Source organism: Klebsiella sp. PL-2018 (assembly GCF_019048985.1).
In the GTDB taxonomy this organism is placed as follows: Bacteria; Pseudomonadota; Gammaproteobacteria; order Enterobacterales; family Enterobacteriaceae; genus Klebsiella; species Klebsiella michiganensis.
On record NZ_CP077673.1, the window covers coordinates 459,449 to 516,011 of the forward strand.

Annotated in this window: 55 protein-coding genes, 4 tRNA genes and 1 pseudogene (1 of these 60 only partly in view); 28 read left to right on the forward strand and 32 right to left on the reverse strand. The window is 51.4% G+C overall.

Going from position 1 to position 56,563, the window contains the following annotated elements:
* Positions 1–128: 128 nt before the first annotated feature.
* On the reverse strand, positions 129–809 hold the full coding sequence (locus MKleb_RS02135; RefSeq protein ID WP_004097877.1) for a TerC family protein: 681 nt from the start codon (positions 807–809) through the stop codon (positions 129–131).
* A gap of 223 nt (positions 810–1,032) precedes the next feature.
* Between MKleb_RS02135 and MKleb_RS02140 the strand changes: the two genes are divergently transcribed.
* Positions 1,033–1,815, forward strand: coding sequence for a DsbA family protein (locus MKleb_RS02140; RefSeq protein ID WP_014837164.1), 783 nt, complete (start codon positions 1,033–1,035; stop codon positions 1,813–1,815).
* Between the two features lie 33 nt (positions 1,816–1,848).
* Here the strand turns inward: MKleb_RS02140 and MKleb_RS02145 are convergent, their stop codons facing one another.
* Positions 1,849–2,445, reverse strand: coding sequence for a TetR/AcrR family transcriptional regulator (locus MKleb_RS02145; protein WP_032747545.1), 597 nt, complete (start codon positions 2,443–2,445; stop codon positions 1,849–1,851).
* A 115-nt stretch (positions 2,446–2,560) separates the two neighbouring features.
* On the opposite strand from MKleb_RS02145, the gene MKleb_RS02150 reads away from it, so the two are divergent.
* Together MKleb_RS02150 and MKleb_RS02155 are read left to right on the forward strand one after the other, a co-directional pair.
* Positions 2,561–3,148, forward strand: coding sequence for an NAD(P)H-dependent oxidoreductase (locus tag MKleb_RS02150; protein WP_163586352.1), 588 nt, complete (start codon positions 2,561–2,563; stop codon positions 3,146–3,148).
* Positions 3,149–3,558: 410 nt separating this feature from the next.
* Positions 3,559–3,762, forward strand: coding sequence for a helix-turn-helix transcriptional regulator (locus MKleb_RS02155; RefSeq protein WP_025107663.1), 204 nt, complete (start codon positions 3,559–3,561; stop codon positions 3,760–3,762).
* A 25-nt stretch (positions 3,763–3,787) separates the two neighbouring features.
* Here MKleb_RS02155 and MKleb_RS02160 read toward each other — a convergent pair whose 3' ends face one another.
* Positions 3,788–4,045, reverse strand: a complete 258-nt coding sequence (locus tag MKleb_RS02160; RefSeq protein ID WP_016240319.1) for a hypothetical protein — start codon at positions 4,043–4,045, stop codon at positions 3,788–3,790.
* Positions 4,042–4,911: pseudogene (locus tag MKleb_RS02165) on the reverse strand (replication initiation protein). The gene MKleb_RS02160 and the pseudogene MKleb_RS02165 overlap by 4 nt, the downstream one beginning before the upstream one ends.
* 618 nt (positions 4,912–5,529) lie before the next feature.
* Here MKleb_RS02165 and MKleb_RS02170 point away from each other — a divergent pair.
* The 7 genes from MKleb_RS02170 to MKleb_RS02200 all read left to right on the forward strand — a co-directional run bounded on the left by MKleb_RS02170 (position 5,530) and on the right by MKleb_RS02200 (position 9,268).
* A complete protein-coding gene (locus MKleb_RS02170) occupies positions 5,530–5,817 on the forward strand; it encodes a hypothetical protein (RefSeq protein ID WP_020231154.1) in 288 nt (95 codons plus the stop codon).
* Positions 5,818–5,828: 11 nt separating this feature from the next.
* Positions 5,829–6,104, forward strand: coding sequence for a hypothetical protein (locus tag MKleb_RS29820; RefSeq protein ID WP_071883304.1), 276 nt, complete (start codon positions 5,829–5,831; stop codon positions 6,102–6,104).
* 486 nt (positions 6,105–6,590) lie between these two features.
* On the forward strand, positions 6,591–6,983 hold the full coding sequence (locus MKleb_RS02180) for a hypothetical protein (RefSeq protein ID WP_025107660.1): 393 nt from the start codon (positions 6,591–6,593) through the stop codon (positions 6,981–6,983).
* Positions 6,980–7,156, forward strand: coding sequence for a hypothetical protein (locus tag MKleb_RS02185; RefSeq protein WP_165370639.1), 177 nt, complete (start codon positions 6,980–6,982; stop codon positions 7,154–7,156). The genes MKleb_RS02180 and MKleb_RS02185 overlap by 4 nt, the downstream gene beginning before the upstream one ends.
* The gene (locus MKleb_RS02190) at positions 7,153–7,446 is read left to right on the forward strand and encodes a hypothetical protein (RefSeq protein WP_025107659.1); all 294 of its coding nucleotides are present in this window, start codon (positions 7,153–7,155) and stop codon (positions 7,444–7,446) included. Before MKleb_RS02185 ends, MKleb_RS02190 begins: the two co-directional genes overlap by 4 nt.
* Entirely contained in the window at positions 7,413–7,790 is a 378-nt protein-coding gene (locus MKleb_RS02195) for a plasmid mobilization protein (RefSeq protein WP_025107658.1), read from the forward strand. The genes MKleb_RS02190 and MKleb_RS02195 overlap by 34 nt, the downstream gene beginning before the upstream one ends.
* Positions 7,787–9,268, forward strand: a complete 1,482-nt coding sequence (locus MKleb_RS02200) for a relaxase/mobilization nuclease domain-containing protein (protein WP_217076419.1) — start codon at positions 7,787–7,789, stop codon at positions 9,266–9,268. Before MKleb_RS02195 ends, MKleb_RS02200 begins: the two co-directional genes overlap by 4 nt.
* A gap of 35 nt (positions 9,269–9,303) precedes the next feature.
* On the opposite strand, the gene MKleb_RS02205 is transcribed toward MKleb_RS02200, so the two are convergent.
* The 8 genes from MKleb_RS02205 to aspA form a co-directional block, all read right to left on the reverse strand.
* Positions 9,304–10,578, reverse strand: coding sequence for a tyrosine-type recombinase/integrase (locus MKleb_RS02205; RefSeq protein ID WP_025107656.1), 1,275 nt, complete (start codon positions 10,576–10,578; stop codon positions 9,304–9,306).
* 182 nt (positions 10,579–10,760) lie between these two features.
* Positions 10,761–10,836 (reverse strand) — tRNA-Phe (locus MKleb_RS02210).
* A gap of 115 nt (positions 10,837–10,951) precedes the next feature.
* The gene (locus tag MKleb_RS02215; protein WP_025107655.1) at positions 10,952–13,039 is read right to left on the reverse strand and encodes a DUF1176 domain-containing protein; all 2,088 of its coding nucleotides are present in this window, start codon (positions 13,037–13,039) and stop codon (positions 10,952–10,954) included.
* 68 nt (positions 13,040–13,107) lie between these two features.
* Positions 13,108–13,683, reverse strand: coding sequence for a transcriptional regulator (locus tag MKleb_RS02220; RefSeq protein WP_416381397.1), 576 nt, complete (start codon positions 13,681–13,683; stop codon positions 13,108–13,110).
* Positions 13,684–13,718: 35 nt separating this feature from the next.
* Positions 13,719–15,488: a protein-disulfide reductase DsbD gene (locus tag MKleb_RS02225; protein ID WP_025107654.1), complete on the reverse strand. Its 1,770-nt coding sequence runs from the start codon at positions 15,486–15,488 to the stop codon at positions 13,719–13,721.
* Complete coding sequence (cutA, locus tag MKleb_RS02230) at positions 15,464–15,787, reverse strand: divalent cation tolerance protein CutA (protein WP_004097896.1); 324 nt, start codon at positions 15,785–15,787, stop codon at positions 15,464–15,466. The genes MKleb_RS02225 and cutA overlap by 25 nt, the downstream gene beginning before the upstream one ends.
* A 94-nt stretch (positions 15,788–15,881) precedes the next feature.
* Entirely contained in the window at positions 15,882–17,183 is a 1,302-nt protein-coding gene (locus tag MKleb_RS02235) for an anaerobic C4-dicarboxylate transporter (RefSeq protein WP_014227594.1), read from the reverse strand.
* Positions 17,184–17,301: 118 nt separating this feature from the next.
* Positions 17,302–18,738, reverse strand: a complete 1,437-nt coding sequence (gene aspA, locus MKleb_RS02240; RefSeq protein WP_004097898.1) for an aspartate ammonia-lyase — start codon at positions 18,736–18,738, stop codon at positions 17,302–17,304.
* 338 nt (positions 18,739–19,076) lie between these two features.
* Between aspA and MKleb_RS02245 the strand changes: the two genes are divergently transcribed.
* Entirely contained in the window at positions 19,077–19,553 is a 477-nt protein-coding gene (locus tag MKleb_RS02245; protein WP_004097899.1) for an FxsA family protein, read from the forward strand.
* A 19-nt stretch (positions 19,554–19,572) separates the two neighbouring features.
* On the opposite strand, the gene yjeH is transcribed toward MKleb_RS02245, so the two are convergent.
* Complete coding sequence (yjeH, locus tag MKleb_RS02250) at positions 19,573–20,832, reverse strand: L-methionine/branched-chain amino acid transporter (RefSeq protein WP_025107653.1); 1,260 nt, start codon at positions 20,830–20,832, stop codon at positions 19,573–19,575.
* Positions 20,833–21,066: 234 nt separating this feature from the next.
* On the opposite strand from yjeH, the gene MKleb_RS02255 reads away from it, so the two are divergent.
* From MKleb_RS02255 to MKleb_RS02265, 3 genes are all read left to right on the forward strand, one after another.
* On the forward strand, positions 21,067–21,360 hold the full coding sequence (locus MKleb_RS02255; protein WP_003855929.1) for a co-chaperone GroES: 294 nt from the start codon (positions 21,067–21,069) through the stop codon (positions 21,358–21,360).
* A 43-nt stretch (positions 21,361–21,403) separates the two neighbouring features.
* Entirely contained in the window at positions 21,404–23,050 is a 1,647-nt protein-coding gene (groL, locus tag MKleb_RS02260) for a chaperonin GroEL (RefSeq protein WP_032747587.1), read from the forward strand.
* A 133-nt stretch (positions 23,051–23,183) separates the two neighbouring features.
* The gene (locus MKleb_RS02265; RefSeq protein WP_004097909.1) at positions 23,184–23,537 is read left to right on the forward strand and encodes a DUF4156 domain-containing protein; all 354 of its coding nucleotides are present in this window, start codon (positions 23,184–23,186) and stop codon (positions 23,535–23,537) included.
* A gap of 47 nt (positions 23,538–23,584) precedes the next feature.
* Here MKleb_RS02265 and yjeJ read toward each other — a convergent pair whose 3' ends face one another.
* From yjeJ to MKleb_RS02305, 8 genes are all read right to left on the reverse strand, one after another.
* Positions 23,585–24,451: a YjeJ family protein gene (yjeJ, locus tag MKleb_RS02270; protein WP_025107651.1), complete on the reverse strand. Its 867-nt coding sequence runs from the start codon at positions 24,449–24,451 to the stop codon at positions 23,585–23,587.
* A gap of 22 nt (positions 24,452–24,473) precedes the next feature.
* Positions 24,474–26,597 carry a peptidase domain-containing ABC transporter gene (locus tag MKleb_RS02275; protein ID WP_217076423.1) on the reverse strand — a complete coding sequence of 708 codons (2,124 nt, stop codon included), beginning with the start codon at positions 26,595–26,597 and terminating at the stop codon, positions 24,474–24,476.
* Positions 26,590–27,876 (reverse strand): HlyD family secretion protein, encoded by a 1,287-nt coding sequence (locus MKleb_RS02280; RefSeq protein ID WP_025107649.1) that lies wholly within the window; start codon positions 27,874–27,876, stop codon positions 26,590–26,592. The genes MKleb_RS02275 and MKleb_RS02280 overlap by 8 nt, the downstream gene beginning before the upstream one ends.
* Before the next feature lie 80 nt (positions 27,877–27,956).
* Complete coding sequence (locus MKleb_RS02285; protein WP_217076425.1) at positions 27,957–28,319, reverse strand: hypothetical protein; 363 nt, start codon at positions 28,317–28,319, stop codon at positions 27,957–27,959.
* A gap of 448 nt (positions 28,320–28,767) precedes the next feature.
* Complete coding sequence (locus MKleb_RS02290) at positions 28,768–29,781, reverse strand: fimbrial protein (protein ID WP_025107648.1); 1,014 nt, start codon at positions 29,779–29,781, stop codon at positions 28,768–28,770.
* Between the two features lie 4 nt (positions 29,782–29,785).
* The gene (locus MKleb_RS02295; RefSeq protein WP_025107647.1) at positions 29,786–32,341 is read right to left on the reverse strand and encodes a fimbria/pilus outer membrane usher protein; all 2,556 of its coding nucleotides are present in this window, start codon (positions 32,339–32,341) and stop codon (positions 29,786–29,788) included.
* Positions 32,342–32,370: 29 nt separating this feature from the next.
* On the reverse strand, positions 32,371–33,063 hold the full coding sequence (locus tag MKleb_RS02300; RefSeq protein ID WP_025107646.1) for a fimbrial biogenesis chaperone: 693 nt from the start codon (positions 33,061–33,063) through the stop codon (positions 32,371–32,373).
* Positions 33,064–33,120: 57 nt separating this feature from the next.
* Positions 33,121–33,681, reverse strand: a complete 561-nt coding sequence (locus MKleb_RS02305; protein WP_025107645.1) for a fimbrial protein — start codon at positions 33,679–33,681, stop codon at positions 33,121–33,123.
* A gap of 481 nt (positions 33,682–34,162) precedes the next feature.
* On the opposite strand from MKleb_RS02305, the gene MKleb_RS02310 reads away from it, so the two are divergent.
* Positions 34,163–34,729: a winged helix-turn-helix domain-containing protein gene (locus MKleb_RS02310; RefSeq protein WP_004097927.1), complete on the forward strand. Its 567-nt coding sequence runs from the start codon at positions 34,163–34,165 to the stop codon at positions 34,727–34,729.
* 161 nt (positions 34,730–34,890) lie between these two features.
* On the opposite strand, the gene epmB is transcribed toward MKleb_RS02310, so the two are convergent.
* The gene (gene epmB, locus MKleb_RS02315; RefSeq protein WP_025107644.1) at positions 34,891–35,919 is read right to left on the reverse strand and encodes an EF-P beta-lysylation protein EpmB; all 1,029 of its coding nucleotides are present in this window, start codon (positions 35,917–35,919) and stop codon (positions 34,891–34,893) included.
* A 42-nt stretch (positions 35,920–35,961) separates the two neighbouring features.
* On the opposite strand from epmB, the gene efp reads away from it, so the two are divergent.
* From efp to sugE, 4 genes are all read left to right on the forward strand, one after another.
* Positions 35,962–36,528 (forward strand): elongation factor P, encoded by a 567-nt coding sequence (efp, locus tag MKleb_RS02320; RefSeq protein WP_004097931.1) that lies wholly within the window; start codon positions 35,962–35,964, stop codon positions 36,526–36,528.
* Between the two features lie 69 nt (positions 36,529–36,597).
* Positions 36,598–36,729, forward strand: a complete 132-nt coding sequence (locus MKleb_RS02325; protein ID WP_025107643.1) for an entericidin A/B family lipoprotein — start codon at positions 36,598–36,600, stop codon at positions 36,727–36,729.
* A 162-nt stretch (positions 36,730–36,891) separates the two neighbouring features.
* On the forward strand, positions 36,892–37,038 hold the full coding sequence (gene ecnB / locus MKleb_RS02330) for a lipoprotein toxin entericidin B (RefSeq protein ID WP_004097935.1): 147 nt from the start codon (positions 36,892–36,894) through the stop codon (positions 37,036–37,038).
* 140 nt (positions 37,039–37,178) lie between these two features.
* Complete coding sequence (sugE, locus tag MKleb_RS02335) at positions 37,179–37,496, forward strand: quaternary ammonium compound efflux SMR transporter SugE (RefSeq protein WP_014227609.1); 318 nt, start codon at positions 37,179–37,181, stop codon at positions 37,494–37,496.
* On the opposite strand, the gene MKleb_RS02340 is transcribed toward sugE, so the two are convergent.
* From MKleb_RS02340 to frdA, 5 genes are all read right to left on the reverse strand, one after another.
* The gene (locus MKleb_RS02340; RefSeq protein WP_217076427.1) at positions 37,493–38,023 is read right to left on the reverse strand and encodes a lipocalin family protein; all 531 of its coding nucleotides are present in this window, start codon (positions 38,021–38,023) and stop codon (positions 37,493–37,495) included. The two genes, sugE and MKleb_RS02340, sit on opposite strands and share 4 nt — an antisense overlap.
* Before the next feature lie 140 nt (positions 38,024–38,163).
* Positions 38,164–38,523: a fumarate reductase subunit FrdD gene (gene frdD, locus MKleb_RS02345; RefSeq protein ID WP_004097938.1), complete on the reverse strand. Its 360-nt coding sequence runs from the start codon at positions 38,521–38,523 to the stop codon at positions 38,164–38,166.
* A 10-nt stretch (positions 38,524–38,533) separates the two neighbouring features.
* A complete protein-coding gene (gene frdC, locus MKleb_RS02350) occupies positions 38,534–38,929 on the reverse strand; it encodes a fumarate reductase subunit FrdC (RefSeq protein ID WP_004097939.1) in 396 nt (131 codons plus the stop codon).
* Between the two features lie 10 nt (positions 38,930–38,939).
* The gene (locus MKleb_RS02355; RefSeq protein ID WP_004097940.1) at positions 38,940–39,674 is read right to left on the reverse strand and encodes a succinate dehydrogenase/fumarate reductase iron-sulfur subunit; all 735 of its coding nucleotides are present in this window, start codon (positions 39,672–39,674) and stop codon (positions 38,940–38,942) included.
* Entirely contained in the window at positions 39,667–41,457 is a 1,791-nt protein-coding gene (gene frdA / locus MKleb_RS02360; protein ID WP_025107641.1) for a fumarate reductase (quinol) flavoprotein subunit, read from the reverse strand. Before frdA ends, MKleb_RS02355 begins: the two co-directional genes overlap by 8 nt.
* 275 nt (positions 41,458–41,732) lie before the next feature.
* Here frdA and epmA point away from each other — a divergent pair, with 275 nt between their 5' ends.
* Complete coding sequence (gene epmA / locus MKleb_RS02365) at positions 41,733–42,710, forward strand: elongation factor P--(R)-beta-lysine ligase (protein WP_025107640.1); 978 nt, start codon at positions 41,733–41,735, stop codon at positions 42,708–42,710.
* Between the two features lie 151 nt (positions 42,711–42,861).
* Positions 42,862–44,364: a glutamate/gamma-aminobutyrate family transporter YjeM gene (gene yjeM / locus MKleb_RS02370; protein ID WP_025107639.1), complete on the forward strand. Its 1,503-nt coding sequence runs from the start codon at positions 42,862–42,864 to the stop codon at positions 44,362–44,364.
* A gap of 35 nt (positions 44,365–44,399) precedes the next feature.
* Here yjeM and mscM read toward each other — a convergent pair whose 3' ends face one another.
* The 3 genes from mscM to rsgA form a co-directional block, all read right to left on the reverse strand.
* The gene (mscM, locus tag MKleb_RS02375) at positions 44,400–47,726 is read right to left on the reverse strand and encodes a miniconductance mechanosensitive channel MscM (RefSeq protein ID WP_025107638.1); all 3,327 of its coding nucleotides are present in this window, start codon (positions 47,724–47,726) and stop codon (positions 44,400–44,402) included.
* Between the two features lie 21 nt (positions 47,727–47,747).
* Positions 47,748–48,710, reverse strand: coding sequence for an archaetidylserine decarboxylase (gene asd, locus MKleb_RS02380; protein WP_025107637.1), 963 nt, complete (start codon positions 48,708–48,710; stop codon positions 47,748–47,750).
* Between the two features lie 94 nt (positions 48,711–48,804).
* Positions 48,805–49,866, reverse strand: a complete 1,062-nt coding sequence (rsgA, locus tag MKleb_RS02385; protein WP_004097952.1) for a small ribosomal subunit biogenesis GTPase RsgA — start codon at positions 49,864–49,866, stop codon at positions 48,805–48,807.
* Positions 49,867–49,960: 94 nt separating this feature from the next.
* On the opposite strand from rsgA, the gene orn reads away from it, so the two are divergent.
* Positions 49,961–50,506, forward strand: coding sequence for an oligoribonuclease (gene orn, locus MKleb_RS02390; protein ID WP_217076429.1), 546 nt, complete (start codon positions 49,961–49,963; stop codon positions 50,504–50,506).
* 40 nt (positions 50,507–50,546) lie between these two features.
* Here orn and MKleb_RS02395 read toward each other — a convergent pair whose 3' ends face one another.
* The gene (locus MKleb_RS02395; RefSeq protein WP_025107636.1) at positions 50,547–51,278 is read right to left on the reverse strand and encodes an arginine ABC transporter substrate-binding protein; all 732 of its coding nucleotides are present in this window, start codon (positions 51,276–51,278) and stop codon (positions 50,547–50,549) included.
* 286 nt (positions 51,279–51,564) lie between these two features.
* On the opposite strand from MKleb_RS02395, the gene MKleb_RS02400 reads away from it, so the two are divergent.
* From MKleb_RS02400 to MKleb_RS02410, 3 genes are all read left to right on the forward strand, one after another.
* Positions 51,565–51,640: transfer RNA gene (locus MKleb_RS02400), tRNA-Gly, on the forward strand.
* Positions 51,641–51,665: 25 nt separating this feature from the next.
* Positions 51,666–51,741, forward strand: a tRNA-Gly gene (locus tag MKleb_RS02405).
* A 24-nt stretch (positions 51,742–51,765) separates the two neighbouring features.
* Positions 51,766–51,841 (forward strand) — tRNA-Gly (locus MKleb_RS02410).
* A gap of 269 nt (positions 51,842–52,110) precedes the next feature.
* Here MKleb_RS02410 and queG read toward each other — a convergent pair.
* Complete coding sequence (gene queG / locus MKleb_RS02415) at positions 52,111–53,250, reverse strand: tRNA epoxyqueuosine(34) reductase QueG (protein WP_014227617.1); 1,140 nt, start codon at positions 53,248–53,250, stop codon at positions 52,111–52,113.
* A 13-nt stretch (positions 53,251–53,263) separates the two neighbouring features.
* Here queG and nnr point away from each other — a divergent pair, with 13 nt between their 5' ends.
* The 3 genes in view from nnr to amiB are tightly spaced (at most 16 nt apart) and all read left to right on the forward strand, a layout consistent with a single transcriptional unit that may run on beyond the window.
* Positions 53,264–54,775, forward strand: a complete 1,512-nt coding sequence (gene nnr, locus MKleb_RS02420) for a bifunctional ADP-dependent NAD(P)H-hydrate dehydratase/NAD(P)H-hydrate epimerase (protein WP_217076737.1) — start codon at positions 53,264–53,266, stop codon at positions 54,773–54,775.
* Complete coding sequence (tsaE, locus tag MKleb_RS02425) at positions 54,768–55,229, forward strand: tRNA (adenosine(37)-N6)-threonylcarbamoyltransferase complex ATPase subunit type 1 TsaE (protein WP_014227619.1); 462 nt, start codon at positions 54,768–54,770, stop codon at positions 55,227–55,229. Before nnr ends, tsaE begins: the two co-directional genes overlap by 8 nt.
* A gap of 16 nt (positions 55,230–55,245) precedes the next feature.
* A protein-coding gene (gene amiB, locus MKleb_RS02430) for an N-acetylmuramoyl-L-alanine amidase AmiB (protein ID WP_025107634.1) crosses the window boundary here: on the forward strand, positions 55,246–56,563 show its 5' portion. It continues 14 nt past the right edge of the window; the window shows 1,318 of its 1,332 coding nt (coding positions 1–1,318); it begins with the start codon at positions 55,246–55,248; its stop codon lies off the right edge, out of view.

Consider the following 56,563-nt stretch of genomic DNA (forward strand, 5'->3'; position numbering starts at 1 on the left):
ATATTATGGTTACAGATCCCTGGATCAGGTGTCTTTACTAAGCGTAGGGCAAATGAGGGCGGATGTGGGGGAAAAATGGCGCAAACTTGACGCCGTCGGGATTGACGGCGGCCAAGCGTGAACGCCCGCTATTCGCTGGAGCGCCTGCGGTTTCTGCGCAACCCTTCCAGCAGCACAAGGGCGGCGCCAATGGCTCCGCCCATCACGGGGAGCGCGGCGGGCGCGTTGGGGAACAGATGAACGATGGTCACATCGGTCACCATCATGGAACCGGCTATCCAGCCGATCAGCGCACCGCCCAGCATCACCACGGACGGGAAGCGGTTGAGGATAGCCAGCACCAGCTTGCTGCCGAGAACGATAATCGGAATGCTGATCAATACGCCCAGCGCGACCAGCAGCAGATGGCCTTTTCCTGCGGCGGCCACCGCCAGCACGTTATCCAGCGACATAATGACATCGGCAACGGTAATGGTGACCGCGGTACGCCACAGGCTGCTGGAGCTGCTGACATCATTCTCTTCTTCCTGATTGGTCACCAGCTTGATGCCAATCCACAGTAGCATCAGCGCGCCGACCACTTTAAGCCACGGCAATGAGAGTAAATAGATCGCGATAGCTAAAAGCAGCACGCGCGCCGCTATTGCGCCGACGGTGCCGATGATAATCGCTTTGGTACGCTGCTGAGGCGGCAGTTTACGGCAGGCCATCGCGATCACCACCGCGTTGTCGCCACCCAATAACAGATCGATAGCAATAATTTGCAGCAGAATAACCGCCACGTCCCACTGACTGAAAAACGCATTCATACCCAACTCATCGAACCAAAAAAGAGAACCTACGGAAAAACGCAGGGGCGAAGCGTACTCTCGTTAGGGCACTCTGGCCACCTTACCGAGAGACCGCGCGCAGCGAGTGATTGAAAAATATCGTTACCAATCATTGCATGGTCCGGCAATGATTCGCAGGCAAAGGATGATATTTTGTTCGTAGAAATACATCTGCCGTTCACCTATCGCAAGGACTAACTACATGCCCGGCCATAAGAATTTACTCACATTTGCCTTTATCGGCGCTACCCTGTTTCCGCTTATGGCGACCGCTGCTGATGCGCCGACTTTTACGCCTGAACAAGAGGCCCGTATTGGCAAAATCGCCGCGGATTACTTAGTCGCGCATCCGGAAGTGCTGCTGCAGGCCAGCCAGAAGCTACAGCAAATTCAGCAACAGCAGCAGGCCAGCGCCGCGACCCAGGCGGTACTGAAGAATGCGGCCGCGCTGACCCAGGATAAAAATACGCCAACCTACGGCCCGAAAGAGGGCAAAGTCACGGTCATTGAATTCTTTGATTATCAGTGCGTTTACTGCAGTCGTCTGGCGCCGGTAATGGAGCAGGTGATTAAAGAGAATCCGCAGACCCGCTTTGCCTTTAAAGAGTGGCCGATCTTTGGCAGCCGTTGGGAAACCTCGCTTGAAGCGGCCAAAACCGGCCTGCAGATTTATCAGCAGAAGGGCGCAGAGGCTTATCTGACCTACCATAACGGGATCTATTCCACCGGACATAACGAAGGCAAGCTGACGGCTGCCGACATCCAGCAGCAGGCGAAGAAAGTGAATTTCGACGCGAAGAAAGCGGCGGACGTTGAGCCGGTACTGGAAAGCACCAATCAGCTGGCGCAGGAAATTGGCCTGAGCGGGACACCGGGCGTTATCGTGATGCCGACTACCGGCGCCACGGAAGCGACGATCACCGTATTCCCGGGGCTGGCGGATAAAGCCTCGCTGGATGCGGCGATCAAGAAAGCGGGCGGCTGATAATCAACGCGTCCGCCGGACGGCGGGCGCGATTTAGCGATGACAGCAGCGCTGCAGCATCGACATAATGACCTGAAAGAGTTCATCTTTAGCCTGCTGCTCCGTGATGACGCCGTTCACTACCGCGGCCGATAGCCCGTCGGCGGAGCCGAGCATGGCGAGAATGGCCGCCTCGCTGAGATTTTCACTCTCGCAAAGCGGCGAAAAATAGTCCCGACATTTTCCGGTAAAGGTGGCGATGCACTCTTGTTTGATCTTCTCCAGCTCTGGCGTCCCGGCCAGCGCGGCCATGACGCTGGGCATCTCGCGCCCCTGAAGCAGCACGCACTCGATATAGGCGTTGGCGATCGCCGAGGCCAGCTTCTCCGCATTCGGTTCGGTATTGCGCAGTATCTCATCCATTCGCGCCGTCTGGCGTTGGTCGTATTCGCGATAAAGCGTCGCGAAAAGCCCTGAACGGCTGTCAAAGTGATCGTAAACCACGGGTTTAGTCACGCCCGCCTGCGTCGCCAGATAACCCAACGTCAGAGCATCGGTCCCTTCTTGCCGAATAATATGCCAGGCGACATCAATCAGCTGCTTGCGCCGCTCTTCTCGCGTTAAACGCTGACGTACGAGTGGTTCAGACATGGAAACATTCTCCCGTTGACATATTAATATACTAAAGGTAACTTACTAATGGTAGGTTACTGTTGGTATATAAGACTACGTCCAATATCGTTATAGCGCAACTGGGGTATCCGTCATGCATGCATTAATCGTGGTTTCTCATCCTCTCAAGACGTCGCTGACTCACAGCGTAGCGACGGCGATTGCGCAAGGAATTGCCGAATCCGGCCCGCAGCATACGGCTGACATAGAGGATTTAACGCAGGAAGGCTTTAACCCGGTATTTGCCGAGCCGGATATCGCCGCATTTCTGCAAACCGGCGACACGCCGCCCGACGTGATGGCCGAGCAGGCCAGAATTGATAACGCCGACGCGCTGGTGCTGGTTTTTCCCGTTTACTGGTGGTCGATGCCTGGGCTGTTAAAGGGCTGGGTTGACCGCGTGTTTTCAAACGGCTGGGCCTATGAGGAGACCGCCGACGGCGATGTTGTGAAGAAGCTGGGCCGCCTGCGGGTGCATCTGGTGGCATTAGGCGCAGCGAGTCAACAAACGTATGACAAGCACGGATTTACCGATGCTTTTAATGCGCAGATTGTCCACGGGATTTTTGATTACTGCGGGGCGACGGTAGCCAGTTCGCAGATGCTGCTGTTGCCGGACCTGAAAACGGCGGAGGCGCATCTGGAGGCGGGGCGCCAGCTGGGAAGAAAGATGTTTGTCTGAAACAGAAAAGCAAAAACCCAGCCATAGGCTGGGTTCTCTGAATAGTGGTGCCGGACTCGGAATCGAACATTTATACAATCCTATGTTTTATCTAATAAAAACTAGCATGTTGTGTTTTTTACCAACATACATTTACCAACAAATCATAGGTGTTGTCAATTTAAATCAATAAGTTACGCTATTATTCGTTAGTAGACATCAGTAAGCATCGTTTTTTGGATAGTGTAAACATCGTGTTGTCAAATAAAAAAGCACTTTTTGTTAAAAATCATAACTAATTGTTTTTAATTAAATTATTTGTTTCTCTCCTTGTTTTCCTTCAAAAAACAATGAAAATGACAAAAACAGTTGTTGATCGTCATAAGCGATATTCGAATAATAGCGACATCAAATAACACAAGGAAAAATATATGAAAGAAAAAACAAAACTAATCCGCATCTCTGAGGTAATCGATCGCACAGGATTTTGCAGAGCTTGGATTTATCGACTGATTAAAAATAATAGTTTCCCGGCTCCCGTAAAAACAGGTGAACGATCTATCGCATTTATTGAAAGTGAAATCGATGCGTGGATTGAAGAAAAGATTTTTTATTCACGTAATCAAGCAGCGTAAAACTAAATATAAGCCACGGAGTGGCCTATATTTGTTTTTCTTGTAATGCTAAATATCTACGATAATAAGCCATAGCACTATCTAAGGTAGTATCCATTTTTTCAGCTACCTCACGCCATTTAAGACCAGATGATCTCAATTCAAAAGCAAGTTGTCTTTTTTCTGCTGCTTCTTTTTCATACTGTTCACGAGGCATAGCATAATATTTCACTATCGTTTTACGAGACACGCCAGCCATTTTTGCGAAATCTTTTGCTTTTATCTTTTTTCCGTTAATAATCATAATATCTCCCATATCTTATCTAGTTTTGTTCTTAAATTTGTGATTTTTTTCTTTCCTTTATTTTTCATTCCACGATTAGATTGTATCTCAGAAAATTTTTCTTTCGAAAAATTCATCCAAGTCCACTTACATATACTTTGACAGATCTGTTTTATTTCATTGTGAGAAAGTGGATCAGTAGCATTGCTAAAGTTATTTAATACAATAGCTTTTGAAAACATATCATTGAAAAATTCATTATATGATTTATTTGATTTATATCTCAAAACATCTTTTTATGCTATTTGTCTTAAATCTTCAAATAAATTAACGTTGCGACCTAATCCATATATATCACTTCGATTCTTCTTTTTATTTTGAGTTGAAAAATCTTCGCGGACGAAATCAGATAAATAATCAAGCCCATATTCTGGTATATCATTACATATTGTTCTTGATTCGTTTTTATTTAGTGGGTTTCTCATCAATATATCAGTATATGCCTTATCTGCTTTTAATCTTTCAGTCAGTCCCGCCTGAACATACGCCGCAAATTTCAACGGTTTTATTTTCGCTGCATCAGTTTTCAATACAGGACTTTTTAACGCATACAGAAGATGTGCATGACCATTATTTGTATTTTGAATAATAATATTTGGCTTCGGTAAACCTACTAAATCCCACGATATTGCTCCGTATTCGTGGTCTACATCGAATACAAGACCGTTAACGAAAGAACGATTATTAAATCCAATATATTTCTTCAGTAATGCCTTTTCTTTAGGGTTTCGATACACACCATCATTAAAATCATCACAGCATAAAGCATATTCTTGTATTTGACTTTTGTATTTTTCTATATTATAAATATTTTGATTCAATATCATATTAAACAATCCTTATAAGTAGTAATGCTCCTTTTTATTTTCGTTTTAGTCGACTGTGAATAATAGGGGCTTTATTTTTATATTTTGATTTTACATTCATTTATAATAAAGAAATAACAGATATTATATTCTAGTCAAGTGGTACTCTTAACCATATCAGATATTATGAGGTTATTGGTTAAAATAAATAAAAAGGTGCCCTTTATTCTATGGCACTAATAAAAAACACAGTAAAACTAGAACTATAAAATATATAGGGCGAAGCCGGATAAAGTAAAAAGTATAACTAGATCTAAAATATCAAAATATCCCGCGTGCCAGATATCCCATCATAGAAATTTTCCCGCTGTTGTCCGTTCGAGATCCAAATCCTTAACAGGAATAGATCGGTATAAAAGATCGATAATTAGATATTGATAGCTTTTGACAATCAAATGATACCAGATCGATCGGTGTTTAATTGATATAAACGATCGATTATTTATTTATGATAGCTTTAACCTATCATGGTGTGATTTTCGATCGGTACAAACGATATGACGAACCATCAAAATAATTGAATTCTAAGACGTTTACAGGCCAAGCGTTGGCCTGTGTCTTACCAATGAAGGAAAAGGTATGCGGAAATTTATGTTAGTGGCAGGTCTTGCCGTCCTGTTAGCAGGGTGTGGCGATGATGGCATCTATGGCAACTATGTTAATCAACAGTTTGGCGTCAGGCTTGATATTCAGAAAGATGTGATCAAGTTTCGCGATGGTGTTTTTACTGTTAAAAGCTGGGATGAAAGCAAGAAACCCATCTATATCGCTAAAACGCAAAACAAAAATCTCGGATCTTGGACTTTTAAAATCGAAAAAGTTAAAGATGGAGTTGTTTACCAAGGTGCGGTTTTTAAGAAAGATTAGAGGAGTAGGAAATGGAAAATAATACCATTCAATGCCCATACTGTCTAAAAGAAAGTCAGAAAGGGGTTCACGTATGCACTGGATGTCAAGCAACTGTATTATACGGTGCTCCGCCGGGCTGGTGCGTATTTTTAATAGTATTCAGCACCTTAATATTATCAGTTTTGATCGGTATGAGTTCAGGAATAATGGCTGGTAATATTAGTTTATTTGTTATTGCGATTGTTGGGTTTATTATTAGCAAGTTGGCTTTTTCTGACAGGATTTCTTTCAGAAGGAGAATGTAAAATACGTCTTCCAAGGTGATGGCTCGAAGTGTCGAACCATCACCCATATAAATTTTATTTCCTCCTCTATATCATCAAGCACTAAATCGGAACCCGCAAGCGGGACCCCACGATTTAGCCCTTGACGATTTCCCCTCAAAGTTGCCATAAAGACAATATATTATTTACCCTATCTTTTATTTGCATTTTATTTATCGTGCAGTGTATTTATTTATGTAGCCGCTATTGACAAGTATTTTAGATCGGTTATTAATTTAAATATAGGTTGAGTTCAGCTTTGTTTTTTTGTTTTTCGGAAACTGAGGGAAACTGAGGCAAGGTGTAATCCCGTAGCCGGTATTATACCCAATCCTTCGGATTGCCCCCTCTCACTTCGTTCGGAGGGTTGAAAAGATCTACCCTTCCGCCTATTCCCCTTATCAAAGGGGAGGCGGTAAAACCCGGTAGTTTTACATTGGATATTATAACTATATAGGAGCATTTAATATGCATGAAGATTTTGAAAGTAGGTTGTCTGTATATACAGATAAAGATTACTTATTAGAAAGTGATGCTTTTAATTTAAATGATGAACAATATAAAAAAGCATTAAAGATGTATTTTGATTTAAGATATATTTTCAATAATGATAATCAAAAAGCCATTGATGCATTAACTAGTATTTTATATCAAAGATGCTTTTTTTACATACAAGCGAACGCAGAGTTAAATGTTAATATAGATAGTCTTTTTGATGTATATACTGATTATTTTGTAGAGCAAGGAATAATCAAGAGGATATATGATTTTATATGTAATAACAATACTGAGGAACAATATGCTGAACTTAATTTTATTTATTCTGATTTGTTCAATAAAGACGGAGGAAAAATATTATGATGATTATGTCTGTAGCAATGGTAATACTTTGTATTATGTTGGGAGGTTTTATGATCCGTAGCTGTACTGGAAAAACAAACTCTGCAAGCGAAGCAAAGCAAGCAATATCAGAAGTTAGAAAAATGATAGATAAAAAAGCACTGATTAAATACAAAAGGAATAATAGAACATGAATGTAGAAAACTTAATGAATAGTATGACTATAGAATATAAGCTCGAAATACTTGCAAGAATTTTTTATTATATAGAACAAAACAAAGATATACCATTTGGTGAAATAAATATCGATGAGCGGGATTTATGTTATTTTGTAGCAAATAGATACATTACAGAAAATAAAGCTGATGAACTTATTGAAGCATTGATTATTGAAAATGATAACGACTACATAAGAGCAACAGATGATTACATTATTATGAGGAATAAAAAATGCCAACAACAGACAGAAAACGAGGACGTATAAATTTAAATGCTGACGAACGCCGAGACATATCAATACAGTTCAGAGTAAACAAAGCAGAGTTTGAATATTTAAAATCATTAGTTAAAGCCTCCGGCCTTGAGAGGGGGCATTACATTAGAAAAGAGATTTTAAACTCTGAACCAGTTATTAAAAGGAAAATGCCTGAAGTAAACCAGAAGACCTATATACAACTTTCAGCTATAGGCAATAACATAAATCAGGCTGTTAAAAAATTAAATGGCAATGAGTATTTTGATAAAAATGAAGTTGATAAGCTTAATTTTAATATAAAGCAAACCAGCAGAAGGATAATAGAAATAAATAAAGACTTGGGGTATATATGAAAGGGAATGTAGCCAAAACAGGGAGATCATTTAAAAATAGAGTTGGTTATATATTAAAAGATGATCACACCTTTATTTGTAGCAATATGGCAAGTGATTATAATAACGTTAGTGATTTAACTGATGAATTTAAAACTGTAAGCAGCTTTAGACAAGATATAAAAAAACCAGTCTTTCATGCGTTTTTATCTCTTCCAAAAGGTGATCATTTAACGGATGAACAATGGCAAGAGATAGCAAAAGACTATTTGAAAGAAATGAATATTGATATTGAAAAACATCAATATATTTGTGTGCGTCATAACGATACAGATAAAGAACATATCCATGTTGTAGCCAACCGCATAGGTTTAGACGGTTCTGTATGGCATGGTCAGCACTCAGCATTTAACACAATAGCAGCTTGTGAACGTCTTGAGATAAAGCACGACTTAACCATAACTAAGAGCTTGCAGGGGCAAAAATCAGACGTATTAGCACCAACCAAGAACGAGATCGAGCAAGCCCTACGTTCAGGTGAGAAACCATCTCGTATCGTGCTACAGAACGCATTACAGGCGGCTATGGTAGGAAAACCAGATCTTGAGACATTCATAGACAGACTGCAGGCTGTAGGCATCGAGGCGGCCTTTAACGTTGCAAGCACTGGCAACGTCGCCGGGGTGTCGTTTGGTATCAAAAAAAATGAAAAAAATATTTATTTCAAAGGCTCCCAGTTAGGTAAAAAATACAGTTGGAACACAATTAAAGGCAAGGTGAAATATGACAAAGATAGAGATGATGAACTCATTAGAAGATTCGCAGCAAGAAAAACAGATGACGAAAATAGTATTAGACGATCACCTATTGAACCAAATATCTATGACAGTAGAGCCGTTGACGGAATCAATGATGATATTATCCGAATCAGTCAGCACAGCATTAAATCAGACACAACAGACATTAACCAGAGTGAACAACTCATTAGAAGCAACAACAACCGCTTTAAACTCAGCGAAAAATATAATAGACCAACAGGCCCAAAAGTTAGAAGAACAACACAAAAAGCTGCACAGGTACTCAACAGAGTTAAAAAACAATACAATAAAGAATCAATCAAGGCTTATAATAAAAGTGGCTTCAATCGTGGGAGTTCTAAATTTAGCGGCGGTTCTATCAGTAGGATACTTGATCATGCAGAAACAGCAAACGCAGCCACCAATAAATTTAGACTCAAGAGCGGTAGCCGTTTCAATAGTAGAGCAACTAAGATCGAAGAAATAAGAAAACGTTTAGGTATTAAAAAAACAGTTATTCAGCCAAAGAAAATAGTTAAAGAAGAAATAAAGAAAAAGCCTTTGGGATTGAGTATGGATGAAATTAGATTTAAATCGAAGCTAAAAGAAGCTCTTAAAAAAGAAAAACCAAAGAACGAAACAACACCACTACAGCAGGAAGACAATCAGCATTTAAAACCTCTTGGTTTTAAACCGCTATAAAAGAGGCTTTAAGCCTCTTTTATAGTTTTTGGTAATTAGTTATTTATTCTGGCAAAATCAAACGGCATAATATGCCTTTCTTTGTTTGCGTCTAAATAATCAGCCCACCATTGAAGCATAAGCCTACGTTGTGTAATATGCTTTGCTTTGTGAATATAAGCTGCACGAACATTATTTTGCTCTTTGTGGCTCATTTGTCTTTCAATTGCGTCTTCAGTCCATATGCCTGACTCAACAAGAGAACTACAAGCCATCGTGCGGAAACCGTGGCCGCATATATCTTTTTGTGTGTCATAGCCCATAAGCCGCAATGCTTTATTAACGGTATTCTCGCTCATAGGTTTACGATAATCATGACAACCGATAAATATCAAACCCTCACCATTGCTAATATCATAACTAATATCTTTTAGCTCTTTTAATATTTCAATGGCCTGATGACTTAACGGCACATAATGCGGTATCCGCATTTTAGATCCTCTCTCAGAAAATCTGACATTCTCGATCTCGTCTCTTTCTGGTGGAATAACCCATAAAGCATTTTTGAAATCTATTTCAGGCCAACGAGCAAACCGCAATTCACTTGAGCGGATGAATACCAGCATAGTGAGCTTTAAAGCTAATACCGTTAATCTACGCCCATTATAAGCGTCAATACGAGCAAGTAGATCGGGTATTTGCTCAAGTTCAAGCGCTGGGTAATGCGTTCTTTTAGGTGTGATTAACGTGCCGCCAAGTTCATTAGCGGGATTATTGTTAATCATATCTTCTTGAACAGCATAACGCATGATAGCTGTAATACGTTGTTTCAGGCGTGAAGCCGTTTCGTGCTGGCCTTTACCCTCAATTTTACGAAGCGGAAGCAACAGATCGCGCGTAGTCAACTTGGTAATATTTTTTGAGCCGATAGCAGGGAAAAGATGATTAATAAGGCTGTTTAAAATCCGTTCACTATGCTGAGGTATCCAGCGCTCACTGACAGACATTTTTTTGTGCCAGTCCCGCGCCACTGCCTCAAACGTAAAATCTCCGCGCTCCTCAGCTTTTACAGCCTTTTTTTGCTGCAACGGGTCAACTCCATTAGCTAACAGAGATTTCATCTCTAAGAGGCTTGTACGAGCTTCTGAGAGCGATACAGACGGGTAGGTGCCAATTGAGAAGACCTTTTGCTTACCATCGAAGCGATAAGCCGCTTGCCAGTATTTGGAACCGTTGGGATGCACCAGCAGATAAAGCCCCTTACCATCTGATAGCTTGATCTGCTTGTCGGAAGGCTTGGCGTTTTTTACAGCAATATCAGTTAAGCGCATAGCAAGCCTCCTGTGCAAATGTTGGTAAAAATCCCATCGAACTGAGATTACCAACATTTTTACCAACAAATAGGGGGCGCTGCCAGTAGATTTTAACGGACAGTAGTAGACAACTGGAAGGGGATAACTTGTTGACTTTATAAAGCAAAACGGACGTCAGTAGACGTCCGTTTCTAAATGAGTGGTGCCCGGACTCGGAATCGAACCAAGGACACGGGGATTTTCAATCCCCTGCTCTACCGACTGAGCTATCCGGGCAACGGGGCGCATTAAACCGTAATCCGTACGCGGCGTCAATCAAATTTCTCGATTTATCTACCGGTTGCTTAAGTTTGCGGCAATTCTGCGCCTGAATACGCTTTTTTGCTGAAAATTACATCATCCCGTTGTCGCCTTCACGGATTTTCCAGCCGCTGGTCACCGAGATAGCGCGGCGTAATCCAGAAATCGCGTAGTCGCCAACAATGTCTTCGTCATCGCGCGGCGAGCTGATCGTGATTTCCGCATCGACGCCGTGACGATAGGCGCCGTGGTGGCTAAAGATGGTGCCGATAAAACATTTATCGTTCAGCCAGACCGGGATATATGCCACGGTTTCATAGATATAGTTCGACGCTACCCCGCTATAGTAGTTTTCCGCGTCGTCGGATGATGTGCCCGGAGGAATAGGGCAAATTGGCGCGTCATTGTCGCTCTGTGGCTTATCCTTGAGCAGGTTGCTCTGCATCACTTCCAGCGACTTCAGCAGGTCTGACTTTTCCCGCTCATTCAGCGCGGGCGTCAGAGGCTGGTCTTTTTCCGGCGAGCGAATGTCGTTAAGGGTGTAGCGATAGCGGATTGTCACTGCCGGCGTACTGCCTGAGGGGCCAAATGGGCGCAACAGATAGAGATTGTCTTCGCCAAACTGGCCGTTGTACCAGAGCGCGTAAACCTGGCCGTTAATGCGCACCCAGTGACTCCACTGGTTGGCGCCGCGGCCGTTGAGAGAATAGAGCGCGCCCGGAACGCCTGCGTCAAAATCATCGCCATTGCCGCTATCATCGCTGTTAACCGCAGCAAAAGCGTCGTCGCTGCGTTTTAGTATCCCGGTATAGCTAAAGAGTCCGGTGCCGCCAACGTAGCTGTCGATAATTAAATCGCGTTTACCGTCTCCGTCGAGGTCGACCAGCGTAAAGCTCACTTTACCGTTTTCGGAGTCGGCGCTGATATCGGACTGGAGAAACGCCTGCCACTCATCATCGCTGATATCGGCGGACGGTTTCGTCGTCGATACCAGAGAGTCGTCCGCGTAGGTCAGCGTAAAATGGCTGACGTTCCCGCTGAGGGGGAACTGCTCGGCGATATTATTCAGATCCAGTTCAGGATTGGCCTTCTGCTCCTTTAATACGGCGTTATACAGCGCTTTCAGCGCGTTGTTATCGGCATCTTTCTGCTGCTTCGGGATAACCTGGCTCACAAAGGTGGGCAGCATCCACGCGCCGCCGAGGGCGATCTCCCGGCAGTCGCCGGTGGAGTATTTCAGGCTCTGGACAAACGTTTTGCCATCCCAGACGCGCTCTTCACCGCTGATGCAGTCGGCGATACCGCGGCCTTTATTGAAAAAGGTGAGCACGCCGTCGGCATAGCTGGAGGCGTCGGTGGTGACCAGCTGAGGCTGGGTCATAAACGCCTTGTCGACCACCCACGTTGCATAGCCGTCGTTGTAGGCAGCGCGCCAGCACAGCGCCTGAATCAGCGTGTGGCTTTTATCCAACGGCGTTGCGGTGATCTGGCGCTCAGATGCCGGGATATCCGCGTTTTGCCAGTCGTCGCAATGGCTATTTAGCAGAGGGACGAGCTGGGGACGGAGTTTCTGCCGCTGCTTTGCCGTCAGCGCTACGGTGGCGGCATTGTGGATGACCGGTGCGGCGATAATTTCCGGTGCGGGCGCGGCTGATAAAATATTGTCATCACCGGCGTCGCCCTGGCGTAACAGCGCATCGGCAGTGCCCAGACGCTGCTGAAACTCATCCATTTTCAGGAATACGGCGCTGCTGCCCGCGTCGGAGAGCGTCTTACGCTCGCCGTTAAGGGCAAGCTCAATTTTGCCGTTGTGCTCCAGGGCCTGAATCAGGGCCGCCGTTTGGGTGTCATCAAAGCGAAAGTGGCTCTCGTCGGCGGCCTCAAGTGGGCCGTTATCCCGATCGTCAATGAACAGATTTACCGTTGCGTCAGGGGGGATATCGCGTTCGGTTTGCGCGAAAGTCGCCACAGCGATGACGTGCTGCGCCGCGCCCGCATTGCGGGTCAGCAGAACGCTGACTTCGCCCATGGTGGCGCCATAGCCGGCGGCTCGGCAGGTCCCGGTGTTGTCGCAGGCGAGCTCCCAGTCTTTGTGCGCGAAAGAAAAGCCTTGCGGAGAAGCTGCCAGGAGCGGTGTCGAACACAGCCCCATGATGGCAACCCAAAGAAGAGAGCGCATATCAAACCCTGTCAGCATATCGATGAGGAGGGGATTATATGCGCGATGAATTGGTTAAGATATCGGAATCAGGTCAGGGCGCCGCCCATACGGCACTGGGCAAAACGCAAAATGTCTTCTGCCAGGCGACGCGCGGTATCGACATCCGTCTGGCTGCGCTTGATCAGCAGTCGGCTCAGGCAGCCTTCAACGATCAGCTCCATCTGCTTTGCGACCATTGCCGGATCGTCAACTTCGAGCTGGCTAAGCAGTTCATGGGTATAGGCCAGCGAAGCCTGCTTTTGCTGCTCGGCCAACTGATGGATCGGATGCTGAGGGGCCGGATAAAAAGTACAGGCGGCAATAAACAGGCAGCCGGGATAACGATGGTTGCTTACGCAGGTGGTCAGCGCGGCGTAGCGGGCCAGCAGCTTCTGCTCCGCGCTGAGCGACTCGTCCAGTAAAAGCTGGCGGCGCCAGGCATCGACCTGATGGCTGAGATAGCGAAGCGCGTCGTACAGCAGCGCTTCCTGGTCAGGCCAGAAACGTTTGAGGTCATTGAGCGGGTAAGCCACGCGCTCGGCGACCATTTCCAGCGTGGTGTTAGCGATACCCTCGATTTCGAGGATTTGGATGGCTTCACCCAGGACATCTTCACGTTGCACGGTCTTTTCCTCCATTATTCCTCCTACAGTGTCGCTCACGGTTGTCGATCGCGCAAATGGGCGCTGAATGCCGCGGCATCCATAAAGCCGGTGACGCGCTGCGCGGGCTGCTCCTCGCCCTGTTCATTGAAAAACAGAATGGTGGGCAAGCCGAGCACCTGGAGGTGCTTCAGCAGCGCCGCGTCCCGCGCGCTATTTTTGGTGACATCAACCTGCAGCAGAACGGTTTCTTTCAGGGCCTGTTGAACCTCAGGTGAGGTAAAGGTGTATTTCTCGAACTCTTTGCAGGCCACGCACCAGTCGGCGTACAGGTCGAGCATCACCGGTTTGCCTTTCGCCTGCGCCAGCGCCTGATTGAGCTCATCGACGCTATGGATACGGGTAAACTGGAGATGGGACTGCCGTTGCGCGACCGGCGCATCGAAAGCCCAGTCCTGCAGCGGACGGGCGCTGACCAGCGCGGCGCCGAGCATCACTATTTGCACAATACGCAGCCAGGGGCGCGTGCCGCCCAGCGAGGTAATAAACGCCCAGCTAAAAAAGGCGACGCCAAGCAGCGACCAAAGCCGCAGGCCCCACGGTTCGCCCACGACACGCTCGAGTAAAAATACCGGCAGCGCCAGGATCACAAAGCCAAAGGCGGTTTTGACGTGGGCCATCCACGGGCCGCTTTTCGGCAGCAGACGGTTACCGAATACGGTCACCAGGATCAGCGGCAGCCCCATGCCGAGCGCGTAGAGGTACAGGGTACCGCCGCCCAGCCACAGATTACCGCTCTGGGCGATATAGAGCAGAATGGCGCTCAGCGGCGCGGTGGTGCAGGGCGAGCAGATTAATCCGGCAATCGCCCCCATGGCGAATACGCCGCCAGGTGAACCGCCCTGGCGTTTATTGCTCATCAGCGTCAGGCGCGTTTGCAGCGACGAAGGCAGCTGGAGCGTAAACAGACCAAACATCGACAGCGCCAGCAGGATAAACAGCACCGACAGGCCGATCAGCACATAAGGGTGCTGTAGCGCCGCCTGGAACTGCAGGCCCGCAGCGGCAACGACCAGCCCCAGGGCGGTGTAGGTTAGGGCCATGCCCTGGACGTAGATAAAGGCCAGCAGCAGCGCGCGGGCGGTGGAGAGGCGTTTTTGCCCGCCCAGCACGATGCCGGAAATCAGCGGATACATCGGCAGCACGCATGGGGTAAACGCGATGCCGATACCAATCAAGAGCGCCCACAGCGCGCTAAAGGGGAGAGCGGCATCTTTATTGTCCACAGCGGGGGGCGGAAGGTCGGACGGCGACTCTACCGGCAGCGCCGGGCGCGTTTCCAGCGGCAGAGGCGGGGTCAGCCCGGGTTGCCCGACGGCAGTATCGCTGCTGGAGCGCGCGAGCGCGTTGCCGAGCGGCACGATTTTGGTTTCCGGCGGATAGCAGAAACCGGCATCCGCGCATCCCTGATAAGTCACGGTAAGAGTCGCGCCGGCGGCGGCGTGAGTCAGAGTGACCGGCACGGTCAGGCGCTGGCGGTAAATTTCGCTTTTACCGTAAAACTCGTCCTCATGCCATTCGCCTGCAGGCAGCGAGGGGTCGGTAAACGCCGCATCTGCGGACGTCAGCTTTATCTGTTTACGGTAAAGATAGTAACCATCCTTGATTTGCCAGGTCAGATTAAGATCGTGTTGATTCTGCTGAAAATCGAAGGCAAAAGCCTGGTCAGCAGGAACAAAGTTCGAGCGGCCAGGGGCGTCGAACAGGCCGGCAATGGCCGATGTGCTGCAAAGCAGCAGGATCAGCGTAATGATGCGTTGAGCCATGAGAGGTAATCGTTGTCTCCGTGAATAACGGGCAGAACCAGAAGTTCAGGGGTTTGATACGGGTGATGGGACTTCAGGCAGTCCAGCAGCGCCTGCTGATGGGCAAGGTCGGTTTTCAGCAGCATTTGCACTTCATACTCCTGCTCCAGTTTTCCTTCCCAGTAGTAGAGCGATGTCGCTCCCGGCAGGAGAGTGGCGCAGGCGGCGAGTTTTTCCGCCAGCGCTTTGGCCGCCAGGTCCTGGGCGGTCGCTTCATCCGGCGCGGTACAGAGTACAACAACAGCATCAGGCATCGTCATCGTGAACCTCGTATCAGCGAAAAGAGGCACTATAGCACGCAAGATAAGGAGGATTAACGAAACGGGCCAGGATCTGGCCCGAATTTGAAGAGATTTACAGCATGATGCCGCCGAAAATAAACCCGAGGATCACGCATAGCGTAATGGCGATGACGCCGGGGATCAGGAAGGCATGGTTAAAGACATATTTGCCGATGCGGGTGGAGCCGGTGTCATCCATTTCGACCGCCGCCAGCAGGGTGGGGTAGGTCGGCAGAACGAAAAGGGCGGAGACGGCGGCAAATGAGGCGATGGCGGTAAGCGGGCTCACGCCCAGCATCAGCGCGGCGGGCATCAGCGCCTTAGTGGTCGCGGCCTGGGAATATAGCAGGGTCGCGGCGAAGAACAGCACCACCGCCAGCAGCCACGGGTAGTTGTGCAGCAGGTCGCCCGCCACGGTCTGGATATCGCTGATGTGGGCTTTGACGAAAGTATCCCCCAGCCATGCGACGCCGAGAACGCAGACGCAGGCGCTCATGCCGGATTTAAAGGTGCTGGCGTTGAGCACTTCACCGGTGTCGATTTTGCAGGTGATGCTTATCAGCGTCGCGATAGTCAGCATAAATACCACAATCGCTTCGTTACGCGGCAGGACTGGATCCTGGATCAGCCCTACGGTATCGCTGATGGCGGTGGCGTAGAACATCACCGCGACGATACCGATCAGAAACAGTAATACCGAGCGTCTGGCGTGCGGCTTCAGTTCAAAAACCTGGCTGCCGCGCAGTTTGACTTCCCCTTTTGCCAGCCGCTCCTGATAAATCGGGTCGTCTTTCAGCTCACAGCCGAGGAAGTTACAGACGATGGCGGTAAGCATGACGGCAATCAGGGTAACCGGAATACAGATCGCCAGTAGCGTCAGGTAGCTGACGCCCAGGGGCTCGAGAATACCGGCAAAGAAGACCACCGCTGCGGAAATCGGCGAGGCGGTAATGGCAATCTGCGAAGCGACCACCGCAATGGAGAGCGGGCGTGAGGGGCGGATGCCCTGTTCTTTTGCCACTTCGGTGATAACCGGTAAGGTTGAGAACGCCGTATGCCCGGTTCCGGCAAGCACGGTCATAAACCAGGTGACCAGCGGCGCGAGAAAGGTGATGTATTTGGGATGACGCCGGAGCATACGTTCGGCAAGGCTGACCAGGTAATCCATCCCTCCGGCGACCTGCATGGCGGCGATAGCGGCGATAACCGCCATAATGATTTCGATGACGTCGAAGGGGATCGCGCCAGGTTTAATTTGAAACACGAGGGTCAGGACGAGGACGCCCAGGCCACCGGCGAAACCGATGCCGATTCCCCCGAGCCTGGCTCCCAGATAAATCGCCAGCAGGACAATAACGAGTTCTGCACCAAACATATTTGCCTTCCTTGTTTTATTAACAAGTTGATATTGGGTTGTTGTAATTTAGTAAATCAATAAGAACAAAAAGGGCATGTCATTGCTGACATGCCCGTGGTTAGTTTAATCGGAAAACCTACTGTTCGCTTTCATCGGTATAACGCTTCGCTTTATAGGCCGGATGCATCAGGTTTTGCGCAGAGAAGATATCGTCCAGCTCCGCCGCGGTCAGCAGGCCGCGTTCAAGCACCACATCCCGGACGCTTTTGCCCGTTTCAGCGCAGATTTTGCCGACGATATCGCCATTGTGGTGGCCGATATACGGGTTGAGGTAGGTGACGATGCCAATAGAGTTGTAGACGTAGCTTTCACATACCGCTTTGTTGGCGGTGATGCCGCTGACGCATTTTTCCAGCAGGTTGTAGCAGGCGTTGGTCAGAATATGGATAGATTCAAACATCGCCTGGCCAATCACCGGTTCCATCACATTCAGCTGCAGCTGGCCCGCTTCGGAAGCCATGGTGACGGTGGTGTCGTTACCGATTACTTTGAAGCATACCTGGTTGACCACTTCCGGGACCACCGGGTTAACCTTGGCGGGCATGATGGAAGAGCCCGCCTGCAGTTCAGGCAGGTTGATTTCGTTCAGGCCAGCGCGCGGGCCGGAAGAGAGTAGGCGCAGGTCGTTACAGATTTTGGACAGTTTTACCGCCAGACGCTTCAGAGAGCTGTGGACCATCACGTAGGCGCCGCAGTCGGAGGTCGCTTCGATCAGATCTTCCGCGGGGACAACCGGCAGGTTGCTGACTTCCGCCAGTTTTTGTACCGCCAGCTGCTGATAGCCATCCGGGGTGTTCAGACGGGTGCCGATAGCGGTCGCGCCAAGGTTCACTTCCAGCAGCAGTTCCGCGGTGCGCAGAATGCATTTGGTCTCTTCGTTAAGCAGAACATTAAACGCGTGGAACTCCTGACCGAGGGTCATCGGTACCGCATCCTGTAGCTGAGTCCGGCCCATTTTCAGAATGTCCTGGAACTCTACGGCCTTCTGCTGGAAGCCTTCGCCCAGCTGATTAATCGCATCGATCAGTTTGAGGATGGAGGCGTAGACCGCGATGCGGAAACCGGTCGGGTAGGCATCGTTGGTGGACTGGCATTTGTTAACGTGGTCGTTCGGGTTGAGATACTGATATTCGCCTTTCTGGTGGCCCATCAGCTCAAGGCCGATGTTCGCCAGTACTTCGTTGGTGTTCATGTTAACGGAAGTGCCCGCGCCGCCCTGGAACACATCGACCGGGAACTGGTCCATGCATTTGCCGTTATTCAGGACCTCATCGCAGGCGGCGATAATGGCATTGGCGACGCTTTTGGGGATAGTTTGCAGCTCTTTGTTAGCCTGCGCAGCGGCCTTCTTCACCATCACCATTCCGCGGACAAATTCAGGGATATCGCTGATTTTGTTGTTGCTGATGTAGAAGTTTTCAATCGCTCTCAGAGTATGGACGCCGTAGTAAGCGTCAGCTGGAACTTCCCTGGTACCCAACAGGTCTTCTTCGATACGAATGTTGTTTAACATGTGAACCTTCTCTTTCAAGCTGCCTATGAATTCACCAAATACGCAGAATTAATGGGATCTAGCGCATTTTCTGGCCGCAGATTATTTCCTTAATCGGCCCGGTGCCCACGATCATATGCTGATGATAGCGAATATCAGCCGCCCTGATCACTTATTATGTAGTGAATCTTATAAGAATTATTAATCTGTGAAATGAGTCACCGGTTTTCTAATTTTGAAAAAAATAAGCTTTTTTTACGATTGAAAAGTGACGTTTTGGCCCAACATCTTGCTGATGCGAATAGCACATCTATGACTACGGGCGCCGATGCTGGCGTCTGTTAATGAAGGAGACGCCGGTGCGTTGGATTCCGTTAATTGCCGTTTTTTTATACGTTTACATTGAAATCTCGATCTTTATCCAGGTCGCTCATGTGCTTGGCGTTCTGCTGACGCTGATTCTGGTGATCTTCAGCTCGGTGGTGGGGATATCGCTGGTGAAAAACCAGGGCTTTAAAAACCTCATGCTGATGCAGCAGAAGATGGCGGCGGGGGAGAGCCCGGCCGCAGAGATGATCAAAAGCGTGTCGCTGATTATCGCCGGTTTGCTGTTGCTTCTGCCGGGGTTCTTTACCGATTTCCTGGGGCTGCTGCTGCTGTTACCTCCGGTACAGAAGCATCTGACCTTAAAACTGATGCCGCATCTGCGCTTTAGCCGAATGCCGGGCGGCGGGTTTAGCGCCGGAACGGGCGGCGGCGATACCTTTGAAGGCGAATACCAGCGTAAAGACGACGAACGCGACCGTCTCGATCATAAAGACGATCGCCGCGACTAACATGCATTGCCCGGGCCGGTTACTCCGGCCTGGAATACCCCTCCGCCAGCCTGCGCTTCGGTAAAAACAGCCACAGTACCGCCAGCATGATAAACGCGTAAAGGCTCTTCCAGCCCACCATCGCCAGCAGCAGCAGGCACAGCAGGCTGCCAAACGCCGCTAACGCGCGATAACGTCCCTCAAGCAAACGGCAGCCCGCCAGCATGCACAGCAGATAGATCATAATAAAAATGCCGTTGGCGTAGACGATCAGCGCATCAAGATTGATATTGAGCGCATAAATGCATAACGCGCTAATGACGCAGCAGCCGAGCACCGCGTTCAGCGCGTTGCGCGGAATCTGTCGCGGCGACAGCCGGGCCAGATAGCTCTCGGGTTTGTACTGCGCCTGCGACCAGACCAGGCGAGCAAAACTCTGAATATAGATATTGAGGCTGGCGAAGCAGGCGAGATAGCCGATAACGCAGGCAATCCACAGCGCCTGCACGCCAAACAGGTGCACCACGATATTGGGCAGCGACGCGGCGGCGGCCATCTCCTCGCCAAAGGCATGAAAATGCAGGACCAGCACGGTACAGGCCCAGTAGACGGAACCCGCCAGTAATAAGCCAATCATCAGCGCGCGGGGGAAATCGCGTTCCGGCTGCTTAAACTCAGAGGCCAGGTGTGCAAAAGCCTCCAGCCCGACAAAGCACCAGAACATCACGGAAAGCGCGGAGAAAAGCTGCGAACTATCGATTTCAGCGGGCGCCGGGAAGGGGATCTGCGCGGGATTGATCGCGCCGCGCCACCAGATGGCGACGATCAGGGCGACAATCAGCACGGCAACCAACGTCTGTAGATTGGCGCTGGAGCTGGCTCCGCGGGAACCGACCCACCAGATAATCGCCAGCGTTCCCAGCTCGGCCAGCAGCAGCTGGCTGTCGTGCCAGCCAAAAAGCGCCTGACCAAAGCCGGTGGCGATGTGCAGGGCCGCGGGTAATCCCACCGGGATCACCGATAAAAAGAGCCAGCCGGTGACGCGCGCCAGGCGCGGGCCAAAGGCCATATTCACAAAATGCGCCACGCCGCCGGCGCTGGGAAAGTGGCGGCCCAGCGTCGCAAAGACGATAGCGATGGGAAACACCAGTAAAATCAGCGCCGGCCAGGCCCAGAGGCTGTTATCGCCGGCGACCAGCGCGGCCAGTGCCGGAACGGCGAAGACCCCGGTTCCCAGTAATGACGTGGAGAGTAATCCCACGCCTTGAGCCAGCCCTAACTCCTGTTTTAAACCACTCATGATTCAACCTTGCGCCCGGCAAAAAAAGGATGGTATCACAATCGCTTTTGCTTATGACGTCGGGCGAGGACGGCAAATTTATGTGCGTCCGAGCACGAGGACAAATTTTTTTTTGCGTTTCCCCTTGAAGCGGTAAAACCCCATCCCCATCTCTCAGGGCACTAGCCGGAAAACCGTGTGCGGACCGGCGTCATCCATAACTGATAATGACTTTCTCAAAGGAGAGCTATCAAAATGAGTATTCGTCCGTTACATGATCGTGTGATCGTCAAACGTAAAGAAGTTGAAACGAAGTCTGCTGGCGGCATCGTTCTGACCGGTTCTGCGGCAGCAAAATCAACTCGTGGCGAAATCATCGCTGTCGGTAAGGGCCGCATCCTGGAAAACGGAACCGTGCAGCCTCTGGACGTTAAAGTTGGTGACATCGTCATTTTCAACGATGGCTATGGCGTGAAGTCCGAGAAGATCGACAATGAAGAAGTGTTGATCATGTCCGAAAGCGACATTCTGGCAATTGTTGAAGCGTAATCCGCGAACGACACTGAACATACGAATTTAAGGGAAAGATAAAATGGCAGCTAAAGACGTAAAATTCGGTAACGACGCTCGTGTGAAAATGCTGCGCGGCGTAAACGTACTGGCAGACGCAGTTAAAGTAACCCTGGGCCCGAAAGGCCGTAATGTGGTTCTGGACAAATCCTTCGGTGCGCCAACCATCACTAAAGACGGCGTTTCCGTAGCGCGTGAAATCGAGCTGGAAGACAAGTTCGAAAACATGGGCGCGCAGATGGTGAAAGAAGTTGCCTCTAAAGCGAACGACGCTGCAGGCGACGGTACCACCACCGCAACCGTACTGGCTCAGGCTATCATCGCTGAAGGCCTGAAAGCCGTTGCTGCGGGTATGAACCCGATGGATCTGAAACGTGGTATCGACAAAGCTGTCGTTGCCGCCGTTGAAGAACTGAAAACGCTGTCCGTACCGTGCTCTGACTCTAAAGCCATTGCTCAGGTAGGTACCATCTCCGCTAACTCCGACGAAACCGTAGGTAAACTGATCGCGGAAGCGATGGACAAAGTCGGTAAAGAAGGCGTTATCACCGTTGAGGACGGTACCGGTCTGGAAGACGAACTGGACGTGGTTGAAGGTATGCAGTTTGACCGCGGCTACCTGTCCCCGTACTTCATCAACAAGCCGGAAACCGGTGCTGTTGAACTGGAAAGCCCGTTCATCCTGCTGGCTGACAAAAAAATCTCCAACATCCGCGAAATGCTGCCGGTTCTGGAAGCCGTGGCGAAAGCTGGCAAACCGCTGGTTATCATCGCTGAAGACGTAGAAGGCGAAGCGCTGGCGACCCTGGTGGTGAACACCATGCGCGGCATCGTTAAAGTGGCTGCGGTTAAAGCTCCGGGCTTCGGCGACCGTCGTAAAGCTATGCTGCAGGACATCGCAACCCTGACCGGCGGTACCGTTATCTCTGAAGAGATCGGTATGGAGCTGGAAAAAGCGACTCTGGAAGACCTGGGTCAGGCGAAACGCGTTGTTATCAACAAAGACACCACCACCATCATCGATGGCGTGGGTGAAGAAGCTGCGATTCAGGGCCGCGTTACTCAGATCCGTAAGCAGATCGAAGAAGCGACTTCTGACTACGACCGTGAAAAACTGCAGGAGCGCGTTGCGAAACTGGCAGGCGGCGTTGCGGTAATCAAAGTTGGCGCAGCGACCGAAGTTGAAATGAAAGAGAAGAAAGCCCGCGTTGACGATGCCCTGCACGCGACCCGTGCTGCGGTTGAAGAAGGCGTGGTTGCCGGTGGTGGCGTAGCGCTGGTTCGCGTTGCGGCTAAACTGGCTGGCCTGACCGCTCAGAACGAAGATCAGAACGTCGGTATCAAAGTTGCGCTGCGCGCAATGGAAGCTCCGCTGCGTCAGATCGTATCCAACGCCGGTGAAGAGCCGTCAGTTGTTGCTAACAACGTGAAAGCCGGTGAGGGTAACTACGGTTACAACGCCGCAACTGAAGAATACGGCAACATGATCGACTTCGGTATCCTGGACCCAACCAAAGTGACGCGTTCTGCTCTGCAGTACGCAGCATCCGTTGCTGGTCTGATGATCACCACCGAGTGCATGGTTACTGACCTGCCGAAAAGCGACGCGCCTGACTTAGGTGCTGCTGGCGGTATGGGTGGCATGGGCGGTATGGGCGGCATGATGTAATCGTGCGCTATACCCCTTAGAAATAAAGAACCCTCGGGCAGAAATGCTCGGGGGTTTTTCTTTTTGTCGTCTTTTTAGTATAAGGTTGTACATCCGGGCCAGTGCGTCCAGCTCATTGATCGTGGGGAATAACATGCAGGTAAAATATTTAGCAGGGATTGTCGGCGCAGCATTGTTGTTAGCAGGTTGCAGCTCCAGCAACGAATTGACCTCTGGTGGCCAGAACGTACGCTTTGTTGAGGATAAACCGGGTTCCGAATGCCAGCTGTTAGGCACTGCGACCGGTACGCAGAGCAACTGGCTGTCCGGGCAGAATGGTGATGAAGGCGGCTCTATGCGCGGTGCGGCAAACGCTCTGCGTAACCATGCGGCAGAAATGGGAGGCAACGTGATTTACGGCGTCAGCAGCCCGACGCAGAATCTGTTGTCCAGCTTTGTCCCGACAGATAGCCAAATGAACGGCCAGGTTTATAAGTGCCCGAATTGATTTAACAGGTGTCTCTCTTGAGCCAATAGAGGCACCTGGCATATTTTTTAGCGCGCGTTGATTTTGGCCTGTGTCGCCATGTAGAACGCATGTAAAGGCCGCAGGCACTCCTCCAGCGACAGCATTCTTCCCGGCTGAGAAGGAATAATTTGGCTAAAAATCTGGCAGGGCTGATGCTTTGCGTGCACTTCTTTCAGTTTTGGGCTCTTCTCAATTAAGCGCATCACTACGCTATTCTCCTGCTCTGACGGATGGGCGGCGTTGGTTTTAATCACCGCGCCGGAGATGATTTTTCGGCCTGCTTCCGTATCACAGCAGTACAGCACGCCCAGATAATGGGAAAACAGATTGAGCTTCCACTCATCCTGGATGTACTGTTGATAATCAACATTCTTGTTATTCGTTAAATCCAGGGCATATAGCATCAGGCTTTCCAGTGATGACGTTAAATTTTTAATCAGTTCGTTATCACCGGCGTTTTTAAGAGATTGCTGAACTCCAACCAGCAGCGCTTCAACCTGCATATCATCAATGCGCAGCGTAGCAATTTGCTCGTTTTGCAGCACAAGAATGAGCGTTGACCAGGTATCTCCTGGTTTTAACGTAATCGATATGACTCGCCTTTCCGAATTGGGCTGCTGGACTTCCGGCATATCTATAACCGGGGTGTTTTCTATGAGCTGCTCATTAAAAGCGACCAGTTCACTCTTATAACTTTCACCTTCAGCGTTTAAGCGCTGTAATACGATGGCCATCCTGTGTTGTAAAACTAACAGGAGGTCGGTAAGCGCCTGGGCTTGAAGATAGTAAGACTGGCAAAGTTGATTACTCAGCTTTACTTTGAGCATTAAAGCTAAAAATTTGTCTTCATATTTAATTGATGCGGTATTAAAACCAATAAACGTGCCTTGCATTCGGATCTCCTTTTCCTGAGGGTTACGCTGGTGCCAGCGTGCGTAGCTGTGATAAATCAATGATGCGATCGGCCGAGGCAATGGTGGATGGCCGATGGCCGACGATGATTCGGGTAATGCTTAGCCCAGAGATAGACTGGTTAATCACCGACTCGTTTTTAAGATCGAGATGACTGGTGGCTTCATCCATAAACAGAATGCTGGGTTTTCGATAGAGGGCGCGAGCGATTAAGAGCCGCTGTTTTTGCCCGCCAGAGATGCCTAAACCGAGCTCGCCGACAATGGTTTCGTACCCCATCGGCATTTTCATGATTTCATCATGGATATTACATCTGCGTGCGCATTCAACGATAAAGTCCATATCGGCGTTATCTTCAAAGCCGCTGATATTATCGATCAGGGAACCCGAAAAGAGTCTGTCTTCCTGCAGAACGCAGGCCGTTCCATGACGGAAGTTGTTAATGCCGATTTTCTGAATATCGAGGTTATCCGCTATCACATCGCCGCTGGTTGGGGACAGCAGGCCGCACATGACTTTCAGTAGCGTGGTTTTACCGACGCCGGAAGGGCCGACCAGCGCGATGGATTCGCCCGGTTCAACGGTAATATTTAAATTAGAAAAAATAGGCTGCGAGAACGGATCGTACTGGTAGCTGAGATTCTTCACTTCCAGTTTAACGCCCGTGTTTTCTGCAAAAACGCGTCGTGAAGGCAGTTCTTTTTCCGGCTCGCTAAAGACGATCTCTGAAAGACGCTCATTATGTAACGACAGCATACGCAGCTGCATAATCAGATCGATCAAACTTGAGGCGCGCTGCGAGAACTGACCGCGATAGGCATTAAAGGCCATAAACATGCCAAGGGTCATATTGTTATCAATAACCATAATTGCCCCCAGCCAGAGAACCGCAACCTGGTCGATAGAAGTAATAAAGGTATTAATACCGCCAAACATCATATCGAACCGAGTCTGTTTGATGCCGGCATTACAGGCGTCGATGTTGATATTTAACCAGTGCTGCGAACGGCGTTCTTTTAAGTTCAACGCCTTAATGGTTGAAATACCGTAGAGCGACTCCATAAAGTGCGAGCTGGAACGGGCGCCCTTGATACCCTGCTCTTCGGCAACGCGGCGGTAGAAGCTGTAGGTCGCAAAACGCATGATGACGTAGCATAAAGTAAAGCCCACCACGACCCAAACCAGCCAGCCGCCATAAAGCGTTAGCATAATCAGCAGGCCAACGGTCATAATCGAATCGATAATGCCGGTAACAATGCTATTGGTGAAGGTTGAGCGGATAGTATCCAGCGAGGAGAAACGAGACTGAATATCGCCCAGATGGCGCTTCTCAAAAAAGGATAACGGCAGGCTCGCCAGATGATCGAACAGCGTTGTCTTCCACTGAATATTGGTCAGCGTATTTAACGTTAATGAAATCCAGGCCCGCAGCATACTAATAAATGTACGGAAGAGCGTGAAGAAGACCAGACCAATACAGATAACCGAAAGCAGGCTCTGATCGTGCGCCATGATGACGTGGTCGGTAACCAGCTGCGTGCCGATGGGTAACAACAGGCCGATAGCCTCAACCACTACCGAAAAGGCAAAGATCTTGAGCAGGACGGATTTCAGCCCAACAATATTACGCATCAGGTCCAGCAGGCGTAGACGAGATTTCGCCTGTTCCTGCTGAAAGTTTTGGTCCGGCCATAGCTCCAGCGCAACGCCGGTAAAGTTATTGGACATTTCCTGGATGCCAATAACCCGTTTACCCAACGCCGGGTCGTGAACAATAAAGCTGCTTTTACGCACTTTAGTGAGCACCACGTAATGATTCAAACCCCAGTGGATGACGCAGGGCAGCTTTAGCTGCTTGATTTCATCCAGGTCGAGGGATAGCGCGCGGTTTTTCAACCCGGCATGTTCCGCCGTTTTGCTCAACGACATGAGCGTAACGCCCTGAGAAGGACTGCCGTAGCGATGGCGGAAGTTGAACAGGTCGATATTGAGCCCGTAGAAGCCGCAAACCATCGCCAGACAGGCGATACCGCATTCGGCAGCCTCCGACTGTAATATCACCGGCGTTTTATGGCGGAGCGAAAAATTTAGCTTATCGGTAATCTTTTTAAACAGTTCTTTATGCATCGATCGGGCCACTCACGCTTTGCGTCATCTTATAGAAAGGGGTAAACATCCACATATAAAGCGGACGTTCTTCAAGAAAAACTACCGCCTGAGCCTTCAGGCCGTTAGAGAGCGTGAGCGTTTTTCCGTTGTAGTTAAAAGTCTTGTCTTTAATTTTTATAATGGCTTTATAGAGCGCCAACTCCTGCTGGCTAGTGCCGTTATTAACGTTGGTATATTCAGCCATCTCCTGGCGTGATGCTGGAACCGAGGAGATAGAAATAACCTTTCCTGGAAATTGTCCAAATTTATCCGCAGGAAAAGCATCATAGCGAATATTAATCGTGTCGCCTGGCTTCACATAAGGGATAGTATTATTGGGTAACCATAGGATGAGATAATACTCAATATCCCCTGTGGGTTTGATCTGTGCGAGGCTGCTGCCGTTCTCAACCATCTGCCCCTTAGTCACTGCCAGCGACTCAATCTTGCCATTGGTCGTTGCTTTAATAATGAGATTACCATTCGCGTTGGATTCTACCAGCTGATTTTTGTAATCATTGATTTGATTGTGCTGGCTGGAAATCTGATTATCAAAGTCTGCTGCTTTGGTTATTTTATCGCTATTGGTTTGCGTGAGCTGAGATTCCAGCTGCATTTTTTGGGTAACCAGGGATTGATAGGCGCTTTGCTGTTGAAAATATAAAGAATGCTGATAGTTATACTGGTCTTTAGTGATCAGACCATCCTTGAGGTATTTATCATAGCTGGATAAGTTGGTATGCATTTTGTTTAAGCCTACCTGAGTCGTCGCCAGCATGCGATTAGTTTCAGCCAGTGAGGCGCTGGTAGTTTTAATCTGTTTATCAAGGGCGGTTAATGTTTCAGCTTTATTGCGCGTCAGTTTGCTTATAATATCTTCCGCATTAGCAATTTTTTCATTAATCACTTCAATTTGGGCTGCGCTCACATTCCCATTAATGGTATTACGCGAAACGTCAAGCTCATAAAGCGGTTGGCCTTTGTTTACGATATCACCCACTTTTACGTGCTGATTAACAACAAAACCTTGCTGTGGTGCGAAGACGTTCACGGAGTGGGGGAGCGTAATGACTTCGCCACGCACATCAATGCGCTGAGTGAAGGTACAAAATATGAGAGATAATACAAGAGCAATAAGAAAAAGTGATGCTAACAAGGTAACCAACCATGCCGGGATGCCTGCTAACAATAATGCTTTCCCTTTCCAGTGAATTTTTTTGTACTCAATCGCTTCCTTGCGATAGATATTTTTTAACATTGTTATCAGCTTTGAGATAGAGAATTAAGATAAAAGAAGGCTCGTCAGAGCCTTCATAAAGTTATGGTCTGAAAACTTTCTTACCAGTAGGCTAGCGTACCATCAACAAATCCATCAAACATCTCGATACATTTATCGAGAGTGATATCCCAGCCAACCATGGCACCAGCAATAGCGCCACCAACGCCGCCAACGCACAGACCGTAAATCATCCCCACCGCCTGGCCAATTGACCCGATACCTAAAATGCCGCCACCGTTACCGCCGAAGATGCCGCCCATAGCAGAAACGGCAAGTGCGCCTGCAGTGGCACCTAAAATGGATGCCCCGATAGCTTCTGCGCTATTAAAAACAATACTGGTTAAGGCGCCAGTTATCGATGAGAAGTCCCAGGAGTAGCCACCAGAAATCTCTTCCATTTCAAATACAGTGAGTTGTTTCATTATATATTCCTTTAATATATGAGTGCTTTAAGAAAACAACAACAAGTCAAAATCTATTTTGACATTTTTAGAAAATGAAATACACGAAGGTGCAAGGTGGTATTTCGAGGCTGATTCTAATATGTGACTGTTATTTTTCAATGTCCGTGTTGATGATTGATTAGTGAATTTTTAGCGGTTCATGTATCAGCTTTAGTGAATTAATATTGATGGCGTGATTGTGTGTGAGAGAACGGATTGATAACGACAGGCATTTTAACCGCCACACTTCAGGCTGCCTGAGCGTTGGCTGAGCGCGCTCAGCCCAGCCACTTAATGCAGTAAACTGCCAGGTATTCTCTCACTCACCACTCGAATAATTTTGGATTTATAACGTTTTTGCTTTTATTCATCATTAAGTCTATGTAAAACTTGCTGGTATATGCTTATATCCTTGCTCACAGGGGAATTATTCCTCCTGCAGGATGACCTCTAAATCTGTTTTTATCTCCCCAGTGATGCCTGCAGAGACATTTTTAGCGATTTTAAAATAGTCAGCAGTGAGCGTTAAATCCTGACTCTTAGTACTGACGAAGGGGTAGGCACTCAGATCGTTAAATTTTATCGCAGAACCATTTTTTTTAAGAATGATACCTATGTTTTGAGCGCCGTCTGGTAATGAATTTAGTAATAGTCCATTTACGCTTGTTGATGCTACAGATATAGGGCTAAACCAGTAAACATATTTTTTATTGATTTCTGAATCCGGGCAGTTAATATCGAGTATAATATTTTTGGACTTGCCTGCGGCACTGCCGACTGCTACGGAATTTAAATCCGAAATATCAATGGTTGATAGTTTTACGATACCTCCATTGCGCGGCGAGATTTCGCAGGTAGTTTCCTTAAAAGTAATGTTAGTCAAATCCACATTGATTCTGAATAATTCAGCGGTATTCGATGCACCCGTGTTGGTCTGATTTGGCGGGCCAGCCATAAAATAAACCGCCGTTTTGTTTCCCTTTTGTTTCGTTATGGGGCCGGTTTTCACTAACCAGACCATGACCTGTCCAGACGCTTTAGAAAAATAATGATTGCTGGCTATTTCTGGCTGATCTATTTCTGCAGGGGAAAAATAGTTAACTGATGGTAAGGTAATATCAGAAATCTGAAACCCAATACCGGGGATACCTGTCTCATAAACTATTTTTCCACCAATTTTAGTAATATTAGATGGGCTTACGACAGGTACGGTTCTGACGACATAAACATCGCTGGAACTACACGATGAAAATGTTTTGGGATTTACACTTCCACGTCTTGCCGACGCTAATATGCTACCGTTAGGTAATGTGGAATCCGCGATGACAGAACCGTTAAAACTAACGGTAATCGCACCGCCACCCGTTTTACTATATGAGCAGGTAGCCACCGCCTGTAAGCTTATGCTGAGTAAACTAATAATAAAAAAAAGACATTTCATAGTATTACTTTCCCTGTTGGTGGCAAACCGCAGTCGTCTGCGCGATGCCTTCGATTTCCCTGGCCAGACTATAAGCCGCTTTACACTGCTGGCCAGTCTTTGAACCCCACTGGGCATAGACTTCACCGTTATCTTTTAGACCGGACATGTAGACCATCCCACCATCAGACACGATACTGGCCTGGGCATTTTTATCGGTAGTTGACGTTACCGTTGCGCCATACGGCACGTTTTCGCCTGATGCTCTCTTAAGGATAAGGAATGCGCGGCGGCCAATATTACCCGCGAAGTTCGCCCGTACCACGGCTGCACGTGTAGGCACGACTTTTTGCGTCGTATTTGGCAATTCCATATTATTCCCCAGAGTCGTGCTATCTAAGGTTACGTTGGTCCGATGGTATGGCGTAACGTACGGAATAATCGCGTAGCCGCGGGAGTCCGTTTCGATAGTCGCGTCGTTTTCCAGGCGTACATTTTTCAGCCCGGGTGCTTTAACCAGTACGGCGGTTTCAGACATTTCCTGACCCAGGGTAATACCGTCGGCATGCATTAATACGCCGCCGCTGAGACCATAGTTAATCAACTGGCTATGTTTGGCATAACTGTAGCCGGCGTTAACTGAACCCGTTGAACCACGATAGTTGCCGTAGACGCCGCCGCTGGCATCCTCCCGATTGCTGTAGCCCTGCTGTACGTTCCAGTCGAGGTTATGATTTTCCAGCGCCACCCCGCTCAGAGAAACATACTGATCGGTCGAGCCCGGGCTGCTGTTGGTGACGTTGTAGGTCGCATAAGCATTAGGCAACCACTCGCTTAAAGGAATAGAGATATTAAATGAAACGACATGGTCATCCTCTACATAACGGCCGGAGCCACTATTTCCCCAGCTGTAGCGGCTATAGCTATAGCCGGCATAATAGTTAAAGCGGCGGAACCCGCCGTTGTAACCAATATTCAGCGAGTTATTGTGGCGCTTGCTGTCCCAGTAATCCTCGAATATACCGGATACAGAAAGGCTACCTAACCCGGCCCCCAGGCTTTGGCTCACGGTAATATTGGTTCTGTTACGCAGAGAGCGTGGAGTATAGCCGCCGTATCTGTTGCTATAGGTGTTCATCACATCGCTTAGCGTATTGTACCCGGAGGTCGAATAGCGGTAGCCGGCTACGGTAATATTGGTGCCGGTCTCAAGAATATTTTTACCATAGCGGATACGCCAGGATTGGCCGGACGTTTTATCTTCATCTTTCTTGTGGGACCAGGCTGTCGTGACGTCTGCGGAAACCGCGCCAATATCGCCAAGGTTTTGCCCGACTCCGAAAGCGAGCGCCTGATAGTTGGATGCCGCCTGCAAACCGGTATAGAAAGTGGTGTTGCTTAAGACACCGTAGCCGATCGTAGCCTGCGTAAACGGTTTTTCATCTATATTGCCGTCATATGGGCGATATTTACCGCTCGTGACCTCATACTCCATCTGGCCTTCTCTGAGCATTAATGGCAGAGAGGCGTAAGGCACGACGAAGTTCTGTTGGGAACCATCGGACTCCTCGACGGTGACGTAAAGGTCACCGTTGCCGCCGGTCGAGTAGAGATCGGTGATTTCGAAAGCGCCCGGAGCGACAAAGGCCTGGTAGATTTGATAGCCATTCTGTTTAATGACGATGCGAGCGTTGGTCCTGGCAATACCACGAACAACAGGCGCGAAGCCGCGCAGGCTTTCAGGAATCATGTCCGTATCGGTTGCCAGCTGAATCCCCGTGAAGGGCACGCTGTCAAAAATGCTGGAGAGAGAGGTGCTTTCACCCATGACTAAGGTGCTTTTCAACGACACAATGCTTCGCTGCGCATAGAGATAGACGGAATCCCAGTCACTCTTCGTGCCTGCTGATTTATTCCAGGTACTAAGGTTGCGCAGGCGCCACGGCCCAATGTTCAGGCCGGATTGTAGGTTAAGATTGTAATACTCATTGTCCGCTTCATAGTCTTTGCCCGAACTAAACTGATAGTTGGTCAGCAAGGCGTTAATACCGTCATCAAACTCATCGGGAGAAACAAATCCCTGAGCTATCGTCGACAGGGCTGCCTGCGGTATGGATATCAGCAGCTGTTGAGTATTAAAGTTAAAATCGGTGGTGAAATCCGGGATGATGCTCGTATCAGCACAGCCGTTAGCATCCTCTTTTAATGTTGGAAATGCATCTGAACGTAAACCATAGGTGGTTAATTTAGCAATGCTTAAACATGGCGCGAGTTTTAAGGCATCAGTCGCCGGATCTTTTTTGTCAACAAAGCGAATATCGGCCGTTTCTTGCAGACTATTATTTAAAATAACGTCAATGCGGTACACCCCTGGTGCCTGTGCATCCCTGGTTGAATACAGGGACAGGTCCGGTATTGAGGATGGATCGCCCTGATTTACTGATTTTATAAAAGCGGGATCAAAAAAATCACGTGCCAGGGCATTAGCGCTTAAACCGAGAGCGAGCGCCGGAACGAGAACGAAAAATGTGTGGTAGGTTCCGGATAGCGCCCCTCCCATCTTTTTTATTGAAATAGACATACTTTTCACCCTGGCCAATGAAAAAGAATTTAAATCGATGAGGTGTTAGCTGGGCCCGAGCCCCCATTATCCGTAGCCACCTTCCATACGATCTCTGAACCATTTATACCTGCAGGCAAAGTAAATTCTTTGCTGGAAAAAGCATCAATGTTATTAACTGAACTAGTAATATCCCTGCCGTTTATTGTTATTGTTTTAAAATAAATAAAGAATGGGGTCGGGTTTTTTAACGTTATTTTATTACCGGACTTACGCCACTGCAGATTTTTGGCCTCAGTAGTAATATTCATATCCTGAATAGCGCGTGGACGATAGATGAGGCGCATTCTGTGGCGAACAGCGAGCTGCAGCTTGTTTTTATCGGCTTCACTATCGCTGGTTGGCGGGATAGACATAACGTTAAAGAAGTAGACGGTTTCACGATCCTGCGGTGCTTTGGATATATACGCATTAGGAAAAACACGCACCGTATTCGTTTGCTTTCCCTCCAGACGGAAAAGCGGAGGCGTCACCATAAAAAAGCTGTCTTTCGTTCCTTCAGGTGCTTCTACCCAGGATTTAATAAGATATGGCGTATCATCTTTATTTTCAATGTTTGCGCTGATTTCGCGCGCGCCTTCTTTATAAAGATGACGGGTTGAATCCACCACGACTCCGCTGTGGGCTACAAAGCTGATGGTAATAAAAGAAAGTGTAGTTAGCCTTAATAATGACTTCAGCATAATTCATTCCCTGAATATAAGAATGGGGTTTACCTCAGGTAAACCCCGGCATGCTTATTAGTAGCTAATAGTAAAGGTTGCTACACCCTTAACTGCACCATCGGTAACGCCATTTGCGGTTTTAACGTATGCGGCTTTATAACGCAGATAAGAAGGCGTACCCGCAGTATATGCAATAACCTTAGGCGTAGTGCCGGTGAAGCTTACGCGGGTTCCATCGGTATTAACCACGGTAACCGCAGCGTTAGTCGCCGGGCTGGCCGCGGAGTTGGTCAGCACGTCATCCTGGCCGCTGATATAGTCGCCTGTTACGGTGACGTTGATATTGCCACTAAAGTCTTTAGCGCCTTTCTGGCAGTCTTCGATTTTGTACTCAATATCTTTTGCTGTAGACATATACGGTGCGTTGACAGCCAGGGCCTCCAGCACGGATGCTTTTACATCATCCAGCGTTAAAGATCCGCCTGAAATCATCGCGGACGGCGTTACGTTACAGGATTCGCCGGTGTCGGTTACGTTGCCCAGAATAGTCAGGTTAGAACTGTTCCCTGCCGCAAAAGCCTGGGCACTCAGAACTGCTGAAGCAGCGACCATTACAGCTACAATTGTTTTTTTCATTTATTTAATCCATATAGAGATACTAAAGTCCTGAATAGCGTCATGGCGTGGATGTTAATTAGTATGAATAGTAATAACTAGCATTCCGCTATGCTGCCTGAGCGCTATCGTTATCTTTCTCCTGCCGCCACTATTGTACAAATCAGCGCGTATTGTGCCGGAGCGGTAACAAATCTAAGTGCAGGGTAGATAAAATGCATGTGAATTCTGCTTGAATTTAAAGCTTGTTTATTGAAGGTTGCAAATTCACAAGTAGACTTCGTAGATAATAACGAGCGTATCTGGAACGTATAGTTGTAAATCAGTCTTCCCTTTGGTTCAAATATCATGATAATATTATCTTTGCTCTGGGAGGAGCGGGAATTTATCCTTGAAATTATCTAATCTGGCAGGCTAAAAGGGATGTGTTGTGTTTGCTAAAGGTGAATTTGAATTTAATTCATCTTTGTTTCATATGGAATGGTGAGAGAGGATTGGGATTATGATATTCAATGAATATATCATTAATAATGAAGTTATTTTTAATGTAAATATGAATGAGCTACAGCCTGTAGGAGAGAATGGGGACAGCGTGACCCTCAATGTGCCAACGGCACGCTGCCTGCAACTTTTGCTCGAAAGCAACGGGAAGATTATATCCAGGGAGGAGTTTCTGGATATAGTGTGGAAAAATAGAGGGATTGTTGTTTCTCAGAATACGTTCTATCAGAACATTTCCTTGCTAAGAAAATCATTACTGAAAGCAGGATTATCGCAAGATATTATTGTCACAGTAAGGCAGCGGGGATTTGTTCTCGCCGCAGGATCAAATATCGCGTCATTCTTCCGAACGGACGAAAAAGAGCCAGAAAACCCTGAAAATGTGCAGATCACCGCGAGCACATCTTCGCCTCCGGTTGAGAACAATGTGACTCATAATTTAGCCATTCAGGAAGATGCGCAAAAAAGTTTCAATGACAATAAAGCAACAGAGTTCAAATTACCAAAGTGGATTTTACCCCTGCTATTGGTTATGACCGCAGCAAACATTCTTTCTCTTTTCTTGTAGCTTTAATGAATGGGTTAACAGCTTGCTTTTATATTTGCTTTTACTTTCTTTCAGAAAGGATAACGGCTGGTTTTACGAAAATGATTAAGCAGTAGTATTTATATACCAGTGAGTAATAGCAAATAGGCAGTCTGCCTGGCCATGCCCGGCAGACGGATTGACTATTGCTGCTTTAACCCCAAGTCGAGGGGCGTCTTGCTGGGTTCCCCGCCGATTTCCCGCGCAAGTTTTGGTACTAAATAGCCGGACACCAGCGTCAGCAATTCGCGCACGATCGCTCTGGCCTCTTCGTCACTGACCATAAAATGCGCCGCTCCCTGCACTTTGTCTAACACGTGCAGATAATAAGGCATGACGCCGGCGTCGAATAGCGCGTTGCTCAGGTCGGCAAGCGTGTTGGCGTTATCATTTACGCCGCGCAGCAGCACGCTTTGATTCAATAAGGTCACGCCAGCCATACGCATTTTTTTCATGGACGCACGAAACGCCGCATCAATCTCGTTGGCGTGGTTAACGTGGTTTACCAGCAGTACCTGTAACGATGATGCAGCAATACGGGCAACCAGCGTATCAGTTATACGCGCAGGAATCACAATGGGCAGCCGGCTGTGAATACGCAGGCGCTTGATGTGCGGAATAGATTCCAGCTGCGTCAATAGCCAGTCGAGTTCATGATCCTTGGCCATAAGCGGATCGCCGCCGGAAAAAATGATCTCATCCAGCTGGGGATGTGCCGAAATGTACTCCAGGGCCTGCTGCCAGTTACGCTTATTGCCCTGGTTTTCAGCATAGGGGAAGTGACGACGGAAGCAATAACGACAATTTACCGCGCAGCCGCCTTTCACCAGCAGTAGCGCACGGTTGCTGTATTTATGCAGCAGACCGGGTACCACGCTATGCTGTTCTTCCAGCGGATCGGTAGAGAATCCTGGGGCATTAATAAACTCTTCCTGGGAGGTAAGTACCTGACGTAGAAGAGGATCGTTGGGATTGCCTGGCTCCATACGGGCAATAAACGCCCGCGGAACACGCAGTGCGAACAGGCGCTTAGCATCACGTCCTGCCAATAGATTCGCATCTGCGTCTACATTTAAAAGATGCAGCAGTTCATCAGGACTGGTCACAACATCGGCAAGTTGCGTTAACCAATCTTCTCTGGATGGGGTATTTAGGGTTACAATATGCGCCATTTTGTGGCTTAGCTACCAATTAACAAAATTTCAGAGGGCCTTATGGCGACTTACTATAGCAACGATTTTCGTGCCGGTCTTAAAATCATGATGGACGGCGAACCTTATGCCGTTGAAGCCAGTGAATTCGTTAAACCCGGCAAAGGCCAGGCTTTCGCGCGCGTTAAGCTGCGCCGCCTGTTGACCGGTACTCGCGTTGAGAAAACCTTCAAGTCTACCGATTCTGCTGAAGGTGCGGACGTTGTCGATATGAACCTGACTTACCTGTATAACGACGGTGAGTTCTGGCACTTTATGAACAACTCTACCTTCGAACAGCTGGCCGCTGATGCTAAAGCCGTTGGCGATAACGCTAAGTGGCTGCTGGATCAGGCTGAATGCATCGTGACCCTGTGGAACGGTCAGCCTATTTCCGTCACCCCGCCAAACTTTGTTGAGCTGGAAATAGTTGAAACCGATCCAGGCCTGAAAGGCGATACTGCGGGTACCGGCGGCAAGCCTGCAACGCTGTCCACTGGCGCAGTGGTTAAAGTTCCTCTGTTCGTACAGATTGGCGAAGTCATCAAAGTCGATACTCGTTCTGGCGAATACGTCTCCCGCGTGAAGTAATTCAGGCGGCGAAAGAGTTGGCGCAGCGCCATGCTGCGCCTCTACAGGTTGAAACCGCAGGCAAGGAAGATGAGTCCTACACTGAAACTGTTGCTACTGTTATTGCTGAGCGGCTCTCTGCTTGCCGGGTGCAATACGGCTCGCGGCGTGGGCGAGGATATCCAGAGCCTGGGTCATGCTATTTCTCACGCGGTCAGCTAATCTTATTTCATCAGGCAATTCTTATTCATATACTCACGCTCTATCTGATTCACTTTCTTCACTTCTTTTTCTCTTAAAAATCGTCTCGCTTCCCTCATCCTGGACCAGTTTGTCTATGCTTATAGAGCACGATAACTAAAACTGGTTAATAAGGATGACATTATGGTAAAAAAAGCGATTGCAGCGTTCTTTACGGTTTTGGCACTTTCCTCTGTACTGACCGCATGTAACACCACGCGCGGTGTAGGTCAGGATATTTCAGAAGGCGGTAGCGCGATTTCGGGCGCCGCGACCAAAGCTCAGCAATAGACCATGGCGGTACGGCCGTTGGTCGTACCGTTCTTCCTCACCGTTGCCACGTCGTGTATAATTCCTGCGGAATATCATCTACCTTACGGGACGGCCTGTAAGCGTTTCACATCTGGGGACGGCCCCATCAAAGGAGCCATATGTCCTGGTTTATTCTGTTTATCGCGGGTCTGCTGGAAGTCGTCTGGGCTGTCGGCCTGAAATATACCCATGGGTTTAGCCGCCTGGTGCCAAGCGTGATAACGATTGCCGCCATGGTCATCAGCATGGCGCTGTTGTCGTGGGCGATGAAAACGCTACCCGTGGGGACGGCTTACGCCGTTTGGACCGGAATTGGCGCGGTCGGCGCAGCCGTGACGGGGATTATCCTGCTAGGCGAATCCGCCAGCCCGATGCGCATTGCCAGCCTGGCGTGTATTGTGATTGGTATCATTGGCTTGAAAATGAGCGCGCATTAATACTGCTGATTGACCCACAGCAGTTTGCTGACGTCGAATCCCTGCCGGGTAGCGATATCCAGCATCTGCTGCTTCACTTCTGGCGGGATTTTCGGCGCTCGCGCCAGTAGCCAGAGATAATCCCGGTCAGGTCCGCAAACCAGCGCGTAGCGATAATCCTTGTCCAGCGCAATCACGTTATAGCCGCCATAGAAGGGGCCGAAAAACGACACTTTCAGCGCGGCTCGCGTGGGCTCCCCGGTAAAGTAAGCCACGCCGTCGGTTTTCTGCCTCATCCCCCGGTCGGGGTTGTATCCCTTATTGACCACGTCCAGCCCACCATCGTCGCGCAGGCTATAGGTTGCGGTAACTTTTTCTAAACCGCTCTCAAAATGGTGATCGAAGCGGGCAATCTCATACCAGGTGCCAAGATAGCGTTGAGGGTTGAACGGACTGACCACGGTTACGCCAGAAGGTGGCGTCGGCGCGCTGCAGGCTACAAGCAGAAATGAAGCGGCAACAACCGCAATAACGGGTAGCAGACGCATAATGTTTTCCTTGCCAGTTTTAAGCTAAGTGTAGATTCAGGCAGGAAAAATGCGGCAGAATTTTCTTGAGAAGCGAGCCCGGTAACATAATGCTACCGGGCTTATCGCCGAGGAGGTAAAAGCGGCCTCCGCCGAGCGCTTTAGATGAACAATATGCCGACCAGAGTGACGACGGTCAGAATCGCCGCGAGGCCGTAGAAGACCCACTTACCGTTGGGTACGTGAATTTTCAAATCATGCATCGCATGGTGAATACGGTGAAGTCCACACCATAGCGGCAGCACAATCATCAGGAAAATGAATGCGCGGCCAATAAAGCTATGGGCGAAAGCCAGCACGCGTTCGTAGCTGAAGGCGTCCGCGGGCGCCAGTCCGAGCGGCAGCATAATACCCACCAGCAGCACGATAACGGGGGCGACAATCGCTCCCCACATGCCGCCAGCGCCAAACAGCCCCCAGAATACCGGTTCATCAGAACGTTTTGGTTTGGGATTAATCATTCCAGCCTCCTTACCAGAACAGCGCGACAAACAGGATCACCACGGTGACGACCGCAGTGACGACCCAAAGCCCCTTAATAACCGGCTCTGGCCCCATTTTCTCGCCTTTAAGGATAATATTGGCAGCTTTCGGTGCCAGCTCAAACCAGGTTTTGGTATGCAGCAGCGCGGCTGCAAGCGTGATCAGGTTCAGGATCACGACAATCGGATTTTGCAGAAAACCGATATACCCGGCCCAGCTCTCCGCACCGTGCTTCAGTGCGAACAATCCGTAAATCAGCACGATGCTGAACCAGACCGTGGGTACCGCTGTTCCCTCACGCAGCATATAGAAGCGATAAAACGGCAGCTTTTTCCACCAGGTGGACGGCATCGGCCGCACGTAGGGTTTGCGTTTAGTCGTCATACTGCACTCCTTAGCGTGGTTTCAGGGTGGCGATAAGAAAGTCTTTCGAGCTTTCTACCTTGCCCTGCTGGATCGCGGCCGCCGGGTCGACGTGTTTCGGGCAGACTTCGGAGCAGTAGCCCACGAATGTACATGTCCAGACGCCATTCTGGCCGTTAAGCTGCGCCATACGTTCCTTTTTACCGTGGTCGCGGCTGTCTTCGTTGTAGCGATGGGCGAGGGTGATCGCCGCCGGGCCGATAAACTCCGGATTAAGACCAAACTGCGGGCAGGCCGCGTAGCACAGGCCGCAGTTAATGCAGCCGGAGAACTGGTGGTACTTGGCCATTTGCGCCGGGGTCTGGGTGTTAGGCCCCTGATCGGGCGTGCGCGGGTTGCCAATGATGTACGGCTTAATCGCTTCCAGGCTTTCAATAAAGTGGGTCATATCGACCACCAGATCGCGCTCAATCGGGAAGTTAGCCAGCGCCTCGACTTTAATGCCTTTGGTGTATTCGCGCAGGAAGGTTTTGCAGGCCAGTTTTGGCACCTTGTTCACCATCATGCCGCAGGAACCGCAAATCGCCATGCGGCAGGACCAGCGGTAGCTGAGGTCCGGCGCGAGGTTGTCTTTGATATAGCCCAGCGCATCAAGCAGCGAGGTTTGCTCATCATAGGGAACTTCATAGAAAGCGCTGTGCGGTGCGATGTCCACTTCCGGGTTGTAGCGCACCACTTCGACTTTCATGTTTTTCATCTCAGCCATTCGTCGTCTCCTTCTTCTCGGCTGCTTCCGCTTCCGCACCGTACACGCGTTTTGCCGGCGGCAGAGTGGTGATTTTCACATCACTGTACTCCAGACTGGTGTGACCATCGGCATCGCGGAAGGCGAGGGTATGCTTGAGGAAGTTGACGTCGTCGCGCTCGGTGCAGCCTTCATCCAGGCGCTGATGCGCGCCGCGGGACTCTTTACGCGCGAGGGCGGAATGCGCCATACATTCGGCGACGTTCAGACCATGGCCCAGTTCGATGGTGTACAGCAGGTCGGTATTGAACACGCTGGACGTGTCGGTGATCCGCACGCGCTTGAAGCGCTCCTGCAGCTCGGCGAGCTTATCGACCGTTTTCTGCATGAGCTCCGGCGTACGGTAGATGCCGCAGCCTTCTTCCATCGACAGACCCATTTCGTCGCGAATCTTCGCCCAGTTCTCGTTACCTTCCTGATTAACCAGATCTTTCAGGCGCTTCTCGATATCGACGACCTGCGCGTCCAGCGCGGCGCTATTGGCTTCGCCCGCTTCGGTTGCGCGCTGCATGGCCTGCTCACCGGCCAGACGACCAAAGACCACCAGCTCCGCCAGGGAGTTGGAGCCAAGGCGGTTGGCGCCGTGCAGACCCACAGAAGAACACTCGCCAACGGCAAACAGCCCTTTGATACGGGTTTCACACTGCTGGTCGGTTTCGATCCCGCCCATGGTGTAGTGTGCGGTTGGACGCACCGGAATCGGCTCTTTTACCGGATCGACGCCAACGTAGGCTTTCGAGAGTTCACAGATAAACGGCAGACGTTCAAGCAGCTTTTTCTCACCCAAATGGCGCAGATCGAGATAGACCACATCGCCTCGCGGCGTAGGGATCGTGTTGCCCTTGCGCCATTCGTGCCAGAAAGCCTGGGAGACTTTATCGCGCGGACCCAGCTCCATATATTTATTTTTCGGTTCGCCCAGCGGGGTTTCCGGACCCATGCCGTAATCCTGCAGGTAGCGGTAGCCGTTCTTGTTGACCAGAATACCGCCTTCGCCGCGGCAGCCTTCCGTCATCAGAATACCGGAGCCCGGCAGGCCGGTGGGGTGATACTGCACGAACTCCATATCGCGCAGCGGTACGCCGTGGCTGAGCGCCATACCCATCCCGTCGCCGGTGACGATACCGCCGTTGGTATTGTAGCGATACACGCGTCCAGCGCCGCCGGTAGCCAGAACTACCGCGTTGGCGCGGATCTGCACCAGCGTACCTTCCATCATATTCATCGCGACCAGACCGCGAGCCTGCCCATCATCGACCAGAATATCCAGAACAAAATGTTCGTCGAAGCGTTGGATTTGCGGGAATTGAAGCGAGGTCTGGAACAGGGTGTGCAGCATATGAAAGCCGGTTTTATCGGCAGCGAACCAGGTTCGTTCGATCTTCATACCGCCGAATCGCCGGACGTTGACGCTGCCGTCCGGGCGGCGGCTCCACGGGCATCCCCACTGTTCGAGCTGGGTCATTTCCGTCGGGCAGTGATGAACGAAGTAGTCAACGACGTCCTGCTCACATAGCCAGTCGCCGCCGGCAACGGTGTCGTGAAAATGGTACTCGAAGCTATCATGATCCTGCGCGACGGCAGCGGAACCCCCTTCAGCAGCAACGGTATGGCTGCGCATAGGATAGACTTTTGAAATTAGAGCGATTTTTGCATTTGGATTAGCTTGCGCGGCGGCTATTGCGGCGCGAAGACCTGCTCCGCCTGCGCCTATTACGGCAAGATCGGCTTGAAAAGTTTGCACGACATTCCTCCAGTTTTTGTTTATTTCGCCGCCGGGCTGGCGAAAACGTATCACTGCTCCTTTATAGGTAAGGAGTATAGCCGTAGGGTTATGAGGGAAAATTGACGTGTTCGATTTTTTTATCGTTCTGTGCGGTCGTTTATCTCATTGCTTTATGTTTTTGGGTTATCAATAAATTAAGTGTATGTAACGCGTTTACGTATTCGCACAAAATTTGTTTCATCCGCCAGTTACGAGTAGACTTCGTGCCCTTGTTTCAAATCGGAGAACGTACCATGAGCGAAACGGCAACCTGGCAGCCGAGCGCATCCATTCCAAATCTATTAAAACGTGCAGCGGTCATGGCGGAAATTCGCCGTTTCTTTACCGACCGCGGCGTGCTGGAGGTGGAGACGCCCTGCATGAGTCAGGCGACGGTGACGGATATTCATATGGTCCCGTTTGAGACGCGTTTCGTCGGTCCTGGTCATTCTCAGGGGCTGAACCTGTACCTGATGACCAGCCCGGAGTATCACATGAAGCGCCTGCTGGCGGCCGGCTGCGGCCCGGTCTTTCAGCTGTGCCGTAGCTTCCGCAATGAAGAGATGGGGCGCCACCATAACCCGGAATTCACCATGCTGGAGTGGTATCGTCCGTGCTATGACATGTACCGGCTGATCAATGAAGTGGACGATCTGCTCCAGCAGGTCCTCGACTGCCAGCCAGCCGAAAGCCTCTCCTATCAGCAAGCCTTCCAGCGTCATCTGGAAATCGATCCGCTGTCGGCGGATAAAACGCAGCTGCGTGAAGTGGCGGCGAAGCTGGATCTGAGCAATATCGCCGATACGGAAGAGGACCGGGATACGCTGCTTCAGCTACTTTTTACCATGGGCGTCGAGCCGCACATCGGTAAAGATCGTCCGACGTTTATTTATCACTTCCCGGCAAGCCAGGCGTCGCTGGCGCAAATCAGCACCGAAGATCACCGCGTGGCGGAACGTTTCGAGGTCTATTACAAAGGCATTGAGCTGGCGAACGGTTTTCATGAGCTGACCGATGCGCGCGAACAGCAGCAGCGTTTTGAGCAGGATAACCGCAAGCGCGCCGCTCGCGGCCTGCCGCAGCAGCCAATCGATCGTCATCTGCTGGCCGCTCTCGAAGCCGGGCTGCCGGATTGTTCCGGCGTGGCGCTGGGCGTTGACCGCGTCGTGATGCTGGCCCTGGGGGCAGAAAGCATCGGTGAGGTTCTCTCTTTCACCGTCGACCGCGCCTGATCCTCTCTCAGCTTCCCTTTCGATGATGGAAGGGAAGCCCGCCTTTTAGCCCTAATACCCACAAGAACCGTTTGGGTTTTTGCTACTATCCGCGCTCATTTTTTTTGGCTATCCGGCATCCTCTGCCGCGATACCGCGTTTGGATAGATTTATGCACCAGCAAATAAAGAAGATGAGCCTGATTGGGCTGATATTAATGATCTTCACCTCGGTATTTGGTTTTGCAAACAGCCCCTCTGCGTTCTACCTGATGGGCTACAGCGCGATGCCGTTTTATCTCTTCTCCGCTCTGTTTTTCTTTATCCCTTTTGCGCTAATGATGGCGGAGATGGGAGCGGCCTATCGTAAGGAGGAGGGCGGGATCTATTCATGGATGAATCATAGCGTCGGCCCGCGCTTTGCGTTTATGGGGGCCTTTATGTGGTTTTCATCCTATGTGGTCTGGATGGTCAGCACGGCGGCTAAAATTTGGGTGCCGTTTTCCACATTCTTATTCGGCGCGGATAAAACGCAATCCTGGGCGCTGGCCGGACTGACCTCCACGCAAACGGTCGGTATTCTTGCCGCGTGCTGGATGCTGCTGGTGACCTTTGTCGCGGTAAAAGGCATGCACAAAATCGCCAAAATTACCGCCGTCGGCGGGATCGCGGTCATGGGCCTTAATCTGGTCCTGCTGCTGGTGAGCCTGGTGATTTTACTGCTCAACGGCGGCCATTTTGCCCAACCATTGGATTTCACGGCCTCGCCTAATCCAGGCTATCAGTCCGGTCTGGCGATGCTATCGTTCGTGGTTTTTGCCATCTTTGCCTACGGCGGAATCGAAGCGGTTGGCGGTCTGGTGGATAAAACCGAGCAGCCGGAAAAGAATTTTGCCAAAGGCATTGTTATCGCGGCGGTCGTCATTTCTGTTGGCTATTCGCTGGCGATTGTTCTGTGGGGCGTGAGCGCCAACTGGCAGCAGGTATTGAGCAACCCTTCCACGAACCTCGGTAATATCACCTACATGCTGATGACCAGCCTTGGCGCCACCCTGGCTAATGCGATGCATCTGCCGCCCGCCGTCGCCGCCCTGAGCGGATTATGGTTTGCCAGAATCACCGGACTCGCCATGTTCCTCGCTTATACCGGCGCTTTCTTTACCCTGAGCTACTCGCCGTTAAAGGCGATTATTCAGGGCACGCCAAAAGCGCTCTGGCCTTCAGCAATGACGCGAATTAACGCTAACGGTATGCCGGCGAACGCCATGTGGTGGCAGTGCCTGCTGGTGAGCGTGTTTATTCTGCTGGTTTCCTTTGGGGGCGATACCGCGTCGGCGTTTTATAACAAACTGACGCTGATGGCGAATGTCTCTATGACGCTGCCGTATCTGTTTTTAACGCTGGCATTTCCTTTTTTTAAGGCGAAGCAGGATCTCGATCGCCCCTTTGTGATTTTTAAAAACCGCGGCTCGACGCTGCTGGCGACCGCCCTTGTGGTACTGGTGGTGGCATTTGCCAATATCTTTACCGTGATTGAGCCGGTGATGGAAGCGGGTGACTGGAGCAGCGCGCTGTGGATGGTCGGCGGACCGGCTTTCTTTTCGCTGCTGGCGCTGGGGATCTATGAGAATTACCGCCGGCGTACGGCGGTGCAGCTGATGGTCCATGAGAGCTAAAACGCTGGCCTTGCCTGCGTTCAGGCAAGGCGTTCTTACAGGCTGCCGGGCGTGCGGCTGGTTTTCCCTGCCGAGGTCAGCGCCCTGCTGCTTTTTCTGCCATCGATGCTCTCCAGGCGCATCTGGAACGGCGGGAACGGCATATCGATACCGTGCTCGCGGAATCCGGCCAGAATCAGCTGGTGCATCTCGTGGCGCAGCGGCATCCGGTGACCCATTTCGGCGGCGTAGATACGCAGCTCGAAAATCTGGATCCCCTGCTGCAGATCAACGAGGAACGCTTCCGGCGCCGGGGTATCGATAACCAATGAACAGCGGTGCGCGGCATTTAACAGGATCTGCGCCACCTCTTCGGTATCGGCATCTACCGGAGCAGGCACCGTTAGCACCACGCGGGTCACGGAATCCGACAGCGACCAGTTGATGAACTGTTCGGTGATGAACGCCTTGTTCGGTACGATAATCTCTTTACGGTCCCAGTCGCTGATGGTGGTGGCGCGGGTATTAATTCGCGTCACGCTGCCGGTGAGATCGCGAATGGTGACCGTATCGCCAATGCGGATCGGTTTCTCAAACAGGATAATCAGGCCCGAGATAAAGTTGGCGAAGATCTCCTGCAGGCCAAAACCGAGACCCACACCGAGCGCGGCAATAAGCCACTGCAGCTTGGACCACTCAATCCCAATCATCGAGAAGCCGACCAGACCGCCGATCAGCATCAGCAGATACTTAGTGATGGTGGTGATGGCGTAGCCGGTGCCCGGCGTCAGTTCCAGATGCTGGAGGATGGCCAGCTCCAGCAGCGCGGGTAGGTTGCGCACCAACTGGGTAGTAATAATCAGCACCAGGATGGCTATCAGCACCGCGCCGAGGGTAATCGGCTCCAGGCTCTCAACGCCCTGTACCGTGGAGGTGACGTCCCACAGCGAGATATTCTCCAGGAAGCCAAACGCGGAGTGGATTTCTGACCACAGCACGATAACCGACACCAGCGCGATCAGCATCAGCAGGGAGCGCACCAGACGCAACGACTGGGTACTGATGGCATCAAGATCGACCTCGCTGACCTCAGCTTCCATCGAACCTTCCGGGCTGCTGGTATGCTGGACTTCCTCTTCGCCGCGGGCGCGCTGGGCGAGGATCTCCGCCCGACGGTGCTTCGCGCGATCGAACGCCAGGCGGCGCCGCTGGATCAGCATCCAGCGGCGTATGATGTGATAAACCACCAGCAGCAGGAACCAGATGGCGACCGAGGTTTCAAGCCTGGCGAGCAGCGCCTGCGACGTGGCGAGATAGCCGATCGCCGCCGCCAGCATCGCTATCAGCGGCGCGCCAAGCAGCATATTCCACAGCAGCCGGTTCAGCATATTGTCGCCGCTGCCTTCTTTGTCGAGATACAGCGGAATGCCGGCGCGTTTCAGGCTCAGGGTCACCATCGCCAGCGCGCCGCAAATCAGCATAAAGCAGAGGCGGCCCAGCGAGGCGGAGAACTCGCGATCGTTGAGGTTATCGAAAGTAATCAGCGCCATAATTAGCGGCACGATCAGCCCAATGCTCATCAGGTAGTAGCGCATCGCTTTGCTGACGCGGCTGCGCGGCCAGCCAAAGTGGGCGATAAACAGACCGTTAGGGCGGGCGAACGTGGCGCAAATCATTACGACCCACAGCAGCGGTACCGTGGCGGTGACGCTATCGCCAATCGCCACGGCCAGCGGGAAAGGCCAGGCAGCCTGCAGGCCATAGCCCAGCGTCATCCACAGCACCGGCAGCGGCGAGGCCACCAGTATGGACCAGAACACCGTGCGCAGGGTGAGCCAGAAGTGATCCTGCGTAACCTTACCGACGCGCGCGCTGGAGCGCTCAAGGAAGCTGGTGAAATGGCGGCGTGAGCTAATACTGAACCCCACCAGAATGAGCGCGACGAAGAGCGGCAGCAGGGTCTCTTTGCTGGTCAGCATCATCATGCTGGCCTTACCGAGCTGGCTCATGGTATCGAGCGAGATCAGGCGGCGGAGATCCTGAACGATCTCCAGCGGCCATGAGAAGCCGATTGGGCTGACGTCCGAGGTCCAGAACAGATAGCGGTGGGTCGCTTCGTTGATCTCTTTAAGCGCATCCTCTAGCTGACCGTTGGCGACCTTCAGCTTGGTCAGTTCGAGCATAAGCGTATCGCCGCCGCGCAGCAGGGAGTTGAGCAGCTCGGTCTGCGTGCGCATCTGGGCCTGCAGAATACGGTTCTGTTCCGCGGTGAGCGGTTCACCGTTGGCCTGACGAATTTGTCTTAGCTGCGGCTGTTTGCCGAGCTGATCTTCATAGCGTAAACGCTGCACGCGCAGCTGCGCCATTTCGGTATCCAGCTGCTGCGGCCGCGGGATTTCCGGCAGTCGAGCCACCTGCGCGCGCAGGGCTTCACCAAGCAGATTGGAAGAGCCCAGCCACTGGGACTGCTCGCGCAGGGTGTTTAACGCCTGACGCACCTGGAGGGTCTGATTGGTCGCCTGGCGCTGCTGCGAGGCGATCAAATCCATCCGCTGCGCCTGCTGGTTGAGCGCCTGCGACAGCTCGCGGTTAACTTTAAACTGCGCCACGATATCCGGCGGCAGGTTTTCGCTGTTTTCCGCCAGCAGTTCGGTGCTTTCCAGCGCTTTCTCCGCCTCGCGCTGCCGTTGGTTATTGAGCTGATTTCTCAGCGCCTGTAGCCAGGCGTCGAGCTGCTCGCTCTCTTTCTGCGCCAGCTCGGAGCGCAACCGCGAAAGTTCCTGGCGGTTATTGGCGGAAAGCTGCGCCAGATCCAGCTCATCGACCAGCGCTTTCAGCCGCGCGGACTCCGCCTGCAGACCAAGATTTTGCGCCTGTGCCAGCGGGGTATTGCTGCTTTGCGCGCCGACCCGGCGTTCAACCTCATTCAGCTGGCGGCGGGCATCGCTCTGCTGCTGCGGCAGCTGGTTGAGGGAGTCGGCGATGTCGCGGGCGCGATCCTGCTCCTGCTGGGCTTTACGACTGGCTTCCAGCAGCTGGCTGCTGACCTGGAGAATCTCCTGGTTCAGGGCATCGGAGGAGAGTGTAGTGGAGACCTGGCGCGGCTCATCGCTGAGATTGTTGAGCTGCGCGCGCAGGTTTTGCGACAGTTTGGGGAAGTTATCGATAACGTCCTGGTACTGGCGGGCGCGCTCAAGGGAAGCATTACGCTCCTCAAGGGCGTTCAGGGCAGATTGCAGGACTTCAACGGTTTCAGGCTGGGCGGGCTTTGCCGCCTTCGCCTGTTCCAGCTCCTGGGCTATCTGTTTAGCATCCGGGGCTGTCGCTGCGTACGCCCCAAGACTGAGGCACCAGGCCAACAGGAAAGTGTATATCAGGCGCACGGCGTAACCTTTTTTCAGGAATTAACCTTCGTCTTGTTTATCGTCAACCAGCGGGCTGGCTGCGTGTTCAGCGCGGACTTCTTCTTCCGCCAGCGGCGCGGGCTCTACCGGCGCCGCGGCTTCAGGCGCGATCGCCAGCGGCTGGCCTATTTTGGTCACCGACAGGCTTTGTAACTGCTCAACCAGCTTCACCTGGCCCGGAGCAAACAGGTTAATCACCGTGGAGCCCAGCTTAAAGCGGCCCATCTCCTGGCCTTTCAGCAGGGCGACGGAGCCTTCGCTATCGCCAGCAGGCCAGGTCCAGCGCTTAATGATGCCTTCGCGCGGCGGCGTGACGGTACCGGACCACACGGTTTCGATGCTGCCGACGATGGTAGCACCGACGAGGATTTGCACCATAGGGCCAAACTCAGTATCGAACAGGCAGATGACGCGCTCGTTGCGGGCAAAAAGATTCGGCACGTTTTGCGCGGTCAGATGGTTTACGGAAAACAGATCCCCCGGCACGTAGATCATTTCGCGCAGAATACCGTTGCACGGCATATGCACGCGGTGGTAATCGCGCGGCGAAAGATAGGTGGTAACGAAGCTGCCGTTACGGAACAGGTCCGCCATCTGGTAGTTACCGGCCAGCAGCGCTTCCAGGCTGTAGTTATGGCCTTTAGCCTGCAAAATTTTGTCGTCTTCAATGGCGCCCAGTTGGCTGATGACGCCGTCGGCGGGCATTACCAGCACGTTCGGGTCGGTGTTTAACGGACGGACGTCGTCGCGCAGCGGGCGAACGAAGAAGTCGTTAAAGGTACGGTAGCTGGCGGTGTCAGGCTTTTGCGCCTCTTTCATATCGACCTTGTAATATTTCACGAACAGATCGATGACCAGTTTTGTCAGCCAGCCTGCTCGTTTGCGTGCACCCCAGCCTGCGAGGCGGGTGAGCCACAGTTTAGGCAGAATGTATTGCAGTGAAAGTTTAAGATCGTTTAACAAGGTAGCCTCCAGGCCATTATTTGTCGTTCCTGGCCCCGCGGAGCAGCGGAGCCTGAAAAAAGGGGGACGATTCTAACGATGCTCAGCTTAAATGTCAGTCATCGGTTGATGAAAAGCTTTTACGCGTTTTTACCTGTACCTGCGCCATGCTTTCCAGAATGCGATGGTAGTTTTCAAACCGGCTTTCGGCGATTTCGCCTTTCTCCACCGCTTCGCGAATGGCGCAGCCCGGGTCATTGTCGTGTTTGCAGTCGCGGTATTTGCACCGGCCTAAATAATCATGGAATTCGACAAAGCCGTGGGTGATTTGTTCCGCGTCGAGATGCCACAGGCCGAACTCGCGTACGCCAGGCGAGTCAATCACATCGCCGCCGTGCGGGAAGTGGTACAGGCGCGCGGCTGTGGTGGTGTGCTGCCCCAGTCCGGAGACATCCGAAACGTCATTGGTGAGGATTTGGTCATCATGCAGGCCCAGCAGCGCGTTCAGCAGGCTGGATTTGCCTACCCCTGACTGCCCGGCAAAGATACTGATACGATCGGTGAGCGCCTCTTCAAGCGGCTTCAGGCCATCCTGCGTGCGGCTGGAGACCATCAGTACGCGGTAACCAATATGGCGATAAATGTCCATTTGCTCGTTGACGAAGTCCATGCTCGCCTGATCCAGCAGGTCGATCTTATTGAGCACGATCAGCGGCTCAACGTTCAGCGTTTCGCAGGCCACGAGGTAGCGGTCGATAATATTCGGAGAAAGCTCAGGCAAGATCGCGGAAACAATGACAATCTGATTGATATTGGCGGCGATGGGTTTGACGCCGTCGTAGAAATCCGGGCGCGTCAGTACGGAGGTCCGTTCATGGACGGCCTCGACGATGCCCTTGACGTTGACGCCGTCAGCTTCGCTTTTGCCAGGCCGCCAGACCACGCGATCGCCGGTGACCAGCGAACGGATAGTGCGGCGTATGTTGCAACGGTGGACGCTACCGTCGGCGGATTCGACATCGGCATGCATGCCAAAGCGGCTAATGACGGTCCCTTCGGATTTCTCACCGAACAGGTTGTCATCAAAATCGGCCTTCTCCGAAGTCGTTTTCAGGCGGCGCTGGTGGTTGGCCTTCACGCGGCGCTGTTGGCCTTTGGAGAGTTTATTTTTACTCAATCGAACTGGCTCCTGGTCGCCCTGTACGGGCAAAACCTCTATGATACACGCTATTTTAGATGAATATAGTGACGTAAGAAGGGTGGAAAATAACATGAGTGCAGATGAAAACAACCTGATTTGGATCGATCTTGAAATGACGGGGCTGGATCCGGAGCGCGATCGCATCATCGAAATCGCCACCCTGGTGACCGACGCGAATCTGAACATTCTGGCGGAAGGGCCGACCATTGCGGTGCACCAGTCAGACGCGCAGCTGGCGCTGATGGACGAGTGGAACGTGCGTACCCATACCGGCAGCGGGCTGGTGGAGCGGGTGAAGGCGAGTACCCAGGGCGATCGTGAAGCCGAACTGGCGACTATCGAATTCCTCAAAATGTGGGTACCGGCGGGTAAGTCGCCGATCTGCGGCAATAGCATCGGCCAGGATCGCCGCTTCTTGTTTAAATATATGCCTGAGCTGGAAGCGTATTTCCACTACCGTTATCTGGACGTCAGCACGCTGAAAGAGCTGGCTCGTCGCTGGAAGCCGGAAATTCTCGACGGCTTTAAGAAACAAGGAACCCATCAGGCGATGGACGATATTCGCGAATCGGTCGCGGAACTGGCCTACTATCGCGAACACTTTATTAAGCTTTAACGCCCGTGCCGGGGCCAACACGCCCCGGTCATACCATCGACTATTTAAACCACTTCTGTTCCATGGCCTGGAACTCCGGCGAGGCTTTTACGACATCCAGAGCGGCATTGATGTTATTCAGCAGCTCAGGATCGTCTTTACGTACCGCAATGGCGTACTGCTTACCGTAGTAGCCGGGATCCGTGGCGCGTTCGTCCATCATGGCGTAGTCGGGGTTATCCTGGAGCCATTTCGTTAACGTCTCCTGATCGCCCATCACGCCGCTAATCACGCCTTCTTTCAGCGCGCTCAGGGCGCTTTCGTCGCTGTCGTAAGGCACCGCATGCACGGCTTTTTGTTTGTCCCGCAGATAGTGCTGATGAAGGGTGCCTTTCACGACGCCGATTTTTTTATCCTTCAGATCGGCAAAGGTATGGGCGGCGTCTTTCGCTGTGACAACTACGCCGGACAGCGCCTGACGATAGGGATGGCTGAACGCAACCTGCTTTTCTCGCATCGGAATCACTTCGATACCGGCAATCACGGCGTCGAATTTCTTAAAGCGCAGCGCCGGGATGAGGGTATCGAACCCCTGGGGAGTGAATTTGCATTCGACCTGCATCTGCCTGCACAGCGCGTTGGCCAGGTCGATATCAAAACCCGTGGGCTGATTTTTACCATTGACGGTTTCATACGGCGGATTGGCCGTCGTTGTCCCAAAATGTAGCGTTGTTGCCGATGCTGTTCCTGTGGCAAGCGTGGCCAGCAGCAGGACGGTAAGCGCTTTTTTCATTTTATTTCCCTGGTTGTCATCGTTGTTGACCGTCAGCGGGCGATATCCGCCTATAAACTTGAGCGATTTTGCGCCTTTAGCGGGCCCGGAAAAAGTGATTTTGCCGCATTTGCTGGTTATTTAGACAATTCAGGCCGGTGTGTGGTGATAAAGTGGTCACTTAAACCAAAAACGAAAAAAATTGCGCTCAGGGGGGTTGCAGGTAAATCGAATTCTCGTATAATGCGCCTCCCGTGACGAAGCAGAAATGCAAATCACGACGCCATAGAAATATGGCCAGAAGTATGCGGGAATAGCTCAGTTGGTAGAGCACGACCTTGCCAAGGTCGGGGTCGCGAGTTCGAGTCTCGTTTCCCGCTCCAAAAATTTGAAAGTTACCACACCCAAGCGGGAATAGCTCAGTTGGTAGAGCACGACCTTGCCAAGGTCGGGGTCGCGAGTTCGAGTCTCGTTTCCCGCTCCAAAATTTGAAAGTTACCACACCCAAGCGGGAATAGCTCAGTTGGTAGAGCACGACCTTGCCAAGGTCGAGGTCGCGAGTTCGAGTCTCGTTTCCCGCTCCAAATTTCTTCTCATACCCAGTTTATCCACAGCGCAAGCACGCGCCGGTGATGATTTTCGCGCGGTCCTGAAAATACTGTGAACAGAGTTATCCACAGCTTAACCTTTCGTCCTCTCTCAGAAAATTACTTCACTATGTAAATAGTATTCTTATATCTAATTGAAATGTAACAGTTAAATTTCATTTCAAAGTGTTAATCCGATCACTTGACGAACGTCTGCCCCTTGAAACGCAATGTGTTTTTATTTTTATTCACACCCTGTGAATGAATCAGGCGTCGCGCGGTAGCCCTTTTTCAACCACCCTGACCAGACGCAGCTTTTTGGGTAACTGCACCTCAACCACATTGGCATTTCTCTTTTCAATTTGCTGCGCCATCGCCCACTCGATATGTTCGTCGAGAAGCGGGTGCTCACCCCTGCGGCTTTCCAGCGCCTTCAGGTTCGCTTCATCCCAGGGCGCGTTGCCCAACGCGACGGCGATATTACGCAGCCAGCGCAGATGACCAATACGGCGAATGGCCGAACCTTCCGTCACTTTTAAAAACCAGGGTTCGCTCCAGGCGAACAGCTCAATAAGCGCCGGGGCGTGTAGCGCCTTGCGCGGGCTGAAATCCTCTTCATCGGTGAGCTGCGCGAAGCGGTTCCACGGGCAAATCAGCTGGCAGTCATCGCAGCCGTATATGCGGTTGCCGATCAGCGGACGAAACTCTTCCGGAATAGCGCCTTCCAGTTCGATAGTCAGATAGGAAATACAGCGCCGGGCATCGACGGTATAGGGCTCGACGATGGCGCCGGTTGGGCAGATGGTCATACAGGCAACGCAGCGGCCGCACTCTTCCTTGACGGGCTGGTCAATGGGAAGAGGGAGATCAATAAGCAGTTCACCGAGGAAAAAGAACGAGCCGGCATCGCGACTAAGGATGAGCGAGTGCTTACCTGTCCATCCCAGCCCCGCTTTTTCGGCTAAAGGGCGTTCAAGAATCGGCGCGGAATCGACAAAAGGTCTAAAATTGAGCGAAGCACACTGTCCCTGAATCATCTCACCTAATTTTTTCAGGCGATGACGTAATAGCTTGTGATAGTCCCGTCCGAGGGCGTAACGGCTAACGTAACCCACGGCGGGGTCTTTCAGGGTACGGGCGAAAGCGGCATTAGCGGGCAGGTAGTTCATTCTCACGCTAATCACGCGCAGGGTACCGGGCTGGAGCTCATGGGGGCGCGCGCGCATCATGCCATGACGCGCCATCCACGCCATTTCGCCGTGGTATTGTTTATCCAGCCACGCCTGCAGTTTAGGTTCGCTGGCGCTGAGATCGGTATCGGTAATACCGACCTGCTGGAACCCCAACTCTGTGCCCCATTGTTTGATTTGCTGCGCTAACTGATTGAGATCGAGGGGCTGTGACATGATGGACCATACGATGACGAAAAACACCGGGAGTATACCACATATCATCTGGTCGGCGGAGGCGCTACGACGAGCGGAAAAAGAGGCGGCGGATGCCCTTGGGCTGACGTTGTATGAATTGATGCGTCGTGCGGGCGAAGCGGCTTTTGAGCTTGCGCGCGTCCAGTATCCTGAAAGCCAGCACTGGCTGATTCTCTGCGGCCACGGTAATAACGGCGGCGACGGCTACGTGGTGGCTCGCCTGGCACAGTCGCGAGGCATTCAGGTCACGCTGCTGGCGCTGGAGAGCGAGAAACCGCTGCCGGAAGAGGCCAGCCTCGCGCGTGAGGAGTGGCTCAACGCCGGCGGCACGATTCATGCCGCCAGCATCCCCTGGCCGGAAGATATCACGCTGATTATTGACGGCCTGCTCGGTACCGGGTTACAGAGCGCGCCCCGGGAAAACGTTGCGGCGCTGATCGCGCGGGCAAACGCCCATCCGGCTGCGGTTGTGGCGCTGGATATCCCCTCCGGCCTGAATGCGCAAACGGGGACGACGCCGGGCGCGGTTATCCATGCCGCTCATACCATCACCTTTATCGCGCTTAAGCCGGGGCTGCTGACCGGCAAAGCCCGCGATGTCGTTGGCCGTTTGCATCACCACGCCCTGGGGCTTGAGGGTTGGCTGGCAGGCCAAACGACGGCGCTCAGTCGCTTCGATGCCTCGCAGCTCCCCGGCTGGCTGCCGCCGCGGCGTCCAACCTCGCACAAAGGCGACCACGGTAAGCTGGTGATTATTGGCGGCGAACCGGGGACGGCGGGCGCCATACGAATGAGCGGTGAAGCGGCGCTGCGCGCGGGCGCCGGGCTGGTGCGAGTACTGACTCACCGGGACAACATTGCCCCCATTCTGACCGCCAGGCCGGAGCTGATGGTTCATGAGCTGACGTCCCGTTCTCTCGAAGAGAGTCTGCACTGGGCGGATGTCATTGCGATTGGGCCGGGTCTGGGGCAGGGCGAGTGGGGTAAAAATGCGCTACGCCAGGCGGAGAATTTTCGCAAACCAATGGTCTGGGATGCGGATGCGCTGAACCTGCTGGCAATCAATCCCGATAAACGTCACAATCGCGTGCTGACGCCGCATCCCGGCGAAGCCGCCCGCCTGCTGAACGTGAGTGTGGCAGAAATTGAAAGCGATAGCTTACATTCTGCACAACGTCTGGTAAAACGTTATGGTGGCATCGTGGTGCTGAAAGGTGCAGGTACGATCGTGGCGAGCGAAACGGGCGAAATGGCTATTATCGACGCCGGTAACGCTGGGATGGCCAGCGGCGGGATGGGCGATGTGCTGACCGGTATTATCGCTGCGTTGTTAGGCCAGCGCCTGACGCCGTATGATGCTGCCTGCGCCGGATGCGTTGCTCATGGCGAAGCCGCCGATCGGCTGGCGGCGAGACACGGCACCCGCGGAATGCTGGCGACCGATCTTTTTTTCACGCTCAGGCGTGTTGTTAACCCGGATGTGATTGACGTAGACCATGATTAACCGAGTGATTCCTTTACCCGATGAGCAGGCGACTTTAAGCCTTGGCAACCGTGTCGCGCAGGCATGCGCTGGCGCGACGGTCATCTATTTGTATGGCGATTTAGGGGCGGGTAAGACCACCTTTAGCCGCGGTTTCCTTCAGGCTCTCGGTCACCGTGGCAACGTTAAAAGCCCAACCTACACCCTCGTCGAGCCATACAGTCTCGATAATTTGATGGTCTATCACTTCGATCTTTATCGCCTGGCGGATCCTGAGGAACTCGAGTTTATGGGGATCCGCGATTATTTTACTGACGATGCTATCTGCCTGGTGGAATGGCCTCAGCAGGGCACGGGAGTACTGCCGGACCCGGATGTTGAAATTCACCTTGAGTATCAGGCACAAGGGCGTGAGGCGCGCGTAACCGCGGTCTCCTCATTGGGTGAGTCTTTATTGGCGCGTTTGGCTAATTAGCCTGAAGGACGACGGGATGATGTATCGCTTAACCAGTTGGCTGGCCGCCGCACTGATGCTGTTCAGCATTCAGGCCACTGCGGCAAGTTTATCCGATATCCAGGTCTCAAATGGCGATCGGCAGGCCCGCATTACCATTAGCTTTATCGGCGAACCTGAATATTCGTTTAGCCCCCAGGGCAAACGCATCGTGGCGCTGGATATTAAACAGACTGGCGTACTCCAGGGGCTACCGCTGCAGTTTAGCGGCAATAATCTGGTAAAAAGCATTCGTTCCGGGACGCCGCAGGATACGCAGTCGCTGCGCCTGATGGTGGATCTCACCGCCGACGGCAAAACCCGCGCGGTGAAACAGCAGAACGGCTCTAACTACACCGTGGTGTTTACGATTAACGCCGACGCGCCGCCTCCGCCTCCACCTCAGCCAGTGGTGGTTAGACAGGCGGAAAGGCCCGTGGCGCAGCCCGTGCGTCCGAGCGAACCCGCGCGCAACCCGTTTAAAGCCGATAACGACCGGCTTACCGCGGTGACCAGCACCAGTAGCGTAACGCGTCCTGCGGCGCGTACCGTTTCCGGTGACGATAAAGTGATTATCGCCATTGACGCCGGCCACGGCGGCCAGGATCCGGGAGCCATTGGTCCGAACGGCACGAAAGAAAAGAATGTGACCATAGCGATTGCGCGTAAGCTCCGCGCGCTGCTGAATGCCGATCCGCAGTTCAGGCCCGTGCTAACGCGCGACGGCGATTATTTCATTTCCGTCATGGGGCGTTCTGACGTCGCACGTAAGCAAAACGCCAATTTCCTTGTCTCGATTCACGCCGACGCTGCGCCGAATCGCGATGCTACCGGGGCCTCGGTTTGGGTGCTTTCCAACCGCCGCGCGAACAGCGAAATGGCCGGCTGGCTCGAGCAGCATGAGAAACAGTCAGAACTGCTGGGCGGCGCGGGCGATGTACTGGCCAACAGCCAGTCGGACCCTTACCTGAGCCAGGCGGTGCTGGATTTACAGTTCGGCCATTCCCAGCGCGTCGGGTATGATGTAGCGACCAATGTGCTGAGCCAGCTGCAGCGGATCGGCGATTTACATAAGCGTCGCCCTGAGCATGCCAGCCTCGGCGTACTGCGTTCGCCGGATATCCCGTCGATCCTGGTGGAAACGGGTTTTATCAGTAATACCGGCGAAGAGCGGCTGCTGGGTAGCGATGCTTATCAGCAGCAGGTCGCAGAGGCGATTTATAACGGCCTGCGTAACTACTTTATGCAGCATCCTCTGCAATCCGCGCCGCGCGGGGCAGCCGCGCAGACTGCCAGCGCAGGTTCGTCAGACGGGA

What these genes read in the sequence shown, in the direction of transcription:
- MKleb_RS02135 (WP_004097877.1), bottom strand. Translation starts at nt 809, where the DNA reads ATGAATGCGTTTTTCAGTCAGTGGGACGTGGCGGTTATTCTGCTGCAA.
- MKleb_RS02140 (WP_014837164.1), top strand. Translation starts at nt 1,033, where the DNA reads ATGCCCGGCCATAAGAATTTACTCACATTTGCCTTTATCGGCGCTACC.
- MKleb_RS02145 (WP_032747545.1), bottom strand. Translation starts at nt 2,445, where the DNA reads ATGTCTGAACCACTCGTACGTCAGCGTTTAACGCGAGAAGAGCGGCGC.
- MKleb_RS02150 (WP_163586352.1), top strand. Translation starts at nt 2,561, where the DNA reads ATGCATGCATTAATCGTGGTTTCTCATCCTCTCAAGACGTCGCTGACT.
- MKleb_RS02155 (WP_025107663.1), top strand. Translation starts at nt 3,559, where the DNA reads ATGAAAGAAAAAACAAAACTAATCCGCATCTCTGAGGTAATCGATCGC.
- MKleb_RS02160 (WP_016240319.1), bottom strand. Translation starts at nt 4,045, where the DNA reads ATGATTATTAACGGAAAAAAGATAAAAGCAAAAGATTTCGCAAAAATG.
- MKleb_RS02170 (WP_020231154.1), top strand. Translation starts at nt 5,530, where the DNA reads ATGCGGAAATTTATGTTAGTGGCAGGTCTTGCCGTCCTGTTAGCAGGG.
- MKleb_RS29820 (WP_071883304.1), top strand. Translation starts at nt 5,829, where the DNA reads ATGGAAAATAATACCATTCAATGCCCATACTGTCTAAAAGAAAGTCAG.
- MKleb_RS02180 (WP_025107660.1), top strand. Translation starts at nt 6,591, where the DNA reads ATGCATGAAGATTTTGAAAGTAGGTTGTCTGTATATACAGATAAAGAT.
- MKleb_RS02185 (WP_165370639.1), top strand. Translation starts at nt 6,980, where the DNA reads ATGATGATTATGTCTGTAGCAATGGTAATACTTTGTATTATGTTGGGA.
- MKleb_RS02190 (WP_025107659.1), top strand. Translation starts at nt 7,153, where the DNA reads ATGAATGTAGAAAACTTAATGAATAGTATGACTATAGAATATAAGCTC.
- MKleb_RS02195 (WP_025107658.1), top strand. Translation starts at nt 7,413, where the DNA reads ATGCCAACAACAGACAGAAAACGAGGACGTATAAATTTAAATGCTGAC.
- MKleb_RS02200 (WP_217076419.1), top strand. Translation starts at nt 7,787, where the DNA reads ATGAAAGGGAATGTAGCCAAAACAGGGAGATCATTTAAAAATAGAGTT.
- MKleb_RS02205 (WP_025107656.1), bottom strand. Translation starts at nt 10,578, where the DNA reads ATGCGCTTAACTGATATTGCTGTAAAAAACGCCAAGCCTTCCGACAAG.
- MKleb_RS02215 (WP_025107655.1), bottom strand. Translation starts at nt 13,039, where the DNA reads ATGCGCTCTCTTCTTTGGGTTGCCATCATGGGGCTGTGTTCGACACCG.
- MKleb_RS02225 (WP_025107654.1), bottom strand. Translation starts at nt 15,488, where the DNA reads ATGGCTCAACGCATCATTACGCTGATCCTGCTGCTTTGCAGCACATCG.
- cutA (WP_004097896.1), bottom strand. Translation starts at nt 15,787, where the DNA reads ATGACGATGCCTGATGCTGTTGTTGTACTCTGTACCGCGCCGGATGAA.
- MKleb_RS02235 (WP_014227594.1), bottom strand. Translation starts at nt 17,183, where the DNA reads ATGTTTGGTGCAGAACTCGTTATTGTCCTGCTGGCGATTTATCTGGGA.
- aspA (WP_004097898.1), bottom strand. Translation starts at nt 18,738, where the DNA reads ATGTTAAACAACATTCGTATCGAAGAAGACCTGTTGGGTACCAGGGAA.
- yjeH (WP_025107653.1), bottom strand. Translation starts at nt 20,832, where the DNA reads ATGAGTGGTTTAAAACAGGAGTTAGGGCTGGCTCAAGGCGTGGGATTA.
- MKleb_RS02255 (WP_003855929.1), top strand. Translation starts at nt 21,067, where the DNA reads ATGAGTATTCGTCCGTTACATGATCGTGTGATCGTCAAACGTAAAGAA.
- groL (WP_032747587.1), top strand. Translation starts at nt 21,404, where the DNA reads ATGGCAGCTAAAGACGTAAAATTCGGTAACGACGCTCGTGTGAAAATG.
- MKleb_RS02265 (WP_004097909.1), top strand. Translation starts at nt 23,184, where the DNA reads ATGCAGGTAAAATATTTAGCAGGGATTGTCGGCGCAGCATTGTTGTTA.
- yjeJ (WP_025107651.1), bottom strand. Translation starts at nt 24,451, where the DNA reads ATGCAAGGCACGTTTATTGGTTTTAATACCGCATCAATTAAATATGAA.
- MKleb_RS02275 (WP_217076423.1), bottom strand. Translation starts at nt 26,597, where the DNA reads ATGCATAAAGAACTGTTTAAAAAGATTACCGATAAGCTAAATTTTTCG.
- MKleb_RS02280 (WP_025107649.1), bottom strand. Translation starts at nt 27,876, where the DNA reads ATGTTAAAAAATATCTATCGCAAGGAAGCGATTGAGTACAAAAAAATT.
- MKleb_RS02285 (WP_217076425.1), bottom strand. Translation starts at nt 28,319, where the DNA reads ATGAAACAACTCACTGTATTTGAAATGGAAGAGATTTCTGGTGGCTAC.
- MKleb_RS02290 (WP_025107648.1), bottom strand. Translation starts at nt 29,781, where the DNA reads ATGAAATGTCTTTTTTTTATTATTAGTTTACTCAGCATAAGCTTACAG.
- MKleb_RS02295 (WP_025107647.1), bottom strand. Translation starts at nt 32,341, where the DNA reads ATGTCTATTTCAATAAAAAAGATGGGAGGGGCGCTATCCGGAACCTAC.
- MKleb_RS02300 (WP_025107646.1), bottom strand. Translation starts at nt 33,063, where the DNA reads ATGCTGAAGTCATTATTAAGGCTAACTACACTTTCTTTTATTACCATC.
- MKleb_RS02305 (WP_025107645.1), bottom strand. Translation starts at nt 33,681, where the DNA reads ATGAAAAAAACAATTGTAGCTGTAATGGTCGCTGCTTCAGCAGTTCTG.
- MKleb_RS02310 (WP_004097927.1), top strand. Translation starts at nt 34,163, where the DNA reads ATGATATTCAATGAATATATCATTAATAATGAAGTTATTTTTAATGTA.
- epmB (WP_025107644.1), bottom strand. Translation starts at nt 35,919, where the DNA reads ATGGCGCATATTGTAACCCTAAATACCCCATCCAGAGAAGATTGGTTA.
- efp (WP_004097931.1), top strand. Translation starts at nt 35,962, where the DNA reads ATGGCGACTTACTATAGCAACGATTTTCGTGCCGGTCTTAAAATCATG.
- MKleb_RS02325 (WP_025107643.1), top strand. Translation starts at nt 36,598, where the DNA reads ATGAGTCCTACACTGAAACTGTTGCTACTGTTATTGCTGAGCGGCTCT.
- ecnB (WP_004097935.1), top strand. Translation starts at nt 36,892, where the DNA reads ATGGTAAAAAAAGCGATTGCAGCGTTCTTTACGGTTTTGGCACTTTCC.
- sugE (WP_014227609.1), top strand. Translation starts at nt 37,179, where the DNA reads ATGTCCTGGTTTATTCTGTTTATCGCGGGTCTGCTGGAAGTCGTCTGG.
- MKleb_RS02340 (WP_217076427.1), bottom strand. Translation starts at nt 38,023, where the DNA reads ATGCGTCTGCTACCCGTTATTGCGGTTGTTGCCGCTTCATTTCTGCTT.
- frdD (WP_004097938.1), bottom strand. Translation starts at nt 38,523, where the DNA reads ATGATTAATCCCAAACCAAAACGTTCTGATGAACCGGTATTCTGGGGG.
- frdC (WP_004097939.1), bottom strand. Translation starts at nt 38,929, where the DNA reads ATGACGACTAAACGCAAACCCTACGTGCGGCCGATGCCGTCCACCTGG.
- MKleb_RS02355 (WP_004097940.1), bottom strand. Translation starts at nt 39,674, where the DNA reads ATGGCTGAGATGAAAAACATGAAAGTCGAAGTGGTGCGCTACAACCCG.
- epmA (WP_025107640.1), top strand. Translation starts at nt 41,733, where the DNA reads ATGAGCGAAACGGCAACCTGGCAGCCGAGCGCATCCATTCCAAATCTA.
- yjeM (WP_025107639.1), top strand. Translation starts at nt 42,862, where the DNA reads ATGCACCAGCAAATAAAGAAGATGAGCCTGATTGGGCTGATATTAATG.
- orn (WP_217076429.1), top strand. Translation starts at nt 49,961, where the DNA reads ATGAGTGCAGATGAAAACAACCTGATTTGGATCGATCTTGAAATGACG.
- MKleb_RS02395 (WP_025107636.1), bottom strand. Translation starts at nt 51,278, where the DNA reads ATGAAAAAAGCGCTTACCGTCCTGCTGCTGGCCACGCTTGCCACAGGA.
- queG (WP_014227617.1), bottom strand. Translation starts at nt 53,250, where the DNA reads ATGTCACAGCCCCTCGATCTCAATCAGTTAGCGCAGCAAATCAAACAA.
- nnr (WP_217076737.1), top strand. Translation starts at nt 53,264, where the DNA reads ATGACGAAAAACACCGGGAGTATACCACATATCATCTGGTCGGCGGAG.
- tsaE (WP_014227619.1), top strand. Translation starts at nt 54,768, where the DNA reads ATGATTAACCGAGTGATTCCTTTACCCGATGAGCAGGCGACTTTAAGC.